Source organism: Halomonas sp. SpR1 (genome assembly GCF_031010175.1).
GTDB lineage: Bacteria > Pseudomonadota > Gammaproteobacteria > Pseudomonadales > Halomonadaceae > Vreelandella.
On sequence record NZ_JAUAMB010000032.1, the window covers coordinates 1 to 57,671 of the forward strand.

Annotated in this window: 48 protein-coding genes and 3 pseudogenes (1 of these 51 running past the window's edge); 30 read left to right on the top strand and 21 right to left on the bottom strand. The window is 55.4% G+C overall.

What is annotated here, in order from left to right:
• Nucleotides 1–395: 395 nt before the first annotated feature.
• Genes QT231_RS18550 through QT231_RS18560 form a run of 3 tightly spaced genes read left to right on the top strand, consistent with a single transcriptional unit; the run spans nt 396 to nt 3,930 of the window.
• Nucleotides 396–1,193 carry an IclR family transcriptional regulator gene (locus tag QT231_RS18550; RefSeq protein WP_308338315.1) on the top strand — a complete coding sequence of 266 codons (798 nt, stop codon included), beginning with the start codon at nt 396–398 and terminating at the stop codon, nt 1,191–1,193.
• 6 nt (nt 1,194–1,199) lie between these two features.
• Nucleotides 1,200–2,489: an FAD-dependent oxidoreductase gene (locus tag QT231_RS18555; protein WP_308338316.1), complete on the top strand. Its 1,290-nt coding sequence runs from the start codon at nt 1,200–1,202 to the stop codon at nt 2,487–2,489.
• Nucleotides 2,490–2,523: 34 nt separating this feature from the next.
• Nucleotides 2,524–3,930: a Na+/H+ antiporter NhaC family protein gene (locus tag QT231_RS18560; RefSeq protein ID WP_308338317.1), complete on the top strand. Its 1,407-nt coding sequence runs from the start codon at nt 2,524–2,526 to the stop codon at nt 3,928–3,930.
• 66 nt (nt 3,931–3,996) lie between these two features.
• Here QT231_RS18560 and QT231_RS18565 read toward each other — a convergent pair whose 3' ends face one another.
• A complete protein-coding gene (locus QT231_RS18565) occupies nt 3,997–4,617 on the bottom strand; it encodes a LysE family translocator (RefSeq protein WP_308338318.1) in 621 nt (206 codons plus the stop codon).
• Between the two features lie 291 nt (nt 4,618–4,908).
• Between QT231_RS18565 and QT231_RS18570 the strand changes: the two genes are divergently transcribed.
• From QT231_RS18570 to QT231_RS18595, 6 genes and pseudogenes are all read left to right on the top strand, one after another.
• On the top strand, nt 4,909–5,310 hold the full coding sequence (locus QT231_RS18570; RefSeq protein ID WP_308338319.1) for an AAA family ATPase: 402 nt from the start codon (nt 4,909–4,911) through the stop codon (nt 5,308–5,310).
• 70 nt (nt 5,311–5,380) lie between these two features.
• Nucleotides 5,381–6,148, top strand: coding sequence for a DUF4143 domain-containing protein (locus tag QT231_RS18575; RefSeq protein WP_308338320.1), 768 nt, complete (start codon nt 5,381–5,383; stop codon nt 6,146–6,148).
• Nucleotides 6,149–6,286: 138 nt separating this feature from the next.
• Entirely contained in the window at nt 6,287–6,511 is a 225-nt protein-coding gene (locus tag QT231_RS18580; protein WP_308338321.1) for a hypothetical protein, read from the top strand.
• Between the two features lie 12 nt (nt 6,512–6,523).
• Nucleotides 6,524–6,805 (top strand): annotated as a pseudogene (locus QT231_RS18585) (tyrosine--tRNA ligase); the annotation flags it as partial.
• Between the two features lie 12 nt (nt 6,806–6,817).
• A complete protein-coding gene (locus QT231_RS18590; RefSeq protein ID WP_374694414.1) occupies nt 6,818–6,943 on the top strand; it encodes a S4 domain-containing protein in 126 nt (41 codons plus the stop codon).
• Between the two features lie 329 nt (nt 6,944–7,272).
• The gene (locus QT231_RS18595) at nt 7,273–8,232 is read left to right on the top strand and encodes a methyl-accepting chemotaxis protein (protein WP_308338323.1); all 960 of its coding nucleotides are present in this window, start codon (nt 7,273–7,275) and stop codon (nt 8,230–8,232) included.
• 88 nt (nt 8,233–8,320) lie between these two features.
• Here the strand turns inward: QT231_RS18595 and hpaR are convergent, their stop codons facing one another.
• The 4 genes and pseudogenes from hpaR to hpaD (QT231_RS18615) all read right to left on the bottom strand — a co-directional run bounded on the left by hpaR (nt 8,321) and on the right by hpaD (QT231_RS18615) (nt 12,094).
• Complete coding sequence (hpaR, locus tag QT231_RS18600; protein ID WP_308338324.1) at nt 8,321–8,776, bottom strand: homoprotocatechuate degradation operon regulator HpaR; 456 nt, start codon at nt 8,774–8,776, stop codon at nt 8,321–8,323.
• 61 nt (nt 8,777–8,837) lie between these two features.
• Nucleotides 8,838–10,289 carry an NADP-dependent succinate-semialdehyde dehydrogenase gene (gene gabD, locus QT231_RS18605; protein ID WP_308338325.1) on the bottom strand — a complete coding sequence of 484 codons (1,452 nt, stop codon included), beginning with the start codon at nt 10,287–10,289 and terminating at the stop codon, nt 8,838–8,840.
• Nucleotides 10,290–10,344: 55 nt separating this feature from the next.
• The gene (gene hpaI, locus QT231_RS18610; RefSeq protein ID WP_308338326.1) at nt 10,345–11,157 is read right to left on the bottom strand and encodes a 4-hydroxy-2-oxoheptanedioate aldolase; all 813 of its coding nucleotides are present in this window, start codon (nt 11,155–11,157) and stop codon (nt 10,345–10,347) included.
• An 82-nt stretch (nt 11,158–11,239) separates the two neighbouring features.
• Nucleotides 11,240–12,094, bottom strand: a pseudogene (gene hpaD, locus QT231_RS18615) (3,4-dihydroxyphenylacetate 2,3-dioxygenase).
• A gap of 145 nt (nt 12,095–12,239) precedes the next feature.
• Here hpaD (QT231_RS18615) and hpaA point away from each other — a divergent pair.
• Nucleotides 12,240–13,139 (top strand): 4-hydroxyphenylacetate catabolism regulatory protein HpaA, encoded by a 900-nt coding sequence (gene hpaA, locus QT231_RS18620; protein ID WP_308338327.1) that lies wholly within the window; start codon nt 12,240–12,242, stop codon nt 13,137–13,139.
• A 22-nt stretch (nt 13,140–13,161) separates the two neighbouring features.
• On the opposite strand, the gene QT231_RS18625 is transcribed toward hpaA, so the two are convergent.
• From QT231_RS18625 to QT231_RS18645, 5 genes are all read right to left on the bottom strand, one after another.
• Nucleotides 13,162–13,959: a 2-oxo-hepta-3-ene-1,7-dioic acid hydratase gene (locus tag QT231_RS18625; RefSeq protein ID WP_308338328.1), complete on the bottom strand. Its 798-nt coding sequence runs from the start codon at nt 13,957–13,959 to the stop codon at nt 13,162–13,164.
• Complete coding sequence (locus QT231_RS18630; RefSeq protein ID WP_308338329.1) at nt 13,946–14,836, bottom strand: fumarylacetoacetate hydrolase family protein; 891 nt, start codon at nt 14,834–14,836, stop codon at nt 13,946–13,948. The genes QT231_RS18625 and QT231_RS18630 overlap by 14 nt, the downstream gene beginning before the upstream one ends.
• Nucleotides 14,837–14,906: 70 nt before the next feature.
• Nucleotides 14,907–15,887 (bottom strand): 3,4-dihydroxyphenylacetate 2,3-dioxygenase, encoded by a 981-nt coding sequence (gene hpaD / locus QT231_RS18635; RefSeq protein ID WP_308338330.1) that lies wholly within the window; start codon nt 15,885–15,887, stop codon nt 14,907–14,909.
• 63 nt (nt 15,888–15,950) lie between these two features.
• Entirely contained in the window at nt 15,951–17,459 is a 1,509-nt protein-coding gene (gene hpaE / locus QT231_RS18640) for a 5-carboxymethyl-2-hydroxymuconate semialdehyde dehydrogenase (RefSeq protein WP_308338331.1), read from the bottom strand.
• Between the two features lie 14 nt (nt 17,460–17,473).
• The gene (locus QT231_RS18645; protein ID WP_308338332.1) at nt 17,474–17,857 is read right to left on the bottom strand and encodes a 5-carboxymethyl-2-hydroxymuconate Delta-isomerase; all 384 of its coding nucleotides are present in this window, start codon (nt 17,855–17,857) and stop codon (nt 17,474–17,476) included.
• A 394-nt stretch (nt 17,858–18,251) separates the two neighbouring features.
• Between QT231_RS18645 and QT231_RS18650 the strand changes: the two genes are divergently transcribed.
• From QT231_RS18650 to QT231_RS18675, 6 genes are all read left to right on the top strand, one after another.
• Entirely contained in the window at nt 18,252–20,171 is a 1,920-nt protein-coding gene (locus tag QT231_RS18650) for an FAD-binding monooxygenase (protein WP_308338333.1), read from the top strand.
• Nucleotides 20,172–20,424: 253 nt separating this feature from the next.
• Nucleotides 20,425–21,507, top strand: coding sequence for a TRAP transporter substrate-binding protein (locus tag QT231_RS18655; protein WP_308338334.1), 1,083 nt, complete (start codon nt 20,425–20,427; stop codon nt 21,505–21,507).
• 17 nt (nt 21,508–21,524) lie between these two features.
• Complete coding sequence (locus QT231_RS18660) at nt 21,525–22,031, top strand: TRAP transporter small permease (protein ID WP_308338335.1); 507 nt, start codon at nt 21,525–21,527, stop codon at nt 22,029–22,031.
• The gene (locus QT231_RS18665) at nt 22,028–23,347 is read left to right on the top strand and encodes a TRAP transporter large permease (RefSeq protein ID WP_308338336.1); all 1,320 of its coding nucleotides are present in this window, start codon (nt 22,028–22,030) and stop codon (nt 23,345–23,347) included. Before QT231_RS18660 ends, QT231_RS18665 begins: the two co-directional genes overlap by 4 nt.
• A gap of 235 nt (nt 23,348–23,582) precedes the next feature.
• Nucleotides 23,583–24,920, top strand: a complete 1,338-nt coding sequence (locus QT231_RS18670; RefSeq protein WP_308338337.1) for a hypothetical protein — start codon at nt 23,583–23,585, stop codon at nt 24,918–24,920.
• A gap of 100 nt (nt 24,921–25,020) precedes the next feature.
• Nucleotides 25,021–26,511 carry an aldehyde dehydrogenase family protein gene (locus QT231_RS18675; protein WP_308338338.1) on the top strand — a complete coding sequence of 497 codons (1,491 nt, stop codon included), beginning with the start codon at nt 25,021–25,023 and terminating at the stop codon, nt 26,509–26,511.
• Between the two features lie 47 nt (nt 26,512–26,558).
• Here QT231_RS18675 and feaR (QT231_RS18680) read toward each other — a convergent pair whose 3' ends face one another.
• Entirely contained in the window at nt 26,559–27,506 is a 948-nt protein-coding gene (gene feaR, locus QT231_RS18680; protein ID WP_308338339.1) for a transcriptional regulator FeaR, read from the bottom strand.
• Nucleotides 27,507–27,670: 164 nt separating this feature from the next.
• Between feaR (QT231_RS18680) and QT231_RS18685 the strand changes: the two genes are divergently transcribed.
• Nucleotides 27,671–28,582 carry a helix-turn-helix domain-containing protein gene (locus QT231_RS18685; RefSeq protein ID WP_308338340.1) on the top strand — a complete coding sequence of 304 codons (912 nt, stop codon included), beginning with the start codon at nt 27,671–27,673 and terminating at the stop codon, nt 28,580–28,582.
• A gap of 362 nt (nt 28,583–28,944) precedes the next feature.
• Nucleotides 28,945–29,289, top strand: coding sequence for a GMC oxidoreductase (locus QT231_RS18690; protein WP_308338341.1), 345 nt, complete (start codon nt 28,945–28,947; stop codon nt 29,287–29,289).
• 272 nt (nt 29,290–29,561) lie between these two features.
• Here the strand turns inward: QT231_RS18690 and QT231_RS18695 are convergent, their stop codons facing one another.
• The 6 genes from QT231_RS18695 to QT231_RS18720 form a co-directional block, all read right to left on the bottom strand.
• Complete coding sequence (locus QT231_RS18695) at nt 29,562–30,875, bottom strand: divalent metal cation transporter (RefSeq protein WP_308338342.1); 1,314 nt, start codon at nt 30,873–30,875, stop codon at nt 29,562–29,564.
• A 68-nt stretch (nt 30,876–30,943) separates the two neighbouring features.
• The gene (locus tag QT231_RS18700; protein ID WP_308338343.1) at nt 30,944–32,554 is read right to left on the bottom strand and encodes a gamma-glutamyltransferase family protein; all 1,611 of its coding nucleotides are present in this window, start codon (nt 32,552–32,554) and stop codon (nt 30,944–30,946) included.
• Nucleotides 32,555–33,573: 1,019 nt separating this feature from the next.
• On the bottom strand, nt 33,574–34,245 hold the full coding sequence (locus QT231_RS18705) for a helix-turn-helix transcriptional regulator (protein ID WP_308338344.1): 672 nt from the start codon (nt 34,243–34,245) through the stop codon (nt 33,574–33,576).
• Between the two features lie 93 nt (nt 34,246–34,338).
• Entirely contained in the window at nt 34,339–35,109 is a 771-nt protein-coding gene (locus QT231_RS18710; RefSeq protein ID WP_308338345.1) for an SDR family oxidoreductase, read from the bottom strand.
• Between the two features lie 66 nt (nt 35,110–35,175).
• Nucleotides 35,176–35,964 carry an SDR family oxidoreductase gene (locus QT231_RS18715; protein ID WP_308338346.1) on the bottom strand — a complete coding sequence of 263 codons (789 nt, stop codon included), beginning with the start codon at nt 35,962–35,964 and terminating at the stop codon, nt 35,176–35,178.
• Nucleotides 35,954–36,772 carry a MoaF C-terminal domain-containing protein gene (locus QT231_RS18720; RefSeq protein ID WP_308338347.1) on the bottom strand — a complete coding sequence of 273 codons (819 nt, stop codon included), beginning with the start codon at nt 36,770–36,772 and terminating at the stop codon, nt 35,954–35,956. Before QT231_RS18720 ends, QT231_RS18715 begins: the two co-directional genes overlap by 11 nt.
• A 263-nt stretch (nt 36,773–37,035) precedes the next feature.
• Here QT231_RS18720 and QT231_RS18725 point away from each other — a divergent pair, with 263 nt between their 5' ends.
• Together QT231_RS18725 and QT231_RS18730 are read left to right on the top strand one after the other, a co-directional pair.
• Entirely contained in the window at nt 37,036–38,430 is a 1,395-nt protein-coding gene (locus QT231_RS18725; protein WP_308338348.1) for an APC family permease, read from the top strand.
• Between the two features lie 68 nt (nt 38,431–38,498).
• Complete coding sequence (locus QT231_RS18730; RefSeq protein ID WP_308338349.1) at nt 38,499–41,540, top strand: cytochrome P450; 3,042 nt, start codon at nt 38,499–38,501, stop codon at nt 41,538–41,540.
• A gap of 139 nt (nt 41,541–41,679) precedes the next feature.
• On the opposite strand, the gene feaR (QT231_RS18735) is transcribed toward QT231_RS18730, so the two are convergent.
• From feaR (QT231_RS18735) to QT231_RS18750, 4 genes are all read right to left on the bottom strand, one after another.
• Nucleotides 41,680–42,624: a transcriptional regulator FeaR gene (gene feaR, locus QT231_RS18735; protein WP_308338350.1), complete on the bottom strand. Its 945-nt coding sequence runs from the start codon at nt 42,622–42,624 to the stop codon at nt 41,680–41,682.
• A 384-nt stretch (nt 42,625–43,008) separates the two neighbouring features.
• The gene (locus QT231_RS18740; protein WP_308338351.1) at nt 43,009–44,298 is read right to left on the bottom strand and encodes an FAD-binding oxidoreductase; all 1,290 of its coding nucleotides are present in this window, start codon (nt 44,296–44,298) and stop codon (nt 43,009–43,011) included.
• Nucleotides 44,299–44,391: 93 nt separating this feature from the next.
• A complete protein-coding gene (locus QT231_RS18745; RefSeq protein WP_227404020.1) occupies nt 44,392–44,817 on the bottom strand; it encodes a Rid family hydrolase in 426 nt (141 codons plus the stop codon).
• An 81-nt stretch (nt 44,818–44,898) separates the two neighbouring features.
• The gene (locus QT231_RS18750; RefSeq protein ID WP_308338352.1) at nt 44,899–46,083 is read right to left on the bottom strand and encodes a tyramine oxidase subunit B; all 1,185 of its coding nucleotides are present in this window, start codon (nt 46,081–46,083) and stop codon (nt 44,899–44,901) included.
• Between the two features lie 134 nt (nt 46,084–46,217).
• Here QT231_RS18750 and QT231_RS18755 point away from each other — a divergent pair.
• The 10 genes and pseudogenes from QT231_RS18755 to QT231_RS18800 all read left to right on the top strand — a co-directional run.
• Nucleotides 46,218–46,427, top strand: a pseudogene (locus QT231_RS18755) (IS256 family transposase); the annotation flags it as partial.
• A 331-nt stretch (nt 46,428–46,758) separates the two neighbouring features.
• Nucleotides 46,759–47,628 carry a helix-turn-helix domain-containing protein gene (locus tag QT231_RS18760; protein WP_308338353.1) on the top strand — a complete coding sequence of 290 codons (870 nt, stop codon included), beginning with the start codon at nt 46,759–46,761 and terminating at the stop codon, nt 47,626–47,628.
• Between the two features lie 60 nt (nt 47,629–47,688).
• Nucleotides 47,689–48,621 carry a transporter gene (locus QT231_RS18765; RefSeq protein ID WP_308338354.1) on the top strand — a complete coding sequence of 311 codons (933 nt, stop codon included), beginning with the start codon at nt 47,689–47,691 and terminating at the stop codon, nt 48,619–48,621.
• Nucleotides 48,622–48,630: 9 nt separating this feature from the next.
• Nucleotides 48,631–49,848, top strand: coding sequence for an MFS transporter (locus tag QT231_RS18770; RefSeq protein WP_308338355.1), 1,218 nt, complete (start codon nt 48,631–48,633; stop codon nt 49,846–49,848).
• Between the two features lie 7 nt (nt 49,849–49,855).
• On the top strand, nt 49,856–51,310 hold the full coding sequence (locus QT231_RS18775) for an amidase family protein (protein ID WP_308338356.1): 1,455 nt from the start codon (nt 49,856–49,858) through the stop codon (nt 51,308–51,310).
• A gap of 534 nt (nt 51,311–51,844) precedes the next feature.
• A complete protein-coding gene (locus tag QT231_RS18780) occupies nt 51,845–52,990 on the top strand; it encodes a GlxA family transcriptional regulator (protein ID WP_308338357.1) in 1,146 nt (381 codons plus the stop codon).
• A 234-nt stretch (nt 52,991–53,224) separates the two neighbouring features.
• Entirely contained in the window at nt 53,225–54,202 is a 978-nt protein-coding gene (locus QT231_RS18785) for a dipeptidase (RefSeq protein WP_308338358.1), read from the top strand.
• 235 nt (nt 54,203–54,437) lie between these two features.
• Entirely contained in the window at nt 54,438–54,983 is a 546-nt protein-coding gene (locus QT231_RS18790) for a DUF5943 domain-containing protein (protein ID WP_308338359.1), read from the top strand.
• Between the two features lie 24 nt (nt 54,984–55,007).
• Nucleotides 55,008–57,080 (top strand): dimethylglycine demethylation protein DgcA, encoded by a 2,073-nt coding sequence (gene dgcA, locus QT231_RS18795; RefSeq protein ID WP_308338360.1) that lies wholly within the window; start codon nt 55,008–55,010, stop codon nt 57,078–57,080.
• 83 nt (nt 57,081–57,163) lie between these two features.
• Nucleotides 57,164–57,671, top strand: partial view of a (Fe-S)-binding protein gene (locus QT231_RS18800; RefSeq protein ID WP_308338361.1) — the start only. Its footprint extends 1,496 nt past the window's final position; only the first 508 of its 2,004 coding nucleotides appear in the window; the start codon lies at nt 57,164–57,166; its stop codon lies off the right edge, out of view.

Here is a 57,671-nt window from a genome sequence, read left to right on the forward strand (position 1 = left end):
TACTAGGCTGGCAGCTTCCTGCTTAAATTCAGGCGAAAAAGTACGTCGTTTCTTGGTCATCAGACACCTCGTTTATGGTGGCAATATTACCACCTACGTTGGTGTCCGGTTTTATTGAACCACTACAGCACAATCGGGCCGGGCTCAAGAAAGTGTCTGATGTTCGATACGGGGAAGTCTTCCTTCGTCATCGGGTGTGTCATCACCAACCTCCGATTAAATGGGTAGATGGCAAAGCTATCAACTGTATTATTGGCCGTTTTCGGTCTTCGGCCTTGGCTTGATACTAGCATTCACCTCTATGCGCTAAAGCGGCTATGTCTCATTTAGTGAGATGAACTCGTGAATTTGTCTTGCTATGTTTTAGTCTACATAAACAAATAACGATAAGCACAATGCCGGTAAATGAAAGCAGCACAGCGTCTGGCCCTACGACGCTTAATCATGCCATGCAAATATTGCAGGTCACCGCGCGTGGTGGCCACCGGGGTGCAAGTATAGACGATTATCTGAATGCGCTGAGCTTCAGCCGTCCTACGCTCTACCGGTTGTTAAAAGGTCTCAAGCAGCAAGGATTTTTACGATCTTCTCCTGTTCGTGGGCGTTATCTGCTGGGTTATGAGCTGCTAGTGCTGGGTGCCCAGGCGGGAAATGGTGCTGGGTTGCGTGATTTGGCCCGTCCAAGGTTGCTGGCGCTGGCGCAGCGCTGGGGAGACAGCTTCTATTTGTTCGCTCGCGATGGTGTCAATGCTGTCTGCCTGGAGGTACAGAACGGTGCTTATCCGGTGGGCAGTTTCGTTAGGGCGACGGGGGGACGTTTGCCGCTAGGCGTTGGACAAGCGTCAATTGCCTTGCTCGCGTATCTCAGCGCGGATGAGCGAGACGAAATACTCAGCCATAACGCGGAACGGCTGATAGACGAATACGCGATTGCCATCGCTGACATCGACGCCGAAATTGCCCACCAACTGAAACATGGTTACGCCCGGGGTGTAGAAGGTTCTCTGCTCCCGGAATACAGCGGCCTGGCCATTCCTATTCTTGACCATAGCGGCCACCCCTTGGGTGCCATGAGCTGTTCGATGCTCAAATCGCGTATGACGGAAGATCACAAGCGGGAAGTGCTCCAAGGCATGCAGGAAGAGGTTGCCGCCATGGTCAATCAGGCCCATGGCCTGCTGTATCTGGATTAACGCGCTATGCCACACACGACGCACCCATCCCATCAGCGCCCTTGCGGCTGGAACGCTTGGCTAGCCGAGCGCCAGCCGCGCCCCGCTCTACGCGGTCACTCCGAGGCAGATGTCGTCATCATCGGAGCCGGTTACACCGGTTTTGCGGCAGCCTCTGCCTGGCAGCAGGCGCGCCCTGGAGACCGTATCAAGATCCTCGAAGCTGACCGGATAGGCGAAGGAAGCCCAGGGCGCAACTCCGGCTTTATGCTGGAAATTGCCCTGGCTAACGATGCTCGCCCCGAAGAGCTTGAGCGCATGGAGACGCTGAACGCGTTAAGCCGACAAACCATGGCGTTACTGCGCTCGCGTGTCGAACGTTTGGGTATTGACTGCCAACTCGAGCGTAGTGGCACCTATCGCGCTGCTCGTAGCGCCATAGGGCAGCGCGCTTTGAATCAGTATGAAGCGTTTCTGAAGGCGGCTGGGCTTTCCTACCAAACTTTGAACGGTAGCCAACTCGCTGAGCGAATCGGTACGCACTACTACACCCAGGGGATTTATTCGCCGGACTGCTATCTCGTCCAGCCCGCCGCATTGATTGTGGGTTTAGCGGATTCATTGGAAGCCGGTATCGAGCTGTATGAGCGCTCGCCAGCGACGCAAATAGTACCTGATGGGAAGAAATGGCGCGTCATTACACCCGAAGGCGACGTGACGGCTGGGCAGGTGATTCTGGCCAATAACGCTTTTTCCAGGGCCTTGGGTGCCGACCCTTCGCGGCTAACCGCTATTTATACCTACGCCGCTATTACCGCGCCTTTACCGGAACCAGAGCGCCAACGCATCGCCGCGACGACCTGGGGGCTACTCCCCGCACACCGCTTAGGCTGTACGCTGCGCACTACCGTTGATGGCCGTTTGATGATCCGCTCGCGTTACAGCTATGAACGCGAAGCTGATAACACCCGTATCGAGGCCGAACTGAAAGCAAGCCTTGAGACCCGCTACCCGGAGCTCACCCCAGTGCACTTCGACAAGGTCTGGGGAGGTACCACCGGGCTGACCTATAACGGGGCGCCACTTTGGGGCGAGGTCCAGCCCGGGTTGTATGTTTCGGCGGGGTGTAATGGCGGCGGTATCGTCAAAGGTACCTTCCTGGGCGATGCCTTGGCCCGATACGCGCTCGGTCAACCGGTTGAGGATATTGCTTCGCTATTCGGCAAGGCGAGCTGGATGCCACCTGACCCCGTACGTCGGTTGGGCTTTTACCTGACCAGTGAAATGGAGCGCCGAAAGGCAAAAAACGAAACCTGACTCCACCCACCACTATAAAAAAAGAGAGATGACAATGGATCCTCAAGATCATGTCGGGCTGCTGTCCATTATGCCGGCGGCATTGGCTATCGTGCTGGCGTTTGTCACCCGGAATACGGTTTTCTCGCTGGCTGTTGCCTGTTTCGTTGGGGTGATTACCCTGGGCAATGGGCTGATGGGGTTTCCGACGTTGTTAAAGGAAACTCTGGGCACCACCAGCTTCTCTTGGATACTGCTGTTGGAGCTATTCATTGGCACAGTGATCGCTTTTTTCCAACGCACCGGAGCGATTCAGAACTTTACCGCCTGGGTGGAACGCCGTGCCTTATCGCGGGTGCGGGTTCAACTGGTTGCCTGGGTGATGGGCATGTTCGTTTTTTTCAGCGACTACTTCAGCCCTCTGTTTGTTGGTAGCACCATGCGTGGCCTGACGGATCGGTACCGGGTCTCGCGGGAAAAACTGGCCTACATCGCCGATTCTACCTCGGCGCCGGTAAGTGTCATGGTGCCCATCACGGGCTGGGCAGTGTTCATCTCCGGCCTGTTGATCGGTATGGGCCCCATCGAAAATGCTGCCCAGGCGATGGGAGTCTTTCTGCATGCCATACCTTTCAACCTCTATGCATGGCTATCGGTGTTGGTGGTCGGGCTGGTGATCGTGGGCGTCATTCCGCTCTTTGGGCCGATGCGCGAAGCCGAGCGCCGGGCTCAGGAGGAAGGCAAAGTGCTGCGTGATGGAGCAGAGCCACTGGTGGGTGAGGAACTGACGGAAATTCCGCTTTACGAAGGGGCACGCACCAGCCTGTTCTGGAATTTTTTCGCCCCGGTTCTGGTAGTGGTTGGCGTTGCGGTGGGCACCTTTATCGTCATGGACTCGGCCAAGACCATGGAGGCATTTCTGGCGGCTTCCGTGTTTCTCGGTATCGTTATGCGCCTTCAGGGCATTCCCTTCAGCGATATTATGAAAACCTCTATGGCGGGTATGAAGGGAGTAATGCCCGCCATCATCATTCTGGCGTTAGCCTACTCGTTGAATCAGTTGTCCAAAGACATGGGCACGGCTAACTATATCGTCGAAGCCACCGCTGGCTGGCTAACACCGGCTCTTCTCCCGGCCATGACGTTCCTCATTGCCGCTGTCATCGCCTTTTCAACCGGCACCTCTTGGGGCACCTTCGCTATCATGATGCCGCTGGCTGTGCCGCTCGCGTTCAACTTTAGCGGCGATATGGTTACACCGCTGGTGTATGCCACAGTGGCCGCTGTGGCGGGTGGTGGGGTCTTTGGGGATCACTGTTCGCCCCTGTCGGATACCTCCGTGCTGGCCTCAACAGGGGCTGCTTCTGATCATATCGATCATATCAAAACGCAAATTCCCTTTGCGCTAGCCGTCGCTTTGCTTTCCCTGGCGATGTACCTGTTGCTTGGCCTCACGCTGTAACCCAACCCTCTTCGTCCTGCGATGACAGAGAGCGTGCGTTGTCGCAGGGCTAACATCAAACGGGTACTACCCAGCAGGACGGCGCATCACGGTCATCAACACACCCGCGCCGATCAAGCTACCCGCACCGCAGCGGTGTAGTAGCCTACGAAACTTGGCGGTCATCAGTTTCCGGCTAGTGGTCGACAGCAGTGTGTAGCCAAGATCAGAGATGATCCCCATCACAAGAAAGGTGGTGAAAAGAATCGCTAACTGGGGCGCCAAGGGCTGGGTCTGATTAATAAACTGCGGCATGAACGCCATAAAGAATAGAATGCTTTTGGGGTTCAGAAGTGTCACCCAAAATGCCTTTGCAGTGCCTTGCTTGATATTGGCGCCAGAGGCTTCCAGGTCGTTAAGTTGGCCGGATTCACGCCACATCTTGATCCCAAGGTAAAGTAGATAGAGAACCCCTAACCATTTAACGATGGCGAATAGCTCCGCCGACGCCATCAGCAGGGCGCCTACGCCGGCAAACGAAAGCGACATCGCCACCAAGTCGCCCAAGAAAAAGCCAGGAAGCATCGCTAAAGCTGCCCTGCGGCCTTGATTAATTCCAGTCATGACCAGCAGAGCAACCGCGGGGCCGGGGGAAGCGATAACTAAAAACGAAGCCAGCACAAACGATAGCCAAAGCTCAATCGACATAGCGTTACCCGCCTTGTTGTTGAATTATTAACTATATCTCGCCATATAGTTGTAAGCCCTGGATCGCCGCGTGGCAATTATGTTCAGTGGCTATTCTTGATTTTGCCCGCCGGTTTTGCGCGTAATTTTCTGCGAGAATATTCTCCATCACACTGGATCACCGCGAAGTAGCACCCCAAGTAATCACTATCCGGGGTCATTGGTCAGCCTGCTAACCTGCAATTGGACGATACTTTAGCCTACAATTAGACGCTACTATAACTCGCAATTGGACGTTGCCAGAGGCAAGTTATGGATACCTCTCATCTACCGCGGTTGATCCGTGACCGAGTGGTCGAGTCGCTCGCAGATACGCCAATGGTGTGTTTGCTAGGGCCTAGACAGGTGGGTAAAACAACGCTCGTGCAACGCATATACTCTGAGCGTGCGTACCTCAATCTGGGTGATCCGACGCTGCTGGCGGCCGCGCAGCGGGATCCATTGGGGGTTATCGAGAGCCTGCCAGAGCGTAGCACGCTGGACGAAGTGCAACGTGCCCCCGAGCTGCTGCTGGCGATAAAATCGATGGTTGATCGCGACCGCCAGCCGGGGCGTTTTCTGCTGACCGGGGTCTGCCAATTCGCTGTTGCTCCCCCAGGCCCAAGAATTACTAGCAGGTCGTATGGAGGTCATCTATCTGCACCCGCTGGCTGAGCAGGAGAAGCGTGTTAGTGAATCGACCTAGCTGGCCAAGTTGATCGCGGGGCAGCTTGCCGCCAAGATAATGCCAGACCACAGGCCGCTGCCTACCACACCTGCGACCATCTGCCAGGGTGGCTACCCTGAGCCCAACCGGCGAACGCCCCGCCGCGCTCGTCAGTGGTATCGCCAATATATCAACGCGGTCATTCAGCGTGATGTGAAAGATATGGCGGCTATTCAAGATGAGGGCGGCATGTTGCGGCTAATGGAGCTGCTTGCTTATCGAACCGGCAGCCTGCTCAACGTGAGTGCCTTGAGCAAAGAGCTAGGATTGGAGCGCGGCACGGTCAACAAATACCTGAGTATTCTGGAGCGCCTCTTTCTGATTCGTCAACTGCCCGCTTGGCATCGCAACCAAGCTAAGCGGCTGATCAAGAGCCCTAAGCTACACTTGGTCGATACCGGTCTTGCGGCTGCTCTGGGGCGGCGGTCCTTCGATCAGTGGTTAACGGAAGCAGAGCGTTTTGGTGCCCTGCTGGAAACCCATGTGGTTGAGCAACTCATGGCCCAAGCCTCTTGGGTCGAACCAGAACTGCGCTTTTCTCACTACCGCGACAAAGATCAGGTCGAGGTAGATCTCATCATTGAGCGTGGTCAGGCGCTTTGGGGCGTTGAGGTCAAACGCTCTGCTACTGTGCAGGCCAAAGATGCCGCAGGGCTCGCACGGTTGGCCGATCAAGCGGGCGAACAATTCCAGGGAGGCATGCTGGTTTATACCGGGCGGCACTGCGTAAAGCTGGATGTGCCTGGCTGCTTTGCCGTTCCCATCAGCATGCTGTGGGGGGAGTAATGGTCGAAGACTCCGCCGTCGATCTATTTAGATAGGCGCGACTAGATAGGTACGATGGTTTGAACGGCTCTGTTTAGTCGATGCGGGGCTCCTGAGTTCGGTTCATAAAATTAGACCTAATAGTAGGCAGTGATAACCATGACAGAATCCACTAGCGCGTCAGTCAATTCGCTTGAGCCTCAGGTACTTTCCGGCTGTGTGGATGCGTTGGGTTCAGCCCATTTCACCTCACACTTGACCAGGCTGTTGCGTTCGCTGGTGGCTTTTGATTGTGCGGTAATTGTTGGCTATCGTCCCGGCAAACACCCCATATTCCTCTACGCCTCTCTTCAACAGCAGCGCGAATTGCTGTTTCAGCGCTAGCTCGACCCGAAACAGACCCCTCCCCACCACTTCTACCAGTTTTGGCTAAATACCGACGACAGCGATGTTTACCGTTTCCTGCGTTACTACACCTTTTTAAGCTGCGAGGAGGTTGCGAACATTGAAGCCAGAGACACGCTTTCAACGGGTAAGCCTCAGACGCAGCGGATTCTGGCTGAAGCCGTCACTCGCTTTGTGCATGGTGAAGAAGGTCTTGCAGCGGCTCAGCGTATCTCCCAAGCGCTATTTAGCGGCAAGGTCGCGACGCTCACGCTGGATGAACTGGAGCAGTGAGCGCTTGATGGCCTGCCTTGTGTGGAAATGTCACCCGATGAAGTAATGGATGCGGTGCTGGTAAAAGGCAGTTTGGCTGGGTCAAAACGCCAGGCGAGGGAGTTAATAGAGCAGGGGGCCGTGCGCCTCAACGGTTAGCGTGTCCATCTAGGGCGGCTAGGTGACAGCTTTGCACTGTTCGATACCTATTGGGTTGTGCGAAAAGGTAAAAAACACTTTTGCCTGTTTAAGCGGGTTGAATAACAGGGCACTTCGAAACGCGCTTAATGGCGCATACCGTTTTGGGCGGGTGACTGGTGGTTTTTGTCTCGACCTTCTGGCAGGAGGATACAAATGATTGTCACCTATACACAAGAAACTCTCGACTTCAATGCTCACAGTAATGCTACCCACCGTGATCACTCGGTGCATGAAAACCGACGATAAGGTGCTGCTTTCGTGCGCCAAATCTGGAGAGGGTAGCGATAATGTTAAATATAAGATCTTCCAAAAGGCTAGCGGACGATATTCTGGGTTTTTTTGGTCAGTTAGAGGGTGGCCAAGGCGCCATTGATAGCTCCATTTTTAGTGAACTACGTCGCAATTCAGACCTGTTTTCAACCATCCAATCATTTATTGACCGTAAATCCGAGTCAGAAAATGCGCTTGCCAAGGAGCTGGCCTCAGCGTCGCAAAGCCTTACGGAAATGGAAAGGCACCATGCAGAGCTTGTCCGCCAAAAAGACGACCGCATTCGCTCGCTGGAAGCAGAGTGCCAGCGCTTGACGGGGGAGCAAAGGGTATGGGAGATGATACAACTGACGCTCACCGAAGGCGTCTGGGACTTTATCGTTCATCACGGTGATGTAGAAGATCCAGCAAGTGAGATGATCATCACTGATCAGTTTAGGGGTCTCTTGGGCTATACCCGAGGGGAGTTACCTAACGGGATGGAGAGCCAAAAAAACGTCATCCACCCAGACGATTTTCCCACCATGTTAGCCGCGTTTGAAAAGGAAATTCTCTCGCCATCAGGCTCGGGCGAATATGTAGAAGAATTCCGTATGTACCATAAACGCCATGGCTATTGCTGGTTTAGAGAGCGTGGCCGCGCGATCCGGGGCGAAGATGGTCTACTGTTACGCGTCATTGGCGCGGTTCGCAACATCGAGGATGAGCGATCGGCCAAGTCTGCCCATGAAACCATCGTGGTGAACAATCAGAAGACCTACCACCAAGTGTCAGAGGTGGTGGATGTGATCAGCCGGATCGCCACTCAAACCAATCTACTGGCGCTCAATGCTGCGGTTGAAGCGGCACGGGCGGGTGAGGCAGGCAGGGGCTTTTCGGTAGTCGCCGATGAAGTCAAAAAACTGGCCAACCAAACGCAGGATGCCACGAAACGCATTCAAGAAGTATTGGATTCTCAGGAGCAGCAAAACGTTTAACGGTGAGCCGTTTAGACAAGGAGGCCCTTTTAGCAGTGTGGATTGAATAGAAGGGCCCGCAGCCGTAATGATAACTTAGCATTGAACGTTAAGTATCAGGGTCGGAAGGCAGTTGATCTGGATTAAGCTCTTGCACTTCTTTCAGCAGGCTCATCAGGGTACGGTACTTCTCCTCCCCCAGCGCTCGCTGAATCTTCTTGTACTGACTGATCATTTCAACTTTCATTTCCTCGAATAGCGCATTGCCTTTTCCGGTTAGCGTTACGCACAGGCGGCGCTGATCGGTGGCCGGTTTCCAGCGTTCCACCAGGCCATTCTGTTCAAGTCGAACCAGCACGCCGGTCAAGCTGGGTGGCAGTATACAGGTGAGTTTCGCCAGCCGATGGCTCTCCAGGGTTTGATCTTCCGATTGCCACAGGATGCGAATCACTCGCCACTGTTGTTCGGTTATATTGTGGCGGTTAAGGTGAGGCCTGAAAAAGTCCATCGCGGACTCACGGGCTTGCATCAATGCCAATGTTAAGGAAGGGGTAGGGCGTGCCATTTGTTGCCTTTTCTAAATAGCCACCAGGACAAGCTCAAGCCGCCTGGTGGCACTGGGAGTATTACTTAATGCCCATGCACATATATTTAATTTCGAGATAATCCTCAATACCGTAATGAGATCCTTCCCGGCCAACGCCAGAGGCCTTGATGCCGCCAAAAGGAGCCACTTCAGTTGAGATAATACCCTCGTTAATTCCTACCATACCATATTCAAGTGCTTCCCCTACACGCCAGCAACGGCCGATATTTTGCGTATAAACATAGGCGGCGAGGCCGAAGGGGGTGTCGTTGGCCATGGCAATCGCTTCTTCTTCTGTGCTAAAGCGAAACAGCGGCGCCAGCGGGCCGAAGGTCTCTTCGTTGGCGACGTCCATAGCAGGTGTGGCGTCGCCCAATACCGTGGGTTCGAAGAAATTACCGCCCAGTGCGTGGGAGTGCCCGCCGCACAATACTTTAGCGCCCTGACTTAGCGCATTTTCAATATGGCTTTTCACTTTATCGACCGCTTTTAGATTAATAAGCGGGCCTTGCTGGGCGCCTTCGTCCTCGGCCGACGCTACTTTCAGTTTGCTGACGGCGGTGACCAACTTCTCGCTAAAGGCATCATAGACAGCATCATGGATCAGAAAGCGGTTTGTGCACACGCAGGTTTGCCCGCTGTTGCGGAATTTGGATGCCAGGGCACCTTCGACAGCGTCATCCAGGTTGGCGTCGTCAAAGACAATAAAGGGTGCATTGCCCCCCAGTTCCATGCTGACCTTTTTAATCGTACCGGCGCACTCTTCCATTAGCTGCCGGCCGATCTCCGTGGAGCCGGTAAACGACAATTTGCGCACGCTTTCATGTTGAGTGAGTTCGCTACCGATGGCACTTGCACGTCCGGTAACCACATTAAACACACCCGCGGGGATACCTGCCCGCTCGCCCAGTTCGACCAAGGCGAGCGCCGAGAGTGGTGTTTCGGAAGCGGGTTTGAGTACCATAGTACAACCGGCTGCCAGGGCTGGGCCTGCTTTGCGGGTAATCATTGCCACCGGGAAATTCCACGGCGTAATGGCGGCAACTACCCCCACCGGCTGTTTGATGACGACGAGGCGACGACCCGGTTTATCGTTGGGGATGACATCGCCATAAACCCGTTTGCCTTCTTCGGCAAACCACTCGATAAAGCTGGCGCCGTAGTCGATCTCGCCACGGCTTTCGGCAAGCGGCTTGCCTTGTTCCCAGCTCAACAGGCGGGCCAAGTCTTCTTTATGTTCATGCATCAAGGTAAACCATTGGCGCAGAATAGCGGCACGCTCCTTCGCCGTTTTATCGCGCCAGGCAGGCAGCGCGGCTTCGGCGGCTTCAATCGCCCGGCGTGTTTCTGCGGCGCCTAACCGGGCAACATCGGTAATAGGTGTGTTGTCAGCGGGGCTGGTGACGCTGAAGGTATCGCCACTATCGGCGCTGACCCACTGGCCATTGATAAAAGCGTGTTGGCGCAGCAGGCGTGAGTCGTGCAGTTTCATGAATGATTCCTGACGTTAAATAGGCAGTGAGTTAAAAAAACGGTGATTGACGGAGTTAGTAAACCGACGGCGAAGCCGCCGCTTTGGGTGAGTTGTCCCCGTTGTCTTTAAAAGTGCTGGCCAACGCTTTCAGTGAATTCATTAATACGCTGGTATCGACGCCGACGGCGACAAAGGTGCAGCCTAAGGCTAGATAGCGCTCCGCAAGCTGGCGGTCTGCCGATAGAATGCCGGCCGCTTTGCCTGCCCGTTGAATCCGTTGGATAGCGTCTTCGATCGCGTTCTGCACCGCTTCGTGACCTGGGTTGCCGCGGTGCCCCAGCGATGCGCTGAGGTCGGCGGGGCCGAGGAACACCCCATCCACCCCTTCGACGGCGGCAATTTCATCAAGGTGCTTGAGGCCTTCCTGGGTTTCGATCTGGACTAACAGGCAGATTTCGTTGTCCGCTTTATCCAGGTAGCCGGGGATGCTGTTCCAACGCGAAGCGCGTGCCAGTGCACTGCCGACGCCGCGAATGCCTTCTGGCGGATAGCGAGTGGCACGCACCAGCTCGCGGGCCTGTTCGGCGCTATCGACCATGGGGATCAATAGTGTCTGGACGCCGATATCCAGATACTGCTTGATCAGCGCGGTGTCGCCGACCGGCGGACGCACGATGGGGTGAGCTTGGTAAGACGCGACGGCCTGCAGCTGTGCCAGTATTGCGCGCAGGTCGTTGGGGGCATGCTCGCCGTCGATTAATAGCCAGTCGAAGCCCGCATTGGCAGAGAGCTCCGCACAGTATCCATTGGCTAGCCCCAGCCATAGACCAATTTGCGGCTCATTATTGGCTAACGCCTGCTTGAACGTATTGGTAGGTATCTCCATGCCATATCTCCTGCTTGTGTAATGAGTGGCTCTCGTTACCGCCCCGGGCGCCGAATCAGCCAGACGGTTACCTCAAGACTGCCTAAAGGGGAAAGATCGCGTTGATTTGGCCGGTGCCAGAACTGCCAAAAGGCTCAGTGAGTATTTCGGCAGGCGTGTCGTACTCTTCGCCTAATACGCCAAGCAGCATGGCGGTATCATGCATACCGCCTTCGCCGTAGCAGTGCTGGGCATATTCCGGCAGCATGGTGCGGAATTCTTTGAAGTGCCCCTGCCGCCACATCTCAACCACACGTATATCAATCTGGCGGTCAAATTCACGCGTCCAGCGGTGCATGTTTTCCATTGCATCGCTGTTATCACTAAAGCGGTGAGAAAGAGACCCTGAGGCCAACACCATGACGTTGTGATGGCTGGCCTTGATGGCGCGGCGTATGGCTTCGCCAAATTTGATGCTTTCATTCAGGTCGTGCCAGGCATCCCAGGCCGCAATCGACACCACTTTGAGCGCCTGCTCCTCAGGGACTCCCATGTGCATATAGCGCATAGGTACCAGGGTGCCGTACTCAAGCTACAGGCTTTTGATATTGTGTGCCATGGTGCGAATGTCTGAACGGTTCGCTTCCGTGGCGATCAGCTCGCCGAGGTCGGGGCAGCCTGCGTAGTTGTAGGCCATGTCTTGAATAAAGTGGGGCAATTCGTTGCTGGTATAGATACCTTCAAAGTGATTGCTGCAGTTAATGTGATACCCACTGTTGACCAGCCAGTGGGTATCGAACACCAGCGCAACATCTGCGCCTAATTCGCGGGCGCGACGGCCGATCTCCTTGTGCCCGGCAATGGCCTCAGCCCGGCAGCCGTGGTGTTTGCCAGGCTGTTCGGATAGGTACATCGAAGGGACATGGGTCACCTTGGCGGCTAAAACAATTTCGCCCATTTTATTCCTCTCAGTGCGGCGTGGTGCTTGAAATACGAGCGGCTATCTCCGGTGGGTGGCTTGTGGCCATGGAGAGTAGCTTCGTTAGTTTGTTAATATATGAACAGCGTTTAGGGTTAAGACGCGCCCACCCAGGAGCAGACACATGGCGTTGACCCCCATTCCCAATATCACGATCGGTCAGGAGTACGATCAGCGGTATGCTGACGCGGCGGTGCATTATGATGCCCTCAGGCCGATGGCGGACTTCTTCGGGCGCAACATGCCGGTTCATCACCATGACCGTTTTTTTCAGGTGCACTACATCAACAGTGGCATGGTCAGGGTTTACCTGGATAATCGGCAGTATCATCAGCAAGGGCCGATGTTCTTTTTGACGCCACCCGGGATCCCCCATTCGTTTACCACTGAAGAGGGCAGCGATGGTCATGTGCTGACGGTGCGCCAGCAATTGGTATGGTCGCTGCTTGATGAGTGCCCTGACCTTGGCAGTATTGGTCAGATTACGCCCGTTTGCGTTGCCACCGGCCACGTCAGCTCGGCGGCCCGCCATGAAGTTGCCCGCATTGAGCGGCTTTTTGATGAGCTGGGGGCGGAGTTTGCTGCCGATCGTAAAGGGCGTGACGTGGCGCTGACGACCCTGACGCGGTTGCTGTTTATCAGCCTGTTTCGGCTTTCGGCCAATTCCCTCAAGGCGCAGCATGCACGGCATGACGAACTGATGCTGTTTCACCGCTTCAATCTGGAAATCGAAGCCCACTTCAAAGCGCACTGGACGCTGTCGGCGTACGCCTCGGCCCTTAACGTGACCGAGGCGCGGCTCAATAGCGTGTGCCGTCGTATCGCTGGTGTGCCCAGTAAGCGACTGGTGCATGAGCGGCTGATGCAGGAAGCTCGCCGGATGCTGACCTTTACCGGTATGACCGTCAACGAGATTGGCTACCAGTTGGGCTTCCAGGATCCTGCCTACTTTTGTCGCTTCTTTGCTCGCCATGCCGATACCACTCCCTCAAATTACCGCCACCATCAGCTGAGCCAGTCGTGAGCAGGCGTTGACGGGGCATCCTTTAATCGAAACGCAGCTTCACCGTTCCAAAGGGGCCAAAGTCGGCGTCAATATCGCTGCCGGAAGGGCATTCCACCGGGCCGATAAAAGAGCCCGACAGCACCACTTGTCCTGCTTCAATACGTTGGCCATAAGTGGCCATGCGGTGGGCCAGCCAGACTAACCCGGTTACCGGATCATCCAGCACGCCCGCTCCCAGGCCGGTGGCCACGACGTTGCCATCTTTCTTGACGATGGCACCCACCCAGCGCAGGTCAAAAGCCGTCGGCGAGTGACGTTCGTTGCCAAGCACAATGCCCGCATTGGCCGCATTGTCGGATACCGTATCGACAATCAGGCGTGTCTGGCCGGTAGCAGCATCCTGACGAACGATGCGCGTATCCAGAATCTCCAGCGAGGGCACAACGTAATCCGTGGCCGCCAGCACGTCCTCTCGGGTTACTTCACCTTCCAGGGGCGCTTTCATGACGAAGGCTATTTCAGCTTCAATGCGGGGTTGAATAAAGTGATCCTTGGCAATCACGGCCCCTGTCGAAAAGCGCATATAGTCATAAAGCACGCCGCTATCAGGTGTATCGATCCCCAGGGCGTCCTGCATTACCTTGGAAGTCAGGCCAATTTTCCAGCCAATGACGTCATGCTCGGTCTTTTTTTGCAACTGAGCCGCCTGGATGGCATAGGCATCATCCAGCGTCATGTCGGGATATTGGCGCGACAGTAGGCCGATCTGATCGCGGTTTTTTTCCGCTGCCAGAAGTGCTTCGGCGGCAGCGGATATCTGGGCGTCAGTTAATGGCATTTTTCTCATCCTCCACGCCGTTGACCAGTTTGCCGATGCCTTCCGCTTCGACCTCAATGACATCGCCAGGCTTCAGCCAGATAGGGGGCTCGAAGCGTGCACCGGCGCCGGTAGGCGTGCCGCAGACGATAACGTCGCCGGGCACCAGGGTGGTAAACGTGGAGACGTAGTTCACGATATAGCGAAAATCGAACATCATGCGCGAGGTGCGGTCGTTCTGGCGTACTTCGCCATTGACCCGGGTGGTCAGCTCGATATCATCTAACTGAGAGGCGTTATGGAACGGCACCAGCCATGGCCCGATAGCACCGGTGGCGTCAAAGTTCTTCCCCTGGGTAACATTGAATTTGGCATGCCGTACCCAATCACGAATGGTGCCTTCGTTGCATAGGGTAAGCGCGGCAATATGCTCGTAAGCCTTCTCTTTTGAAATACGCCGGCCGCCCTTGCCGATAACGATGGTCACTTCACCTTCGTAGTCGAGCTGCTCGCTTTCGGGGGGGCGTACCAGGTTTTGGTGGTGGCCGACAAAACTGCGCGGGAAGCGAATGAACAAGGAGGGCTTGCTGGGGGCGGCCTGACCGTCTTTATACTCTTCATTACGTGATGGAAAATTAACGCCGACACAGATCAGTTTCTCAGGGTTGGCGATGGGAATCAGGTAAGTGACATCTTCTTCACGATAGCTTGGGCGGCGGCCTTCTGCGGCGTTCAACAGTTCGTCGATCGCGCCCGCTTCAATGACTTCTTTTAGGCCTTTGAACCGATGACCAAACTCTGGCAGTAGATCAATGATCCCGTCAGCGGTAACAACGCCGTAACGATCCGCGCCATTAGCGTGAAAAGCGGCCAGCCGTGGGGGCAGGGGTGCACTCATGACATATTCTCCTGAGCCCGGCTGAGCCGGGCCGTTTGCTGTGAAACCTGGAAGATGCAACCAGGCGCTGTTAAGGGGCGATGATCGGCGTGGCCTTTAGCTGAGACGCTTTGGTCTCGACACCCTTAAAGAGCGAGCCGTGCTCAAACCAGGAGCGCGGCGCTGGCGCCCCCCATAGCGTTTGCCGCTGGGGGTCTTTCAAGTCCCACTTGATCGGTTCGAGATCCGGGTCGACGGTCTGATAATCAGAGCAGTAAATTTCGATGCGGTGGCCATCTGGGTCGAGGATGTACAGGAAAAATGCATTGGAGATGCCGTGGCGACCGGGCCCACGTTCGATATTGCTGACGTAACCGGTGGTGGCCATCAGGTCGCACAAATCAATGATATTGAGTGGTGTGGGCACCCAGAATGCGGTGTGGTGCAGGCGCGGGCCTTCACCGTTGGTAAACGCGATATCGTGGACACCGCCCTTACGATGCATCCAGGCGGCCCATAGCTTGCCGCTCTCTTCATCCTCGGTGTATTCAGTGACCCGGAATCCCATGCGGTTATAGAACGCCACGGCGTCATCGACACTGGTAGAAAACAGATTAAAGTGGTCGATGCGTAGCGGTTTGACACCCCGGTAGAGAGCGTACTGTTGATGGATAGGCGCTAGCCGTTCCATCTGGTAATAAAACTCGATAGGGGTGTCAAAGCAGTCCACAGTGCGTAGTGTGCGACCTTGATAGGGGCGTTCTACCCACTCAACGGGTTTGCACTGCTGTTCGAACCAGGCGTACGCCTTATCTAATTCGCTCTCATCAAAAACCTTGAAAGAGAGTGACTGAACGTTAGCTTCAGCGCTTTTTTCGAGCACCATGCAGTGGTGGCCGCGCTCTTCCATGGCCCGTAGATAGATGCGCTGGTCGTCTTCGTCGGTGACCTGAAGGCCGAGCGTATCCACATAAAAGTGGCGGCTCTTGGCCAGATCGGTCACGCCGAATACAGCATGGCTTAAGCGTATAATGTTGAATTCAGGGTATAAGTTAGGGGCTGGTGTGGGCATTGTGTTTCTCCATATACCATCTAAACAGGCGGTGTGAGCCAGAGGTGTCGTCTCGGGCATTGATTAGCCGAGTTTCGGAACCTGATGCACCTTGCGCGGGAAGGATACGTTGACGGTCTCCATATAAAAGTCGAAGGACCAGTCCCCGCCGTCCCTGCCAATGCCGGAGGACTTAACGCCACCAAAGGGCGCGGGTAAATGGCGCACATTCTCTGAGTTGACCCACATCATGCCGGCTTCAAGCTGATCGGTTAAACGTATGGCGCGGTTGAGGTCATTGGTCCACAGGTAGGCAGCCAGGCCGTACTCGGTATCGTTGGCGATACGCAGAGCGTCGTCCTCGTCTGTGAACGGAATGGCGGTCAGCACCGGGCCAAAAATCTCTTCCTGGGCGATGGCCATATCATTGTTGGCCTGGGTAAATAGCGTTGGGCGCACGAAGCAGCCCTCTTCGCCGACCTTTTCGCCACCGGCCGCAATGGTGGCGCCTTGGGCGCGGGCCTTGTCAAAATAGGACAGCACTTTTTTCTCGTGCTCAGGGTGAATCAGCGGGCCGACGATGGTGTCTGGGTCAAGAGGGTGGCCGACCTTGACGTTGTTGGCGATGTCGGCAACGCGGCGAGTGACCTCGGCGTAGATAGTGTCTTGCACCAACAGGCGTGAAGAGGACGTGCAGCGCTCACCGTTTAGCGAGTAGATCATGAAGGTGGCGGCTTCTATCGCACGCTCAATATCCGCGTCGTCAAAAATAATGACAGGATTTTTACCGCCGAGCTCGAAATGGAAGCGCTTCAGCGTGGGAGCTGCCTGGGCCATGATCATTTGCCCGGTGCGACTTTCACCCACAAAGGCCACTGCCTTGATGCCTTTGTGCTCTGTTAGCGCTTTACCCGCGTCCTCGCCGAAACCATTGACCAGGTTGAGTACACCTTTCGGTAGCCCGGCTTCTTCTGCGATCTCAACCAGCAGCTTGGCTGTCATCGGCGAAAATTCGGCGGGTTTATGCACCACGGTGCAGCCGGACGCCAGGGCGGGCGCTATCTTCCAGGTGGAGAGCATAAACGGCGTGTTCCATGGCGTGATCACTCCCACCGGGCCAAGCGGGCGCTTGGAGGTTACATTCATTTGGGTGTCGTTACGCAGGGCCAGGCCATCCTCGGCCTCGGGGGCTTTGTCTGCGAAGTAGCGAAAATTAGCCGCACCACGAATAGCTGCCTTCGACATAAAACGCAGCGCTTGGCCGGTATCCATGCACTCCGTGAAGGCGATCTCTTCTGCACGGGCTTCAATGGCTTCGGCCACCTTGATCAGAATAGCGCGGCGCTCTTTACCTGGCGTTTTACTCCAGGTTTTAAAGGCTTCCTGAGAGGCTTTGACGGCGCGGTCGATATCGTCGCTGCCACCACGGGCAACGCTTGCTAAGGGCTTGAGGTCAACGGGAGAAATAGTGTCGAAGGTGGCTCCCGACAGTGCGGGTACCGACTCACCGTTGATGTGGTTGAGTACCCCTTGCTCTTTAAAGCGCTGCATATACTGCTGCGCCCGGGCGATGTTGTCTTGCAAAGTGCTCATGGTGAAGGCTCCTGTTATGACGACAGTCGGGAGTGAATAGGCGTGTCTTTCCAACTCAAATCGGCGCTGATCTCGCGGATTTCCAGTGATAAGGCGAAGTGGGGCGTGGCGAGCGGTTGTGCCAGGGCTTGCTGAACGGCCGCAAACACCCGGTCGCCGGCAGCTTTAAGCGCGCTCCGTTCTCGGCCAGCCCCCACAGAAAGAGTCATGGCCATAAAATTGTTGTCGGGGTGGTCATCGGCAACGATGCAGTGGTCTGCGGCGAAGGCGCGTACCCGGATACCCGCGATAGGAAAAATACCGCTCTCTTTCATTGCCTTGTAGGCGGCCAGGCATACATCTTGTACGTTAACCAGTGTTGCCACCTCGGGCGAATACTCGATATGCAGGTGTGGCACGTTGTAACTCCTTAAAAATACTGGGCTATCTAGCGCATAGAAGCAGTCTGACCTGAGTAGCGCAGTGGTTTTTAAAATGGCGCGGTTACTTTCATTAATGTATTAACGAAAAAATAAAGGCGCCTGTCAAGATGGATTTTCACATAGCCTTTCGCATAGCCAAGAGAGCGATAATTGAAAATTCATGGCTTCCTTTTTTAGCACGAAGACATAGACCTCCATCTCTTATAGATGGTTTTTTAACACTATTTCTATGATTTGTATTAATAGATTAACAATATTTTTTAATTTATTAATGGTTGTCGACTAAGGTAGGTGGGTTATTTATGAAAAGTACAATGAAGGCTGTGTAAAACACATCCTCTCGGGGGCTTGCCTGATCCAGTATAGAAAAATGCCAAGCCATCACGTTTACGAGGTAGATATTATGCAGTTCCACCACTATGGCTATGTTTCCCACGACCCACGTATCAAACCTGCAGCGGGTAGCGGTGTAAGCCGTGCTGCATCGCTGCCTGAAGAAGTGGATGTGCTGATTGTAGGCACCGGGCCTGCTGGCATGATTATGGCGGCTCAACTGGCTCAATTCCCCGAGGTAACAACGCGCATTGTCGAAAGACGGGCGGGGCGACTTGAAATTGGGCATGCCGATGGCATTCAGGCGCGCAGCGTTGAAACCTTTCAAGCCTTTGGCTTTGCCGACCGCATCACTGCCGAAGCCTATCGCATCACCGAGATGGCGTTTTGGAAGCCGGATGTCAGTCAGCCGACGTGCATTACACGCACCGCGCGTACCCCTGACGATCCGGCGGGTATTAGCGAGTTTCCTCACCTGATCGTTAATCAGGCAAGGGTGCTTGATTATCTCGCCGAAGCCGCCATGAACGGGCCTGCGCGCATTCGCCCTGATTATGGTTTTGCTTTTGATAGCCTGCATATCGCTGAAAATGACGAGTACCCGGTCACGGTGACGTTACGCCATACCGCGGGTGAGCAGGAGGGTCAGAGCCGAACGGTACGGGCTAAATACGTCGTCGGGTGTGATGGGGCGCGCAGCGGTGTGCGCTCTGCCATCGGTTGCACCCTGGCGGGTGATCAGGCGAATCATGCCTGGGGCGTCATGGATGTGCTGGCGGTCACCGACTTTCCCGATATCCGTACGAAATGTGCCATTCAGTCGCATTCGGGGGGCAGTATTCTCCTTATTCCCCGCGAAGGTGGTCACTTGTTCAGAATGTACGTGGATCTCGGTGAAGTGCCGGCGGATGGCAGCAATAAAGTGCGCGAAACGCCGATTGACACCATCATCGCCAAAGCCAATGAAATCATGCACCCCTACCACCTGGATGTGCGTCATGTGGCCTGGCACAGCGTCTACGAAGTGGGGCATCGCCTCAGTGACCGCTTCGATGACGTCGAGAATCCGGACGCCGGTCGCCTGCCCCGGGTTTTCATTACCGGTGATGCCTGCCACACCCACAGTGCTAAGGCCGGGCAGGGCATGAATGTTTCCATGCAGGATGGTTTCAATCTGGGTTGGAAGCTAGGCCATGTATTGACCGGCGTGAGCCCCGCCAGCTTGTTATCTACCTACTCCGCCGAGCGCCAGGTGGTGGCTAAAAACTTAATCGACTTTGATAAACAGTGGTCGTCGATGATGGCTAAGCGCCCGGAGGAGTTTGAAGACCCGTCCGAGCTGGAAGATTTCTACATGCGAACCATTGAATTCCCCGCTGGCTTTATGACGGAGTATCAGCCATCGATGATCACTGGGGAGACAACCTATCAAGCCCTTGCCGCTGGGTTTCCAGTCGGCAAACGTTTTAAGTCGGCGTCAGCGATCCGAGTGTGTGACGCTAACCCGCTGCAGCTGGGGCATCTGGCTGAAGCCGATGGGCGCTGGCGTCTGTATGTATTTGCCGACTTGGCAGCAGTCGATACGCCCTCAGCCATTGACGAATTCGCGGCGTGGTTGCAGGCGTCACCACAATCGCCGCTGCAGGTGGCGCCTCAGCCTGAGGGCGTAAGTAGCTGGTTTGATATCAAGGTGATCTATCAGCAGCCGCACGAGGCGATTGATATCACTCGGGTGCCTGAAGCTTTCAAGCCGGAAGTCGGCCCCTTTGCCCTGGTCAATTTGGAAAACGTTTTCGGGTGTCTCCCGGACGACGATATTTTCAGTGCGCGTAGCATTGACCGTCATGGTGCCGTGGTGGTGGTTCGCCCTGATCAATATGTGGCCCATGTTCTGCCGCTATCGGCCACCGAAGAGCTGGCCGCTTTCTTTAAACCCATCTTCACCGTTGGCACCTGATAGTAGCCGCCAGAACGATCTCACCTGTGAGCCAGCGCTAAGCGCTGGCTCATTCACGTTTAAGGGCCATTAATAGACTATTTCAAAGATTTTGATTGCAATGTTGTTAAAATATTAACAACATTTTAATTGTCTACGACTAACGGATAGCTTCCCGCGCTCTTTGTTTTTGTTTATATATTAACAAAATGATGATTTAGCAGTGACCACCCCAATAAACCTCTGGTATCTATAATAAGTAATGGAGAAAGTCATGCCTCAATCCCCGTTCCTGCCCCGTCGCCTACGTCTCAGCCTTGGCGTAGCTGTGGTGGCTTCCATGGCCGCGTCGCTGCCCGCTCAAGCGGCAACAACCTTAAGAATCATGCATTTCTTGCCTGCTATGTCGAATGCCCAACAGCAGGTCATTGAGCCATGGTGCGAAGATCTTGAGGCCCAATCTGAGGGTGAGCTGCGCTGTCAGATATATCCCTCAATGCAGCTGGGGGGAACGCCCGCCCAGCTTGCCGATACCGTTCGCAACGGCGTGGTTGATATCGCATGGACGGCGCTTGGGTACTCCGCTGGTCGTTTCCCTCGCAGCGAGGCGATGGAGCTGCCTTTTGTACTGCCTTCTGGTGGCGTTGAAGCGAGCCGCATCGCCTGGCAGTTCTCCCAACAGCACGCTGCGGAAGACTTTAAAGATTATAAAGTCTTAGCGGTGCACAGCGATGGTGGCAGCGTGCTCCATACGCGTGAAACCCCAATTCGTAACCTTGAGAGTATGAGTGGCCAACGGCTCAGATCGCCTACGCGTATGGCATCCAGGATTATCGATGAAATGGGGGCCTCAGCAGTCAGCATGCCGCCAGCACAGATCGCCGATACGTTGGCCAAAGGCGTTATTGATGGCGCTACGGCCGGATGGGAAGTGGTGCCACCGACCAAGCTAAATGAAGTGACCTTTTATCACACCGAAAATGCCGACGACCAGGCGACTGCCACCGTGACTGTGCTGGCGCTGTTGATGAATCAACGCAGCTATGACCGCTTGCCGGATGAGGCGCGGGAGGTGCTTGACTCGCTCAGCGGTGAGGTGCTCTCCGAGCGCTTCGGCAGCGCCTGGGATGCGGCCATCAGCGACGCTCGAAGCAGCATTGAAGCCGACCCGGCGCATACGATTATCACCCTGGACGATGCGGCTTGGCAGGAAATGAATTCGGCGACGCGAGGTATCGCTAGCGAATGGATGGCCAACAGCGACGACGGTATTGATCGTCGCGCCTTGGCGGAGGCGCTTGCCGCAATGGTTGACGAACAGATCCCTGACCTACGTCTGAAAGCGTCAGATCAGTAAGGCGTTTGGAGAGGGTGATGACAAGAATAGTACTGAGACGGTTAGCCATTGCGATGGCGATGGCAGGCGGTGTATTACTGCTGTCGGCCATCGGTATTTCTCTGCTGTCGATGTTAGGGCGGCGACTTTGGTCAGCCCCCATATCAGGGGATATTGAGTTGCTGCAAATGTTGATTGCCGTCGCAGTAGCCTGCTTTCTTCCGCTGTGTGAGATTAACGACCGTCATATCCGCGTGGATATCGTCGGGACGTTCTTGCCAGCGCTATTCAACCGCGCTCTGTTGGCGATTGCCCATTTAGTGCTCGCCCTGGTGAGCGGGCTATTGGTTTGGCGGACGGCTTTGCTAGCGCTCGACAGCCTGACCTATAACGCCCAAAGCGTTCAGCTTGGTATCCCTCAGTGGATTCCTCAGGCAGCCATGCTTCCCGGCATCGCCATGCTGGGCTTGTGTGCGCTTTATCAGAGTATCCGCTGCGTTGCTGACGATGCGGAAGCGACAGCGTCAGAGGGGGACAGACTATGATGGGCGGCCTTGAAATAGGGGCTATCTCGCTGGGCATCTTGTTGGTGATGCTGGGGGTGCGATGGCACGTTGGGGTCGCCATGCTGGTGGCCGGTGCGATCTGTTACTGGTTAGTGAATGGTGGTGATACTCGGTCGCTGCTCTTTACGCTTAACAATTTGGTCTACGCCCGTTTCTCCAGCTATGACCTGGCGGTCATTCCGATTTTCATCTTGATGGGCCAGTTTGCCATTCACGGGGGGTTATCCGCTGCCTTATTCCGGGCCTGTGCTAGTTGGATAGGCCACTGGCGAGGCGGGTTGGCGATGTCGGCGGCCGGTGCTTGTGCAGGCTTCGGCGCCATTTGCGGCTCCTCTTTGGCGACCGCCACTACCATGAGCCAAGTGGCCCTTCCGGAGTTGGAGCGCTATCACTATGGACAGCGCCTCGCGACGGGTACCGTGGCAGCAGCCGGCACCCTGGGCATCCTGATTCCCCCTTCTGTGCCGTTAATCGTTTATGCGGTGCTGACCCAGGAGTCGATTGCGGCGCTCTTTATGGCGGCGATTGTGCCTGGCTTATTAGCGGTGGCAGGTTATCTGCTGGTTATTCGCATCATGGCCATCAGAACGATGCGCGGTGTTGCCAGAGCCCCTCGTCACTCCTGGGCCGAGCGGTTAATCAGTTTGCGCGACATTGCGCCGATACTGGTTATCTTTGTCGTTGTCATCTTTGGGCTGTATGGGGGCTGGGCAAACTTGACCGAAGCCGCTTCCATTGGGGCGGCGGCCTGCGGTGTTTATGCCGTATGGCGTGGGGGCATGCGCTGGCAAGGGGTTTATAAAAGCCTGGTGGGAACTGCCGAAGCGACCGCCATGATTTACCTGGTGGTGATTGGCGCTGATCTGTTAAACAGCGGCCTGGCTCTGGGGCAGTTACCCAGTACGCTGGCCGAGTGGATACTAAGCAGTGGCCTGGCACCGCTGGCGGTACTAATGCTCATCCTGCTCATTTACTTACTGCTGGGCTGTGTGATGGATTCGCTGTCGATGATTATGTTAACCATCCCCATCTTTTACCCCATTGTCATGGGGCTGGAGCTGTTCGGTCTGGATGCCAGTGCAAAGTCGATCTGGTTCGGTATCGTCGCGTTGATGGTGGTCGAGATCGGCCTGATAACACCGCCGATGGGCATGAATTTATTTATCGTGCAGAAATATAGCAGAGGCGCGTCCTTGGCTACTGTCAACCGAGGTATCTTGCCGTTTATTGGGGCGGATGTGGTGCGTATTGCCATTGTTGTATTTGTCCCCGCGTTATCCCTGGTGTGGCTATGACGTGGCTATAAAAACCACACTGCTTTAGCGTGCTTCCCTCCAACCTTTATACCGGCCTCAGCGCCGGTCTTTTTATTCCCCATGGTCGCCAGTACAGGACGCAGGCAAGGAGAGGCAGTTTTTCGTCAAACAACGACAAGAGATGCGCTGCGTGACTGAATAATCTGAGACAGGTTAATCAATACGCAGTGCCTAATACCCAAGCAAGTCGTGCAAAATAACAAGGGATCTCTCCATGATGAAGCTACGCTATTCCGCCTTGCTGCCTGTGACCGCTATTGCCACTGGCGCGCTAACCGCTTCGTTAAACAGCGCCCGTGCCGCTGAGCTGGTCGATAACGAGGCTACCCACATAGAGGCCAACGTTGAGGTGGTGGTGGGCGCATTCCATAGTCAACAGGGCTATGCGCAGTCCGAAACGAGTAAGGCTGGTGGGCGAGACTGGCAGGAGGGGTACGCCAAATACGGCCTGGACGCCACCCATTCGCTTCAGCGCAGCTCGCTTTATGCCAATGTGGCCTGGGTGTCCAGCGCGACACTTGGCCAAGGAGACGCGGCTGGCTTTACGACCGGGGACGAGCGCAAAACGCGGCTTGAAAATCTTTATGCCGGCTGGAAATCAGGCGATACCGTGGCCGCTTTTGGTGAAGACGGCATTGATTTCTCGCTGGGCCGGCAGCGTATCCAGCTCGGTGATGGTTTTTTGGTTTCTGGGGATGCCCTCAGCTTTGGTGAGGGCGTGCTGGGTGGCGAGCTTAACCGGGGAGGTGCCTACTACTTAGCTGGGCGACAAGCGTTTGCAAAAACCGCTGTTCTACGCTTGGGGGGAGAGCAAGGCTGGCGCGGGGATGTTATGTGGCTAGAGTCAGACAATCCAGCTCAGGCCAAACCGGCGCTGGGGATTGCGAATTTTGAGCGTGTGACCGACAACGGCACGCTTGGCGTTACCTACCTTGATGTACTGAGTACGGACGACGACTATGCTTTTCTCTACCCTGACCGCGAAAACGTTAAGGTCTATAGCGTGCGGGGGCAAGGCAATGCCGGTGTCGAAAACCTGTTTCTTTCCGGTGAGTACGCACTACAGCAAAATGGTAGTTCAGAGGACGAAAATGCCTGGTACCTGGAAGCAGGCTGGACATTCTCAGACGCGCCATGGACGCCTAGCGTTAGCTATCGGTTCAGCCGCTTCTCCGATCAGTACGACCCGTTATTCTATGGTAACGGCCGGGCATTGGGCACCTGGTTTCAGGGCGAGGTGGCGGCCAACTATGCCGGCCCCTTCAATTCGAACTCCCGCGTCCAGCAGCTTAACGTGACGCTTACACCATCGGACAGCTTGAGTCTGGGCGCTATGCTTTACGACTTCCATACCCTGTCTAGCGAAGCAGGCCCCAACGTAGATGGGCAGGAGGTCAATCTTTACGCTTTTTGGGCGCCCAGTGAACGCTGGTGGGTGATGCCTTTGATCGGGCGTTATGACCCGGATACTTCTGCTGTAGGCGGTGGCAGCCAGATCGGCAGCGACAGCGCTAACCTGTATACCCAATTACTGCTGGGATTTAATTTCTGAGGTAACAAACGCAAGGAGAGCTTGGGTGGCGGAGCCAACGAGAAGGCTACCTGCCATCCATTGGTCGAGCGTTTTGAACACTGATCAAGAGGATGTTGAGATGACTAATAAGTTAATCGTAGCGTTACCTGAGGTAGAGGCTTTTTTACAGCGTGCCCGTGGGTCTTTTATTGATGGAGGGTTTCGTGAGCAGGGAACTCCTATCGCCATTATTAACCCGGCGGATGGTAGTCAATTAAGCTCGGTGGCCCCGGGCAATGTGGCGCTTGCAGACGAAGCGGTCGCTATCACCAAGGGCAGCTTTGATGATCGGCGCTGGCGAGGTATGAGCCCGGCGCAACGGGAGCGCATTTTGCTCAAATTTGCTGACCTCGTTGAACAGCACAGCGAAGAACTTGCCCAGATTGAAACGCTCAACCAAGGGAAGTCGATCAATATCTCCAGGGCCGTCGATGCCGGCTTTTCAGTTGATTTTATCCGCTACATGGCGGGCTGGACCACGAAACTGGAAGGCAAGACCGGCGACGTGTCGATTGGCATGCCTGAAGGCGCTAACTTTAACGCCTATACCCTCCGTCAGCCTGTTGGTGTCGTCGCTGCGATCGTGCCGTGGAATTTCCCCATGATGATAGCGCTGTGGAAAGCGATCCCAGCGCTGGCCGCCGGATGCTCTGTGGTTGTAAAACCTGCTTCTGAGACTCCGCTTTCCGTACTTCGGCTGGCTGAACTTGCCGTTGAAGCGGGTGTGCCTAAGGGCGTATTCAATGTGATCCTGGGGTCAGGCTCGGTGGTGGGGCAGCATTTAGCGGGCCATGCTGATGTGGACAAAGTCACTTTCACCGGCAGTACTGAGGTGGGTAAAGTGATTGGTCATGCCGCGGTTGATCATATGGCCTCATTCTCGCTGGAGCTGGGTGGCAAAAACCCCATGCTGGTGTTGGCAGATGCGGATATCGAGAAAGCGGTCAACGGTGCGCTCATGGGCGGATTGCTTAATCAAGGTCAGGTGTGTGCCGCCGCGTCGCGCTTTTACGTGCACCGTAGCCTGCACGATGAATTCTGTAGTCGGTTGCGCAGCGTGGTTGACCAGATGTCTGTAGGCCCAGGTATGGATCCTCAGGCGCAGGTCAATCCGGTGGTTTCGCAACGCCATCAGCGCAGTATCCTGCAGCATCTTGAGCGCGCCAAAGCTCAGGGCGCCAACGTACATTATGGCGTCCAGGTGCCCGAAGAGGGCTTCTATGTTTCGCCGGTCATCATCAGTGACGCCAAGCAAACGTTCGATATTGTGCGTGAGGAGGCGTTTGGGCCGATCCTGACAGTGATTCCGTTTGATGATGTGAATGAAGCGCTGGCTATGGTTAACGACAGCGAGCTGGGGCTAGCCGCCAGTCTATGGACAGAGAGTTTGTCCGAAGCGATGCGCTTAACGCCAGAGATAGAAGCGGGCACCGTGTGGGTGAACACCCATGTGACCCTGGATCCCAGCCTGCCATTCGGTGGCTTTAAACAGTCAGGCATTGGTAAAGAGTTTGGGCAGGAAGCTATCTACTCCTACACCAAGCTTAAGTCCATTTGTATCGCTTACTAAAACGACAACAGCGCCTGCTCATACCGCAGCAGGCGCTGCTTATCGGCTCAGCCGACGTTGTCTAAACTCATTCGCCGGTATTCCCGGGGCGAGCTGTTGAAGCGACGTTTGAATGAACGGCTGAAATGGGCAGAGTCAGTGAATCCCCATTTATAAGCAATCTGGGTGATCGACTGTTGGCATTTCTGCTGGCTGGCAAGCTCCTCCGCGCAGCGTTCCAGGCGTTGATACTGTACGTAACGACAGACGGATTCGTCGTGCTGTTCGAAAAGTCGGTAGAGCTGGCGGGTTGAGATATGGAACTGCTCAGCCATCAGGGCTGGACCCAATTCATCTTCATGCAAGTGATGGTCAATGAACCGCAAAATGCACTCATAAAGCGTATCGCCCGCCTGTTCCAAAAGCATCGCTGAGGGTTGCTGGTTTTGGTAGATCGCGGGTAGCAGGGCGATTAATGAGTTGGTGACGCTATGGCTGATTGATTCGGTTTCAGTGGCGGTAATTTGCCCTGTGACCATGCGGCTAACGATCAGCTTCAATATCTGGCCACTAGCGCAGTTAGCCGAAATTTTCATAAAGGGGATGGGCTGCTCTCCAAAATGCCGTGTCAACTCTTCACGGGGCAAGTGGAAAGAGTCGTGCTCAATCAGGCCATGGGGCAGTATTTCGCACGCTTTCGCAGAATCCAGCAGCGCCATTTCGCCTGGGCGCATTTTGAGTTGCTGGTTATTTTGCACCAGGGTGGCCTGCCCCTGTTTCTGCACAACCAGGAAGCAGTGTTCCGTTTCATCGCTTGTTGAAGGAGGCTGACGATGGAAGATGCGCTCGACGTTAGTGGTGATGCCTGCAATTTCGATGCCCGCCTGGTGGCGTTTAGAAACACTGCCTTGAAAGCGTTGCCGCCATTCCGGTTTGGAGTCAAAGCTGCCACATACGTCACGCAATGCGGCTAACCAAGCATCAAAAGAGCGTGTTGTTGTGTTCGCTGTTTGCATGAGGTTTTCCTCATTTTTAATTTTGTTAATATTTTAATGACTATGGCTATACTCTAGGCAAAAGTAAGCAGATACACTACCTTTTATTATTCAAAAAATGAGTAAGGTTATAATGGCGGCTGGACTCGCCCTGGCTAACAACATGAACTACGTGGGCTATCTTTATGACCGTTACCCTTAAGCATTGTGGGGATGTTACCGAGCACGCTCTAAGTCTGGCGGGCTGGCAGCAGGAGTTTGACCAAGTCCAGGAAGGGCGATTTTCGGGTGATATTGTGGATATCGCCGGAGAGCAGATACGACTTGTTCGTGAAAGTGCTAATTTAGGTATATCCCAGTCAATGCAGTTTCCCTCTCATCAGTGGCATCTCGTTATTCCTATCCATTGGCCAAATAATTCGATTTACCGATCTGATACGGTCACGGTTTTACCGCGCTGCGAGCAGTTCTGGAGCGTGGCATCTGCTCACTACGATCTTATGGTGGTGTCCGTTGACCGCAGCCGCTATAGCTGGCTGGAGCGCGATGACCAGCGCTTGCGTACACTGGAAGTGCCCACGCAATGCTTGGTTGCCGTACGCCAACAGTGGCAGGCCATGACCAACTATCTGCGGATGGAGCAGGCTAATGGAGATTCGGTGCCCGCACTTCAAAGGGTGCTCTTGCAGCAGGTGGAAGAGGGGATAGATTTATTACTCAATAACGACATAAGGTCGCTAAAACACGATGAGGAGTGTTACCGAACCCGGCGCTATATAGTGGATCGCTGCCATACCTTGACCAAGGCCCAAGCCGAGGATCCACCGTCGATCATGATGCTTTGCAATCAGCTGAATATTTCCCGGCGCACCCTTCAATACAGTTTCCAGGCTGAAACGGGGCAGTCGCCGGTGCACTACCTGCGTGCCTTACGGCTTAACGCTGTTCGCCGCTCCCTTTTGCAAGAACCATGGCTAGGGGTGGCGGATGCGGCGGCTCTTCAAGGGTTTTTCCACCATAGCTACTTTAGTCGTGAGTACTGCCGCTTGTTCAAAGAACTACCTTCCGATACCCGTAAGCGCGCCCATAGTACCTAGTCCTTCGTCAGACCAACAGGCAGTGGCTATCGTCGTTTTCAGGCTTGGCCTAATGAGTGTGAGCGGTTTTACGGACATGGCTTCTTAACTTCCTCCAGCGGCTGGTTCACTCATGGCTGATTTCGTCGCCAGTTCCGAACCGATCATTGATTCTCCCTCCTTGCGGTTCGGGCACTTGTGTCAGACCGTAACGCTGGATTGCTCGACTAAAGCACTAACGGCTAATTCACTGTTAATTAATAAATAAAAAGCCATGTCAGCGATAGTCAAGCCATTGGCGCAAAGCGTAAATTCTTGTGGTGTTGTGCTTCTTAGGCTAACGGCTACCCCGGCACGTATCGACCCCGGGCAGGAGCAACAATATGCAAGAGCAGTACGACTACATCATCATTGGCTCGGGTTCGGCTGGCTGTATGATAGCCCATAGGCTTATTGAGCGAACCCAAGGTCGCGTAGCGCTCATCGAAGCCGGGGTCAAGATTCGAGTACGCCAATACTGCACAACGACTTACCATCCGGCAGGCACCTGCCGAATGGGCCCTGATGTCGAGCGCTCAGTGGTGGATCTTGATCTGCGTGTCCATGGTATTGAGTGTCTTCGCGTTATCGACTGCTCCGTTTTCCCACGTTTACCCCGGGGGAACACCAATGCGCCGACCATTGCGGTGGCTGAAAAAGCTGCGGATCTGTTGATTGCCGCTCACTAAGCAACGAACCATTCAAGATATAGAGCGCGCCACTTATGTCGGCGCGCTCTATATCTTGAATGGCGGGTGGAGCCTTTAACCGCTCATATCCAGCTCGACCAAGCACCTGTTTTGTTGAACTTGATCCAGTCAAAGGCAATGACTGGAAGCCATAGCCCGTGAGCTCTTGATAACCTCTACAGCAAGTTCAACGTGTCCAACTGTACCGAGTTCACCATTAGGCTTCCTTCGGCAGAGATAGTGTCCGCCAGCAGGCTGCCGACAGGAAGTGGTTAAAGGAATAGCCTGACATAAAAAAAACCAATTGAAAGAAGCGTCAGTGAGATGATTGCAAGTAGACTCCAGTAATTCATCAGTCTGCCTGGACGCTTATGCTTTTCAACTGTTTTTCCATTGACAGTAAAATGATTCAGGGTAGCTAAAATAGGACTCGCGATAAATACGAGTGTCATCACAAAGTTCATGAATGTGATGAATTCACCCATCATAAAATTTATAACAAGCGATGCCAACGTTGCGATCGATAACAAGATAAAAAAGAATGGCCGGCTTTTGTCAATAGATCTTGTCTCATGATCGATCCCTGAGGAGTTTGTTATTGCGAAATAAGAAGCTGTCAAAATCCTAGGGAAGCCATCCAATACAGCCATTAATGTAGTAAACATAACGGCTAACATAGATAAGGCGACTAGATACCCTACCCACTTACCTAGCAATGAAGAATAAATAGAAATCACCTGGCTGGCGAATCCTACGGCTCCTCCTGAAAGATCAACATTTTGCCCATGCAGTAACCCCGATCCCATCAGTAAAAAACACACGGCCAAAACCGCCGTGCCGATATAGCCTGAATTGAAGTCGATTTTTTCTTCGAATACTGAGCGCTTTCGACCTTGTGTCTTATTTTTTGCTGCTGACCAGAGTGAATTGTTGATTGAAAGCGTTATATCGGATGGCATTAGTCCTGTCACTGCTATAATAGTGGCAAAAGTAGCAAGGCTAAAAAATAGTGGCGCCTCGCTTGTGGAAAAGCTCCATTGAATGTTGGGTAGAACGAGTGCTGTCGCAGTTAAAGTTCCTAACGAAAGGGTGATAATAAAAAATTTGTTTAGTTTTTCAATTACTTTGTATCCTCCAAAAAATGTCAGCAGTGAACATGCTACTATTAGCGCGGTTCCGATGAAAGAGGCTTTAAGTGAGATTGAAAAAATGCTCCCAGCTATCCCTGCCGCGGTGATTGCCATAGCAGCAGTAACCATTGTCATAATGGGCGCTTGTAATAGGATGAAAAGGCCTACAACTGGCTTTCCAAAAGTCTTTTGGTAACCTTCAATGAGCGAATTTCCCGTTGTGCCTACATAAAAGGGGCCAAACCAAAAGGCTGGATATTTAAGGACAATAGCCAAGATAATAACGGGTAGGAGCGTTAGGCCATACTCGGCACCAGCTCGTGTGGATTGGACAATATGGGATGTGCCTACTGCAGCTCCTGCGAAGAGTAGACCTGGCCCTAGGGATTTGAGGCCCGAGCTCCAATCTCTCCCTCTACTTTTTGGCTCTCTCTCTGTGTAGTCTTTATAAGTCATTGTTTTTACTCTTCTGGTGGTGAGTTGCATTCAATACATGCATAGTATTTAGCGCTTACTGATAACCTCTACCAAACTGCTAAAGAACTGTCGGTTCTAGGCTCAGTCCCCCCGTAAAGTACGCCCGTGTTGGGGTCTCGTAAGATAACCTGACCTCTTCCAAATGTGATTGAATCCGTACTCTTGAGTATATGGTGCCCGCGCCTCGAAAGAGCTTGAGCCAGGTGGTCTGGGAAGTGAGGTTCTACTTCAATTGTTTTGCCTTTAACCCATTTCCATCGAGGAGTATCTAGCGCAGCTTGAGGGTTTAAACCATCTGCAAACATACCTGCTAACAATTGAACATGGCCTTGGGGCTGCATAAAACCACCCATGACGCCAAACGGTCCGATAGCCTTTCCCGATTTAGTTATAAAGCCAGGTATAATAGTGTGGTAAGTTTTCTTACTAGGTTGTAGTGAGTTATAGTGATTTGGGTCTAGCGAAAACGACCAGCCTCTGTTTTGCAGGCTGATGCCGGTTCCTGGTACCACCACTCCGGAACCGAAGTTTTTAAAATTACTTTGAATGAACGACACCATGTTGCCATCTTTATCTGCTGTCGCTAAGTAAACCGTGCCACCTGTGATGGGGTTGCCATTGACAGGGTCAATTGCTTCCTGGCTGATCAACCTTTTTCTTTTTTCTAAGTAACTCGGTAAAAGTAGATCGTCTACGCTTACTCCCATTGCTGAATGTTCAGTGACGAACTTTAGGCCGTCAGCATATGCAAGTTTGGTGACTTCTATACGCCGATGTAAAGTTTCTACAGGGTCACTTAAGTTATTTTCTGCAAAGCTATCTAACATGGCTAGTGCTTGTAGGGCGATGATGCCACTACCATTAGGTGGGATTTCCCATATGTCGTAGCCACGAAACTGAGTAGATATAGGGTTAACCCACTCAGGTGTCATGTTCATGAGATCTTCTTTTCTTAGGAATCCGCCATTATTTTGACTAAAAGCTTCTATCGCATCTGCAAGTTCCCCTTGGTAAAAGGCTTTTCCCTCCGTCTCTGCGATCAGGCTAAGAGTGTTTGCATGATCTTCGGATTTCCAAACTTCACCGGGACATGGGGATTTTCCATTGGGAGCAAATGTTGCATACCAAGCGTCAAATATTGGATCTTGGTAAACCTTGTACTCGTCATAGGCTTCTTCCCACATTTGATGAACGGTGGGTGACACGGGGAAGCCGCGACGAGCTATTTCAATGGCAGGCGTTAACAACTCTTTAAACGGAAGGTTTCCAAACCGTTTTGATAGTCCAGTCCAGGCGGCAGGAGCCCCCGGAACCGTAATGGGAACCATACCATGCAAGGGCATTTCCTTATGGCCCAGCGCTTTAACAGCATCAATTGAAATTGACGCTGGTGATTTGCCGCTGGCGTTTAAGCCATGCATTTCACCGTCTATCCAAACGATGGCGAATGCATCTCCGCCGATACCATTTGATGTAGGTTCAACAACGGTAAGAGCTGCGGCTGTCGCGATAGCTGCATCAACGGCATTTCCGCCGCTTTTAAGGATTTCCAGCCCAACTTGAGCCGCTATGGGCTGAGACGTTGCAATCATCCCTTGATTGCTCATGCTTACCATGCGGCGTGACGAGTTAGGATAGTAAAGTGAATCCCCGAACATAAGGCCTCCTAATATATTGATTTTTAAGTTTTAAATATATGAGCGTGGCTTGTATCGTTTTGTTTATAAATAATCGATTTTGTCATTTTTCTCATTTGCCTATATTTGTTTCTTGTCTTAGCGTGCCAATAACTTGATTCAGATAGCCTGTGGTTGTACACAAGTAGGGCTTGGCGGAATGAGGAGATGAAGCGTATTGCATTGATTTTTATGCATTTTTAATGCGGTTTATGACTTGATTTTTGGTATTACCTTTGCCTAAAAAAGTTATCAGTGACTCATCGATGAGAGAGTGATGTTACGTCTTTACACACCTTGTATTTCGTGTGGTTATTTGAAAATAAAGATTTTATAAAGTGTTCAGCGCGATTATTGACATGCTATGAATATTACCAATGATCTAATCTTCAGCTTTAAGATCGCGATCATCCTGGAAGTGCATCAAGCGGGATGCCGAAATCTGATCCGTGCGCGGTAAGCAGTGGGTGCTTCTACTAATGGGTGTTTGGAGTGCGCTATTGAGGTGCACACAACATTTGCGGGAAGTTGTGGAGTAATTGTCCCGGGGCGAGCCACGCATGCTGAACTTTGCATACGGGAGTTATGGTGATTTCTGGTGTATGGAAGCAGGTTGAAGGGGTGGCGTATCCTGTTGGTTGATCACCGCAACGATCACTACCGTTTCCTGTGCCAAAAAACGTTTCACTATGAGCAGACAACCGCGCTGTGCGCTTCTTAGCCTATCGATGCAACTGCTTGCTGTTTATCCCGCCATCTAAATCGGCAAAAGTGGATCTTGTTAGCGCGATTACCCAACAGATAGAGCAAGCAAGCGGAGCTGCTCTCACAAAAGCTTACCGAGCGGTTGGGACAGGGCGTTGATGTTATCAACTTGCGCAATATGCGCCGTTTAACGCGCCTTTCCAAATCGAGAGACAGTGTCTCTCGATTTGAGTTGAGCGCATTACAATCTGCTAACTAAGCTAGAAAACCCCAGCGAACGGGCAGGGTGAAGCTGGCTACGGGTAGAGTCGCCCGACCAGCTCGGTGCGGTTGGTAACATCGAATTTACGATAAAGATGATCGAGATGGGTCTTGATCGTGGAGGGTGCAATGCCGAGCTCACGCGCCATGACCTTGTTGCTCAAACCCTGGCGCACCAGCGGCAAAAGCTGCGCCTCACGCTCGGTCAACGGCCTATGGCGGGATTCGGCCAGCGCCAGGGCCGTCTCACTGGCGCGGGTCGAGACGGCCAACTGCAGCATTTCCTGAAGCGATTGCAGCGTGTTCAGTTCTTGGGGGGTAAAACTCCCGAAGCGTGACTTGCGCAGCAACGATATGCCCATCACCGGGCGGTTCCGGCTGTAGAACATGACTTCGGTTACATCCACGACATCGTGCTGGCTCAGAAACGTCTGATACCCCTCATTACGCTGTTTCGATTGAAGCGCCTGGGCATCGCGCAGTGACACGACCCCACGGCCGATCTGCTGGCAGTAACCGGGCTGAAGCGGGTCAAGGTGCCGGTAGCGGCGCAGGTAGCTGTCGTGCATCTGAGTGGGATCGCCGTAAAGCTGGAAATCAAACGCACTCAGTCCGTCGTCGATATGGTAGAACGCTGCCAGCGAAGCGGGCACGGCACGGGTGAAGGCGTTCAGACAGTAGACACCCAGTTCCTGGGGAGACTGCATGGCTGGCCGACTCCATGTTGATTGATACCTTCAACATAGCGAGTCGGCCGTGTGCAAGCAACGGAAATTTGTTACCCAATGACCCATAGTGGCTCAGTCGAACGCGGTCACGCTTTCCGGCAGCAGGGCGCCGCCATCGACGATGATGGTCTGGCCGGTGATGTACTTGGCCAGGTCGGAGCCCAGAAATAGCATGGCATTGGCGATGTCCTCCGGCGTCCCCAGGTGGCCCAGTGGAATGCCGCGTTCGAGGCGCTGGCTGTGCTCGTCGTCACCGAGGTTATCCATCGCCGGGGTGCGGATCATGCCCGGCTCGACGCCGTTGATGCGGATGCCCAAACCGCCCATTTCCAGCGCGGTGTTGCGGATGAAGCCGTTGACCGCGGCCTTGGATGCGGCGTAATGGGTCAGCCCCGGATACGCGACCCGGTTGCCGGTCACCGAGGAAGTACACAGGATCACACCATGCCCCTTTTGCTTGAAAGACGGCAGCAGCGCCTGAGTCATCCAAAACAGCGACTGCACATTAACGGCGAAGGTACGTTCGACCTGGTCGCGGGTGAGATCTTCAAAGGGCGTGAGCGGAAAGTAGCCGGCGTTGTGCACCAGCACGTCGATGGGGTCGCTGACCGCTATCATGGCGCGTGTGGTGGCCTCATCGGAGAGATCCACGGCGTAAGCCTGAACCCGATGCCCCTCAGCCGTGAGCTTTTCAGCCACCCGCGTGGCCTGCTCGCCGTTGATGTCGGCCAGCGTGACGCGGGCACCGGCCTCGGCAAAGCGGGTCACGATAGCCTCGCCGATGCCCTGGGCACCGCCGGTGACCAGTACGTGCTGGCCGCTGTAATCGATACGAATACTCATGAACGGACTCCATTGATCCGGGACAGGGCAACCGAGCCATGGGCGGCCCGGTCGACCTGTCGTCTCCTAGAGGGCCTCGAAAGCGAGGGTGGGGGTGTCGACGATATGCGAGCCGCCGTCGGCCATGATCATGCTGCCGGTTATGATGGCGGAGGCCGGGCTAATCAAGAAGTTGCAGACTTCGGCGATTTCGTAGGCACTTGACGGCCGCCGCAGGGGTACGTGCTGCGTCACACGGGCGTAGGCGTCATCAAGGGACTCGTGGTAGTGCGCCATCAGCGGCTGCATTTCTTCATCGGCCATGGGCGTTCGAATCCACCCTGGGCAGACACAGTTGACCCTCACGCCCTGAGGGCCGAAGTCACGGGCCATGGAACGTGTCAGCCCCACGATCGCGTGCTTGGCGGTGGTGTAGCCGCAGACCTCACCACCGGCCTGAAACGAAGCCAACGACCCCAGCAACACCATGGTGCCCTGCTGCTTGATCAGGTGTGGCAGACAGGCGCGGGCGCTGTAGAAGGCGGTATCCAGATTGAGACGCATCGATTGATGCCAGTCATCGTCGGACATCTCGGTGGCCGTGCCGAGGCCGTGGCCCCCCGCGCTGCAGATCAGGCTGTCGATCCGGCCGTAGGCCTCGAGAATGCGCTGGTAGAACCCCTCCCATTCTGTGGCGCTGGCGGCGTCGCCGGCGAGCACCAGCCCACCGGTGTCCGCCGCCAGCGCTTCGAGGGGTGCCTTGCGACGTCCAATCAATACGACGTTATGGCCAAGCGCGGCCTGCTGGCGCGCGCAGGCTTCACCCACGCCGGTGCCGGCGCCGGTGATGACGACGGTTTTGGTATCAGAGGTCATCGGGATACTCCGTATCGGCCAGGCGCTGACAGTAGGAAGCCATCGGGAAGTTGGCCAGCGGCGCGTCTTCGGTATCACCAACGCCGAAGATCTTGCCGTCGCTGCGGTGATTCTGTTCATCGATCATGACGATGCCGAGCGTCGGGACGATCTTCTCGCGCCAGATGAACAGATAAAGCGCATCGGCAATCTTGTAGTAGTGGCAGGCATCGGTGTCGCACAGCCCCTGCTCCACGCCTTTCAAGCAGTGCCAGGTGTAGAAGTTCTCATTCAGATAGGTGTGTTCGTACACCTCGGTCGGACTGTAACGGTAGAGGTTGCGCACCCCGATTAGCTCATCGGTCTTGGCATGCGGGCAGGCGCCATCGCGGTAGGGTTTGTTCACCGCGCCGTGGCTGATGTCGACCTTGACGTCGGTCAGCGGGCGGCCGCCCAGTGCGCGCTCATAGAGGCCGGTTTTAATGACATCAAACGTGGGCAAGGTGCCGATGGCCTGAGTGTAGCTGTCAGTCAGGGTATCCAGCACCACGGTGTACGAAGTCGCCGGACGGGTGCTTTCATCCAGCCAGTCGAGCAGATAGACGCGTTCACGTAACGATGTGATGCGCACCTTGACCGCCTCGCCGCCATCGATGGCCAGCTGATCCTGATCGAACTCGAGACGGCGAGCGCTGCCGTCGGCGGCGTGCAGTTCAACCTGCTTGCCGGTGAGATCTGCCGAGTTGTCCAGCGCATAGGAACCCGTCGCGAAGCCCTTTTCAAGGCCAGCAACCGAGATCCAGTCAGTGTGGGAAGGAGTTGTTGTCATGGGGTTGTCTCCTGAGACAGGGATAAGGTGTAAGGCAACCAATGGCCACGTACATTTTTATCGTCGGCGCTGTTAAGCCGCCTGGGTATCCCCCGGATGGGGGAGGCCGGCCGTGATACAGGAGAGTTAAGACAGAAGTAGGCAGGCAGGGGAAAATTTCTGGCAGCAGAGAACAAGAATAGCCGGTGGGTAAGGTTCAGATTGGATATCAGGTTGTCCGTGTCAACCAAACAAGAATTCAACCGGCCAGGAGATTACTCATCATGCTCAACACCTCGAAGGCGGGCCCCGCGCCCCAGGTAAGCGCCCCTGCGCGTCAACACATCGGTTTCAAGACCATGATCGCGATCTGTGTGGGAACCGTGGTGGTGCAGGGCGCCATGGCATCGGCATTGATGGGCTTTGGCATCGGCGGCTTGAGTTTTCTGGCCGCCATGCTGGTGGCCACCTTGCTTGCCGTCTGCAACGCCATGTCCTTCTCGGAACTTTCGCTGATGTATCCGCAGGCGGGCACGCTTGCCACCTATACGCAAAAGGCCATCGGTCACTTCCCGGCCATCGTCTCGGTGTTCGCAGGCTACGTGGTGGTGGCCATCTTCGCGATCCCCGCCGAATTTCTACTGGTGGATGCCCTGCTGCAGATGCTCTTCCCAGAAAATCTGCCGACGCACCTAGTCCCGATTTTGCTGCTGGCGACGCTGGCCGTACTCAATATTCTGGGCACCGACGTCTTCGCCAAGCTTCAGAACGTGTTCACCTTCGCCATGATCGTTGCCATCTTACTCGTGGGCGCCACCGCCCTGCTCCAGCCGCCGTCGCCGGAAGTGGCTCAGGCCGCCGCAGGCATCGACTGGGGCATCGGGGGCATTGTCGACGGCAGCTTTATCGGCCTGGTCGCCCTGGCCATGTGGATGTTCGTCGGCTGTGAGTTCATCTGCCCGATGATCAACCATATTCGTCAGCCGGAAAAGCGGATTCCTCGCGCTATGTTCCTGTCGCTGGGCATCATCTTTGTGCTGTTCTCGATCTTCTGCCTCGGCGCCGGCCACTATCTTTCCGTTGAGACCTTAACCACCTCGCCCCTGCCGTATCTAGATCTGGTCAATAGCGTGTTTGGCCAAGCTGGCCTGATTATTGCCACCGTAATGGGCGTGACCGCGACCTGCAGCACGGTCAATACCGTGCTTGCCGCCGTACCGCGCATGCTCTCGGGCATGGCCGATAACGGCCAGGCGTTTTCGATCATGGGCAAGATGCACCCGCGCTATAACACGCCCTGGGTCGGCATCACCTTTCTGGCGCTGGGCGTGGTCGTGCCTTTTTTGCTGATCGAACCCGATCAGATCATCGCGCTGGTGATCGCTGCGGCGACCAGTTGGCTGTTTGCTTACATCGTCGCGCATATCGATGTGATGGTGCTGCGTCGTCGCCGCCCCGAGCATCGCCGCCCTTATCGCACGCCCTTTTATCCGCTGCCGCAGATTCTGGGCATCATCGGCATGGCCTACGTGGCAGCCAACGCTTCCCCATCGCCTGAGATGACCACCCTGATCTATACGCTACTGGGCGTGGTGCTGGGTATTGTCAGCCTGATTGCCATCGTCTGGGTCAAGTTCAAGATGAACAAGGGGCTGTTCGAGCCGGATCTAAGCGATTAGAACCGCTCAAGATAAAACATGGGGCGCCGGGCGTAAGCACCGTCTAAGTGCCCCTTCATGGAGATCCTATGAATAAGAATAAGCCAATGAAAACTCGCCCCGCCCCCGTGGCAAACTGGGTCGATCTCAAGACACTGTATGACGATCCGTTTCCAATCTACGAACGCCTGCGGCGCGAGGGCGGTGTCCATTGGGTGCCCAGCGTCAACCGCTACCTGATCACCAGCTACGATGCCGTGATTACCACCGAGCACGACCAGGAAACCTATTCAGCCAACGAAACGGATTCGCTCCAGATCCGCGCCATGGGGCATTCGATGCTGCGCCGTGACGACCCGGAGCACTACCGCGAGCGCCGCCAGTGGCAGAGCGTGTTTAAGCCCAATGCGGTTAAAAACGTCTGGACGCAGACCTTTCATGAAAAGGGCCGCGAGCAGTTGGCCCGCTTCATCGACAAGGGGCCGGGGGCCGATCTGATTTGGGATTTTTCGGCGCCCTTTGTGGCCGAATGCCTGAGATCACTGCTCGGGCTCTACAACGCCTCGGCAGAAGATCTTCAGCGCTGGTCGCAGACGCTGATTGATGCAACCGGTAACTACGGCGACGACCCGGACGTTTGGGCCGCGGGCAAGCGCTCTTTCGATGAAGTGGATGTCGCCCTCGACGAGATGCTCGAGTGGCACCTTCACAACCGCGACCACTCCCTTCTCTCCTCGCTGCTCTCCTCCCCCGAGGATCAGATGCCGCTGGAAAAGATTCGCGCCAACATCAAGATGAGCATCGGCGGCGGTTTGAACGAGCCCCGGGACGCCCTGGGCGTGGCGGCTTGGGCGATGTTGACCCACCCCGACCAGCGCCGGGCGGTGGAACGCGACCCGAGCCTATGGTCGACGGTGTTCGATGAAACCATTCGCTGGGTAGCGCCCATCGGGCTTTATTCACGCCAGACCACGAAACGCACCGTGCTGGCCGGCGTCGAGCTGCCGGAAGGGGCACGGCTAGGCATCTGTATTCTCTCGGCCAACCGCGATGAATCGATCTGGGATCGCGCGGACAAATTCGATATTTACCGCGAGGTCAAACCGCATCTGGCGTTCAGCAAGGGCACGCATGTGTGTCTGGGCGCCCGGGCGGCGCGGGCCGAGGTGGCCGAAGTGGCGCTGCCGCTGCTGTTCGATCACTTGAAAGGGCTCGACCTTCACCCCGACCGCGATCCCACCATCGGCGGCTGGGTCTTCCGTGGCATGCTCTCGCTGCCGGTGACCTGGCGCGACGTAAAGCCGCTCGCCAAGGGACACGTGCCCGTCTCTACGGGTGGGCCAACGCCCTCGGCAGCGGAAGCCGAGGCGACCCCCCACGTCGCCATTGTCGGCTCGGGGCCAGCAGGCTGTTTCACGGCAAAAGAAGTCCAGCGCCGCATGCCCGGCGCCCATATCGATCTGTTTGACCGCCTTCCCGTACCCTACGGACTGCTGCGCTACGGCGTGGCAGGCGATCATCAGGGTACCAAAGCCGTCTCACGTCAGTTTGATCGCCTGTTCGATGCGCTAAACGTGCGTTTTATTGGCAATACGACCATCGGCGAGCAGGTGTCTTTCGATGCGCTACGCAAGAACTACGACGCCGTGGTGCTCGCCTCCGGTGTACGTGCGGATCGGCCGCTGGAGATTCCCGGTAACCTGCTTGCCGGGGTAGTGGGTGCGGGCAGTATCACCCGACGACTCAACGGCCACCCGGACGAGACCGAGACACCGACGCTTGGTCGGCGCGTGGCAATCTTGGGTCAGGGGAATGTAGCCATCGACGTGTTGCGGCTGCTGTCGATTCGCGCCGCCGAACTCGAGGGCAGCGACATCGATGACGCCGTTCACGGGAAACTGACCCGTGAGATCAATACGCTGCACATCATCGGCCGCTCGAGCGCGGAGAAAGCCCGCTTCGACCCGGTGATGATCCGCGAGCTGGGCGGCTTTTCAGGTATTCGGCATCGCCTTCACGGTGTCGATCTGGACAGCGTGCCGGAAGGCAAAGATGCCCGGCTGGACGCGCTGCGTACGCTACCCGGGGCAGACAGCGTCGACCTCGAGGGCGAGCCGCGGATGATGGTCGAGTGGTGGTTCGAGACAGTACCCGAACGCATCGATGGGCAGGCGCAGGTCGAAGGTATCACACTGCGTCATGGCGGCGAGACCGTCGCGCTGGCGCTGGATTCGGTCATAACCGCCATCGGTTTCGTGCCCGACCCGGAGGACGCCATATCACACACGCTCGCCGAGTATCCGGCGGCATCCGAGACCGGGCGCGTCGAGGCAGGGCTCTACCTGGCCGGCTGGTTGCGCCGCGGCGCCCGAGGCACGATTCCCGATCAGCGCACCGACGCACGGGCACTGGCTGGCGTGATTGGCGCGGATATCGCGGCAGGTGAGGTGCACTGCACTCGCCAGGGGCTTAGCCCTCATGAAGAGGCCACCGACATCGACGGCTGGCGGCGTATCGACCACCTAGAGCGTACCCAGACCTCTCCAGGGCGGGTACGCACCAAGCTGGCCACGCTGGAGGCGCTTTTAGCGTCGGCGCGGGATGAGTCGCTGGTGGTCGAGCGTGCGGCGCACCTCAATACGGGTGACGGCGACAGCCTGGGCAACCTAGCGGTCAGCATTCTATTCGGCACCGAGTCCGGCAATGCCGAGCTGGTCGCCGAAGAGCTCGAGCAGGCCCTCGACGGGCGCTGCGCGGTGGACGTGGCCGATCTGGGCGATGTTGACCCGCACTCGCTCGACCCGACCCGGTTCTACCTCATCGTCTGCTCAACCTACGGCGATGGTCAGGTGCCGGGCGGCGCCCAAGATTTCTACGCGACGCTGCGCGATGATGCTCCCGACCTATCCGGCGTGCGTTTTGCGAGCATGGGGTTGGGCGACAGTAGCTACGCCAGAACCTACTCACGCGGCGGCGAACTGCTCACCGAGGCGCTGCTGGCCTGTGGCGCAACGCGAATCGGCGAGTTTGGCCGTCACGATGCCAGCGGATCGCTTGCGGCCTCTGAGGTCGCTCTGGATTGGGCAGAGGGCGTACTGAACCTGGTGGCGAGCGAAGAGCCATCGCCATGATAATGACAATCCGATCATACCGCGTCTCGAACGATCCCAAGTAGAGGGTCAGCGCGGGTGGAATGGTCAATAGGTCGAATGATCAATAGTCTCAGCGTTAGCCCTAACGCTAGCCTTGGGCGGCGAAACGTTAGGCGGCTTAGGCTGCATAATCCAGATGTGCACGGCGGTACTCGCGGGGCGAGCTGGCGAATTCGCGTTTGAAGGAGCGACTGAAGTGGGCAGAGTCAGTAAAGCCCCATTTGTATGCGATCTGGGTGATTGAGCGCTTGATCAGCATCGGACTTGCTAGCTCCTCCGCGCAGCGCGCCAGACGTCGGCGCTGCACGTACCGGCACACGGTTTCACCGTGCTGCTCGAACAGTCGATAAAGCTGGCGAACCGACATGTGAAAGGCAGCCGCCAAGCGCTCCGGGCTGATATCGTCCTCGTGGAGGTGCTGATCGATGAACTGCTGCACGCAGTTGAACAGCGTGCCATCGGCTTGTTCCATGAAAGAAGGAGTAAGGGCCTGATGTTGGTAGATCCCCGGCAGCAGCGCCACCAGTGAATTCGCTACTCCCTGCCCTCGCTCTTCGGTCGATGCCAACGGCTCGGTCACCATTCGATTGACCACCAGCTGCAGGATCTGACTGCTGGCACAGTCGGTAGTAATTTTCATGAAAGGAAGCGAAATATGGCCGAAGCGCTGAGCTACCTCGCTGCGTGACAGATGCAACGAATCGTGCTCGATCAAGCCATGGGGAATGACGTCACAGGCTTTAACGGAATCCATCAGCGCCATTTCGCCCGGTCGCAGGGTGATGGAGGTATTGTTTTGCACCAAAGTGGCGTGGCCCTGCTTCTGCACAACCAGGAAGCAGTAGCGATCTTCGCCGTGGCGCTGGGCATGGCTACTGGTCACTTTTTCAGCATTTGTGACAATATTGGCTATATCAATGCCACCATTGGTGCGCGTCGAGACGCTTCCCTGAAAGCTGCGACGATCCCTGAGCCTACAATCGAAGTGGCCGCAGGTCTGCCTTAGAGTGCCAAGCCAGACATCGAACGGCATGGGCATTGCACTTGCATTCGTGGATAGCATGGGACCACCATTTTCATTAATATTTTAATGATTAATTCCACTCTAGATAAAAAATCGCCTAGGCACCACCATCCATTAGTCAAGTCCTCTCTGGAATGCGCCAGAGGCTCGCTCATATAGCACTGGCAACTTTACAACAAGCAATTTTCATGCCACAGGCGCAACGAGTACGTTCTGAAAAGTCCGTTGATGGCGTTTTCACTGCCTTGATGCTATTGATCATGCTCAGCGCCTTGAGGGCTGGCATCCGGCGCCCAGCCAGGACGAGCCTGGCGTTTTCTAGGGTGAGATTATGGATATAAGAGAGGAAGGTTACGGCTGTTCCAGAAGCCACCGTTAGCTACATGGGTGTGGGCAGAGCGTGGCATAGACGATCCGCACAGTTTAGAACCTCCCGAACCGGTAAGGCCTTGGATCGATGATCGGCTCGTTGTTCATGATCAGATCCGCGGCGAGCTGGCCTGCCGCCGGCGAGGTGCCAAAGCCGTGGCCGGAGAAGCCGGAAGCCAGGGTCAGCCCCGGCACGCCGGGCACCGCATCAATGACCGGGTTGGAGTCCGGCGTGATGTCGATCATGCCTGCCCAGGCTTCTTCGACGGTCGCCTTTTCGAACACCGGCCATGCCGCGGACAGATTGTGGTGGGCATCACGGTTGAGCATTTGATTGATCGGCGGATCCAGGGTGCGCACGCGTTCGAAGGGTGAGTTGCCATTTTTCCAGCGCCGCGGCAGCGACAGATCCCGCCAGAAATGCTTGCCCAGCGATATCCGCAAAAGCCCACGCTGGGCGCGCAGTGCGCTTAAATACTTGGATCCGACCAGTAGATGATCCAACGTCAGCGGGGCATCGAGTGCACCACGCTGGGTCACGATGAAGCCGCCATCCTTGTGCTTTCGAAAGGAAAAATCCGGCCCACCAACGGCGATGTCAGTGGGCCCTTCCATGGCGCCGGTTCGAAACACCGACAGAATCAGCGGTAACGTCGGCAGGGAGATGCCGATATTGCCCAGAAACCGCCGGGACCACATACCGCCGGCCAGTAGCACCTGATCGCAGTGAATTTCGCCGCGCTCGGTTACCACACCGCTCACCCGCCCGCCGGCGCGGGTAATATTGCGTACCGCACAGTGTTCGACGATGACCGCACCCCGGGCGATGGCCGCCTGAGCGATGGCGCTGGAGGCAAGCGTCGGCTCGGCGCAGCCGTCAGATGGCGTGAAGATGGCGCCAGCCCAGTCACCGCGCCCGCCCGGCACCTGCGCGTCGATCTCGCGCGCGCTCAACAGTCTGGAGTCCAGCGACAGCTCCGCGACCGAGTCGAGCCAGGCTTCATGCACGGCGAGCTGATCGGACGTGCGCGACAAAAACATGATGCCCGACTGGCGATATCCCACGTCGCTGCCGGTGCGCTCAGCCATGGAGGCCCATAGCCGGTCGGAAGCCAGCGCCAGTGGCACATCCTCGCCGTGACGGCTGGTCTTGCGGATCCAGCCCAGGTTGCGGGAGGACTGCTCACCGGCGATGCGTCCCTTTTCCAGTACCGTGACGGGCACGCCGCGCTCGGCGAGCGTCAGGGCGGCGGTCAGGCCGATAATGCCGCCACCGATGATGACCACGGTGGTCGAGGTGGGAAAGTCGTTGGAGGTCTCGACGGGTGTGATAGTCGGTGCCATGAACGCGTCCTGATCGGTTGATCGTTCAGCGCAGTATGCCCGGGTCAGGCCGGCCATACCGCGTTGGATCAAGTTATAGGGCCGAACGACGCCTCACTGAGCGGAGGTGTCGATCCGGATGGTCTCGGCGTTGCCAGCGCCTCGGTAAGCGGTCACTTCCAGCTCGACCTTGTAGACCTCGGCGCCGAGCGGCGGGCAGGTCACGGTAATGACCGGGTCGACGCCGCGCATGGTTTCGCCGAACAGGGTCATGACCGTTTCGGTGTCGGCCGGGTTCTGAATGAAAATCCTGGCAGATACCACGTCGGAAAGGTCGCTATCGACGGCTGAAAGCCCGCGTTCAATGTTGGCGAAGACCTGCTTCAACTGCTCACTGACGTCGTCTGGAATCTCTTTGGTGTCCGGGTTACGCCCGGCAGTGTTAGAGACAAGGATCCAGTTGTCGACGGCCACCACGCGTGAATAGCTGGCGTGTTCCTCGAATTTGGAGCCGGTTTTGACCTTGGTGATCGTAGTCATTAGAGAACGCTCGCTTTGCAATCAATGAGAAGGGCGAGCATCGACCGAGAGGCGATGCCCGCGGATAGAGATGCCGACGCCTTATTTCAGCGCGGGCTCATCCCACAGGTTCAGCTTGACGCCAATGCCCTGCTCAACGGCCTTGCGGTAGACGACCGTGGCCCAGGCAACGTCTTCGACCGGCATGCCGCCGACCGACATCATGATGATCTCCTCGTCGCTCTGACGGCCTGGGCTGTCACCGGAGACGATAGCGCCCAGATCTTCCAGCGCGCTGGCCTCAAGGGTGCCGGCGTGGAGCATGTCCATGAACTTCACGCCGACCAGTGGAATCACGTTATGGGCGGGCTTGGGCACCTCTTCGTACCAGGCTTCGTAAAGGCCGGTGTCATCGAGCACCTTGCGGATGTCCGGCGCTTCCATGCCGGCATCGAAGTTGCACGGCGCGGGCATTGCCAGAAAGGCACCCGGCTTTACCCACTCGCGCTTGACCATCGGGTAGAGGTCGGGATTGCCGACCTCGCCGGAGGCGCAGTAGGTCACGATGTCGGCATCGCGCACCACCGCTTCCTCCGAATCCACGACCTCGATGTTGGTGACCTGGGGGTAGTGCTCCTTCACCCACTCGACAAAGCCTTTGATGTTCTTCTCGCTGCGCCCCTTGATCTTGATGGTGTCGATCTCCGGGCAGACCGCCATGAACGCGGCCACGCTCGTGCGGCCCATTACCCCTGGGCCCAGCAGGCCGATAACGCGGGAATCCTTGCGGGCCAGATGGCGAGCGCCGACACCCGGCACGGCGCCAGTACGGTAGGCCGACAGCAGGTTGGCCGACATGTACGCCAACGGCGCGGCGGTGTCCGGGGCGGTCAGCGTGAACATCAGGATGGAACGGGGCAGGCCCTTTTCCCGGTTGGCGATGTTGGAGCCGTACCATTTCACGCCGGACATGCAGAAGCTGCCGCCCAGGTAGGCCGGCATCGCCATCATGCGGCGATCGGCAGTCGGTTTTGGCATGGTCGGAAACGGCGACTCCTCTGGGAACATGATCATGGCGCCGTGGGAGTCGTTGTTGGGCCCAGCCATGCGGTAATCGCCGATGTGAAGCAGGTGGAAGACCTCTTCCATGGTGTCCACACAGGCGGCCATATCGGTCACGCCGGCACGAATCATGTCCTGCTCGGAGAGGTAGATGAAATCAATCTTGGTGTTGTTGCCCATGATGGTGTCCTCGATGCGTTCTTGTTGGAATGCGGTGCATTTCATATTGCGCATCTCAAGGCCAGGGCGTTAGCACAGATTGGCAATTCGCTCGGATGCACCGACCAATGGCTTAACAAGCGAGCTTACGTTACAACATGGCCTAGCGCTTCAGCCCGCCCTGCGCAAGGTGTCCCCGGACACTCGTCACCGTGCGACTAAGAACCAAGCGGAGCCGCTCCTGTGGCAACCGCGACACCACGTTATTGATGGTGTTCAAGCTGCACCAATCCGCCCAGAAACGCTGGGAAAGGATCAAGGGGGTCGACCAACTGAAGCTGGTTGTGAACAACGTTCAGTTTCGGGATGGAGAACGGATGGGTGATCAATCTGACAGAAACGTGGCCTGATGGTCATACACCAGATTTGGCAATAACTCTGCATACGGCACTCTAGACCAAAAATGATGGCAAGCATCAACAAGACTCGATGGCTTAAATGCTTTATACCTAAAGTGAGCGTTAAAAATTTTTATTATATAAAGCTAGTCCGTTAATGTGGCGCGGAAGTTGCTTGACTAAAAAGCTTACAATAACCTTACGGTCAAGGAGAGTCATGATGAGCGTTGAGCCATTACTTATCCAAGAACCAACATCCAGTAATGCGTTATTCGAGTGCCAAACCCACGATGTTATCGAGCATGCGCAGACGCCAAGCGGGTAGACACTCAATTATGAACAGGTGTCGGCCGGTAAGTTTTTAGGGCAGGTGTGTCAATTACAGCTACCTAATATTCAGATTATCGAAGATAAAACCAACCAGGCGATGATTAAAAGTGGAGAAGCCTTTAAAAACTCAATTTGCTTTAGTGTTTCAACTAATCAAAGCCCATCCGATCTGGTTTGTCTCGGCAATGTTTTCACTTCCCCCGGGCTCCTTGTCTCCGATTCCCAGAACTTACCTGAATTAAGAACACCTGCGGGGCTGAGAGTGTTTAACTTAAGTGTTCAAAAGGATTTGCTAATTGATTACATAGTCAAGCAGAATCTAGCGTTTGAACCAAGCTGTTCTCCTTATTTCTTCCCTTTCAATAACCCGCAAACTCAGGTAATGCTAGCCCAGGCGACTGAGCGAATCTTCTTTTTAAGTAAGCAGGGAAAACTCGCAAAACTGATACACAAGAAAAATGCTCAGGATTTATTGCTGCTGCACCTTCTTGATACGTGTGAAACGGCTTGCTTGCCCCCCATTTCGTCTACACGAAAAAAGCAGATGGTTGATCGCGCCCGTATTTACGCTATTGAGAATAGTGACACTCCCCTGTCAATCATGGATTTATGCAACCATGTAGGGGCCAGTCGAAGAAAGCTCCAATACTGTTTTCAGGATGTGCTTGGCATTAGCCCAGTATCGTTTCTGCGTATTCTCCGGCTCAATGCTGTCCATAAAGCGCTATGCACTGGGGGTGAAGAAAAGCAGATCCAGGATATTGCCGCAGAGTGGGGATTCTGGCATTTGGGCCACTTCACCTCGGATTACCGCAACCTCTTTGGGGAGCGTCCTTCAGATACGCGCAGCAGAACAAAAAGCAAGTTTGCCAATCTCGGATAACGCCGCCGTAGGGGGCGTCATAAGCTGAAGTGGCTCATTCTGAGACATAGAGGCAATATCATGACTCCTAGAAAAACAATGTTAACCCGCATTTTATTGACATTAACCTTTGGCTATTCAGCAGCTTCCCTGGCAACCGAGAATGGCTCGCCGACAACGGCAATGGGATTGCTTGATTTTGGCGCAGGGTATTTACCACCCGCAACCGATAATGGAACCCTAGGTTTTAGAACGGCGTATTACTCAACGGATGCACAAAAGGATAACGATGGAAATGATACGGGTAATGATTTCTCGTTAGATGTCCTTTCTCTCTCGCTTGCCTATATCTATATGACGGATCAAAAAATGCTAGGCGCCCGGTATGGCTTTGGGGCAGTCGCGCCTTTTTTCAAAATGGACGCCGATCTACAGATAGAACGTGGCGGAATGACGCTGTTCAGTGACGAAGCAGATGTCTTTGAACTGGCGGATATCCAGGTTTTACCAATGTTACTGCAGTGGATGCCAAGTCCTAATTTGTCGGTTCTTGCTCTGTTCCAGATTCAGACGCCTACAGGTGACTATGACTCAGAGCGTCTCGTCTCTCCTGGATTAAATCGCTGGGCATTTACCCCTCAAGCGGCGTTTACCTATGTCAGTGAACAGGGGTATGAGGTGTCTTCTTCTTTCCAGCTTGACGTTAACACGCGTAATAAAGACACCGACTACCGGAGTGGCACTGAGTATCGCCATGAGTTCGCGGTTGGCAAGCATGTTGGCCCGTGGACGGTCGGTGTCGGCGGCTATCACTACCAGCAGATTACCGATGATGATGCCCCAGGATTGGAAGGCGGTAATCGTGCTTCGGTCTTTGCTGCCGGGCCAGCCATTGGCTTCTTTGACCCAGGGTCGTCAATTCCGCCAATACGCTTCCACGCTTATAAGGAGTTTGGTGCCCGGAACCGTACCGAGGGCTACAACATTGCTTTAACAACGTCATTCAGTTTCTGAGGGGGGCTAATGAGCAATATACCTTTAACCCGGGAAGCGGGACGGTCTCAAGGGGCGGTGTTGGTGCTGGGTAGTAGCCTGACCATTATGGGGTCAGTCATGGTGGCGCCCATTATTCCCAAGCTGATTGCAGAGTTTGCCGCCAGCGAGCCTCGCGTCGATGTGTTGGCACCGCTGGCCATTACCGGGCCAGCGTTAGCCATTGCCGTATTCGCCCCATTGGCGGGTTGGCTGGCGGACGGTTTTGGTCGAAAGCTTATTTTGATCTTTGCTACGTTGCTTTATGCGTTGCTAGGCGCTGCACCCGCGCTACTCCATGATCTTCAGTCGATCGTTATTGCCCGCTTTCTTTTTGGTATTAGTGAGGCCATGGTGATGACCTGTTGCACGGCGTTAATTGCCGACTATTGGCAGGGTGAGCGCAGGCTCCGTTATATCAATGCTCAGGTAATCTCTATCGCGCTTGTGGGGTCTGTGTTTTTTGTTATAGGTGGCGCATTGGGTGAACAATCCTGGCGTACGCCTTTCTATCTTTACCTGCTACCCCTGCTTCTCGTTATACCCATGATGAAACTGCTCTGGGAGCCTGTTTCGCGTTCGGAACAGGGGGCAGAGGCCGATAAAAAACGCATTGATGTGGTTGCTTTGGTGGTCGGCTACCTGTTGATTTTTGGTGGCATGGTGTTGAGCTTTGTCGTGCCAGTACAAACGCCGAGACTAATGGTTCAGCTTGGAATTATGTCAAGCACGTTGATTGGCATGGCGACAGGCGCCGGTCTGTTGGCATCGCTCCTTGGCGCCCTGGTGTGGCCGCTTATCAGACGAACCATCGGTATTAAATGCACCAACGCTTTGCTACTCGTGTTTATGTCATCGGGGCTTATGCTCCTTATCAACGCCGGTTCGCTCATCGGGATTCTTGTCGCGGTGGTCATTCATGGTATCGGCGCCGGGTTGTTAGTCCCTAATGCGCTTACCCCGGTAATGAACGCGTTAAACAAGCGCCAAAATGGGCGAGGAATGGGCGGATTCACCTCCTGCCTTTATTTGGGCCAGTTTGTTAGTCCTTTATGTGTGGCTTTGCTGATTTTGCTGACCGGTACCCTGACGCATGCGATTGCTATGTTGGCAGTCATCGGTTTTGGTTTTGGCGCCGTTTGGTTAATTTACGCCTTGTTTGCCAAGCAGAGCGACACTTCTCCTTTAACGACCACAGCTAATAAGTGATATTAAAATGACACGCGATATTCACACCATAATGGATAGCCAGGATGGCCTTGGACTGGCTGATAAGGTGCGGCAAAAGGAAGTCAAGCCTGCTGAGCTGGTAGAGGCGGTCATCGAACGTTTGGAAGCCGTCAATCCTAAACTCAATGCGTTAGCAGAGCCGTTATATGAACAAGCGCTGAAGGGCGCTAAAGAGGAGCTTAATACGCAGCAGCCATTTTGCGGCGTGCCTACCTTTGTTAAAGATCTTTTTTCGCCTCTTAATGGCGCCAGGATGGCGAGCGGCTCCTTTGCGTTGGGAGAGGCGCGCGCGGAAATCGACGCCGAGGCCGTAGCGCGGCTGCGTCGTGCGGGCTGCCTTTTTGTAGGCACCAGTACCTCGCCTGAATTTGGCACTTCTTACACTACCGAGTCGAGCCGGTTTGGGGCTACCCGTAACCCCTGGAATCTGGAGAGAAGCGTCGGAGGCTCAAGTGGTGGAGCCGCTGCTCTGGTGGCTGCAAGAGTGGTGCCTTTTGCCCACGGGAATGATGGCGGCGGCTCCCTCCGGGTGCCGGCATCTTGCAGCGGTATTTTTGGACTTAAGCCTACCCGGGGCAGAATGCCATCAGGCCCGATGGTGGGCGAGGGCTGGGGTGGCATGGGGACGCCTCATGCGATGACCGTGTCGGTACGCGACAGCGCAGCGTTACTCGATGCTACCAGCGGTGCTGATCTAGGCGCACCCTATGCCGCTCCGGAACAACGAAGCTCATTTTTGAGCGCCGTAGGAAGGTCGCCTGGCACGCTGCGTATCGCCCTGGTGGAAAGCATGACGCCCTGGGAGTCAGGTGCCGAGGCCCGAGAAGCTGTCCAGCTTACTGCGAAGTTGTGCGAATCACTGGGGCATTGTGTCGAATCGGTATCGCTGCCGGTGAACTTACCTGAATTTATTCATAATACTTTCAGCATTATCGCGCCCAATACACAGAATTTTATTAATACCCTCGGTGAGATGCGTGGATTCCCTGTAAAGGATAGCGAACTGGAGCCTCGCACCAGAGTAATGTTGAGAGAGAAGGGCCGGATCGACGCAACAACCTACGTGGCTGCCATTGAATACATGCATGCCCTAGGCCGTTCGCTGGCCGAATTTATGGAGGACTACGACCTGATTTTAACCCCAACTCTGACACGCAAGCCGCCGCTCATTGGGGAGCTGGATGCCTTTGACGATACCCTGTGCCTTGAGGACATCATCCACCAATTCCATAGCTACTCACCCTTTACGGCTATTTTTAACGCGACCGGTCAGCCGGCCATGTCAGTGCCGTTGTATTGGACCAGTGACAGTCTGCCAATAGGCAGCCATTTTGCCGCTCGGTTTGGGGACGAAAGCACGCTGCTTTCATTAGCCGCTCAGTTGGAACGCTCGCACCCTTGGGTAAATAAGCTGCCACCCGTGAATGCAATGGCGCGCTAAAACACAGTGGTAGATTGGCTGGAAGACAGCCGCGGTCGTTACTAAGCAGGCGTTGATAACTTATCCCCACCCCCTTATCCGTTAGGCGGTGGGGGGAAGTTGGTCTGGAAATGGCTTTCCGCGAATAAAAACGGGCGCCAGCGCGGCCGTGAGTGAAAGGTCAACAGGCCCTAATATCCCGCAGAAACCTACTTTTATAGGCGTTATGACAGTCTTTCGTACTGCTGAGACGAGGTGCGAGATAACGGCGCCATTCCTGTAGCGCCTTGCTACCACTTAGCCCGTAAGGCCAACCTTTAGTCACCTCTCAATGGTTTTGGAAGCGACCTCCAGTATCGTATTTACGACTGATCGCCAGATTCGCGTGATAGTGTTGTCGCTTTCCGTCCTGTTCATGCCAATATACGACCAAAGAGCAATGCCCCTCCTGCACGAGCGAGTATTCACGACAGTAAGGAGGAAACTAAAATACGCCAGCGACGCCTATACTAATAAGAAAAAAATGATGATTAAAAGGTGACGGAGGGTAAGACCATGACATCAAATCAAGCAAAAGACCCGGCAGCAAAGACCGATCGTGCGGGTGAACCTCAAACCCTTGGCTTTCTACTGTTAGATAATTTCACGCTGATTTCTCTGGCATCAGCGATAGATCCTTTACGGATGGCTAATCAGTTGGCCGGCCGTGAGTTGTATCGCTGGTATACCCTGACCCAAGACGGTCTGCCCGTGCGTGCCAGCGATGGGTTGCAGGTAACGCCTGATGCGTCCATGCATACCCCACTCTCGCTTGAGTGGGTGGTTGTTTGCGGCGGTGTAGGCCCTCATCACAGTGTCACCCGCGAGCACGTGCGTTGGCTGCAGTCCCAGTCGCGCCAGTTAAAACGATTAGGCTCGGTATGCACGGGCAGTTGGGCGCTGGGCCAGGCGGGGCTGCTCGATCACTATCAAACCAGCGTGCACTGGGAGTGCCTGGCCTCCATGCAGGAGGCTTTCCCCAATGTCATTTTGACTCCGCACCTTTTCTCTATTGATCGTGATCGATTCACCGCCTCTGGCGGCACCGCACCGCTGGATATGATGCTTAACCTGATTGCCCACGACCATGGGCGTGAGCTTTCGGCAGGCATCTCTGAGATGTTTATCTACGAGCGTGTGCGTAACGAGCAGGATCAGCAGCGCGTTCCTCTTAAACACGTGCTGGGCACGACTCAGCCCAAGCTGTTAGAGATTGTGGCGTTGATGGAATCCAACCTTGAGGAACCGATCGAGCTCGATGAGCTGGCAAGGTATGTGGATGTATCACGGCGCCAGTTAGAACGGTTGTTCCAGCGCTATCTACTCTGCTCTCCATCTCGCTATTACCTTAAGCTGCGCTTGGTGCGTGCCCGTCAATTGCTCAAGCAAACGCCTCTCTCGATCATCGAAATTGCGTCTGTTTGCGGCTTTGTCTCTACGCCCCATTTTTCGAAGTGTTATCGTGAATACTTTGGTGTGCCGCCGAGAAATGAGCGCTTGGGTATGCACGACCGTCAAGGAAATAACCCCACTAAGTCACCATCGTTAATTAAGCGCTGGGGGGGCGAGCCTTACAAAAGCGAACCTCTTTCGAGCGCCCAGCAGGCGCTTGCCCATGCCCAGGGCGAGCCTACCTTTGCCAGCGTGCCGCTACTGCGCTGATAGGTACTTCGTCACCACTGTTCCAAACCTGCTGTCCACCTAAGGGCAGCAGGTTTTTTAGTAGCTGCTATCTCTAAAGTACTCCTCCTCCTCTGCAAAGGTTAGCGGGTGCGTGGGTAGTGGTCGTGTTCACGACACAATGACGCTTTTGGAATTTCCGCCGTCGTTTCCAAGAGCAGTCCAATCCAACGTCAGCGCTATGCTCGCTACATTAACCAATGTTGGAGCTTAGCTATGACCCCCTCTGAACTGCACAATGATGCTATCGTCATCGATGGCTTAATCATCGCCAAATGGAACCGTGAGCTGCTTGAAGATATGCGCCGCGGCGGCCTTACCGCTGCCAACTGTACAGTTTCAGTGTGGGAAGGTTTTCAGGCCACGGTCGATAACATCGTCAAGTCCAACCAACTAATGGCCGAATGTAGCGACCTGGTGCGTCCTGTTCGCACCACCGCTGACATCACCCATGCGAAAGAAGAGGGCAAGACCGGCATCATTTTCGGCTTCCAGAACGCCCATGCCTTTGAAGATCAAATTGGCTATGTAGAGATCTTCAAGCAGCTCGGCGTGGGTATCGTACAGATGTGCTACAACACCCAGAACCTGGTAGGTACCGGATGCTACGAGCGCGACGGCGGCCTTTCAGGGTTTGGTCATGAAATCGTTGCCGAAATGAACCGTGTCGGCATCATGTGCGATCTTTCTCACGTGGGTGCCAAAACCTCCGAGGAAGTCATTCTCGCCTCCCAGAAACCGGTCTGCTACTCCCATTGCCTGCCCTCCGGGCTTAAAGAGCATCCGCGCAACAAGTCCGATCAAGAGCTCAAGTTTATTGCCGACCACGGCGGTTTCGTCGGCGTCACCATGTTTGCGCCTTTTCTGAAGAAAGGCATCGACTCGACCATCGAAGACTACTGCGAGGCCATCGAGTACGTCATGAACATTGTTGGTGAAGACGCCATCGGTATCGGCACGGACTTCACCCAGGGCCACGACCAGGAGTTCTTCGAATGGTTGACCCACGACAAGGGGTACGCTCGTCGGCTGACGGACTTCGGCAAGATCATCAATCCCAAGGGTATTCGCACCATTGGCGAGTTCCCCAACCTTACCGAGGCGCTCCTGAAACGCGGAATGAGTGAGTCCCAGGTGCGCAAGATCATGGGCGAGAACTGGGTGCGCGTGCTCAAGGATGTGTGGGGGAGCTGATGAGCCCTACTCACGCGGCTTTACCGGCGATAGGCCTACGAGGGGGCGCTGTGAATCCTTCCTTGGACGCTACTTTTGCCATCTGCCCGCCATGGATGGCGGAAATGCCGGAATTGTCAGGAATATTTTCCGGCCATGGCAAAAGACCCCCTCTACGGCCTATCCCCGGCGCCGCTCGCCTTGCAGAACGGCTGCTTAGTTACTCCATAACAATCAAGATTTGAGGAATACAACCGTGACCAAACTGGCCCCCGCACTGCCCATCGAAGTGGATAGCGAAACCGGCGTCTGGACAAGCGACGCTCTGCCGATGCTCTATGTACCACGACACTTCTTTATCAATAACCACGTGGCTGTCGAAGAGGCGCTAGGCGCGGAGAAGTATGCCGAGATTCTCTATCATGCCGGCTACAAGAGCGCCTGGCACTGGTGCGAGAAAGAAGCCGAATGCCATGGAATCGAGGGCGTGGCTGTCTTCGAACACTATATGACACGTCTCTCTCAGCGCGGCTGGGGAATTTTCACTACTGAGCAGATCGACCTTGATGCAGGTACGGCGAGAGTTCGGCTTGAGCACTCCTGCTTCGTCTACCAGCTGGGCAAAACTGGGCACAAAGAGGAGTACATGTTCACCGGCTGGTTCGCCGGTGCCATGGATCAAATCCTCGCCGCACGCGGAAGCTCACTGCGCACCGTCGCCGAGCAAACGCAGAGTGGGGCCGAAGAAGGCTGCGATGTCGGCGTATTTGACGTTAGGCCGCTGACCGACGCCACCCGCTAACCGCGGGAATGAGGAGAGAAAATCATGGCATTTGACGCAATTTTCGAACCGATTGAGATCGGCAAGTTGACCATCCGCAATCGTGTGGTCAGCACCGCCCATGCCGAGGTGCATGCCACCGACGGCGGCATGACCACTGAACGCTACGTCAGATACTACGAGGAGAAGGCCAAAGGTGGTTGCGGCCTGTGTATCTGCGGAGGCTCGTCGGTCGTGTCCATCGACAGCCCCCAGGGTTGGTGGAGTTCGGTAAACCTGTCCACCGACCGCATCATTCCACATTTTCAGAATCTGGCCGATGCCGTGCACAAGCATGGTGGCAAGATCATGATCCAGATTACCCACATGGGGCGCCGCTCTCGCTGGGACGGTTTCGATTGGTCGACCCTGGTATCACCCTCCGGTATCCGCGAACCGGTGCACCGCTCTACCTGCAAGACCATTGAGGAAGAAGAAATCTGGCGCATCATCGGCGACTTCGCTCAGGCGGCTCGCCGGGCGAAGGAAGGCGGACTCGACGGCGTTGAGCTTTCCGCAGTGCACCAGCATTTGATCGATCAGTTCTGGAGCCCGCGGGTTAACAAGCGCGAGGATGAGTGGGGCGGTAGCTTCGAGGGTCGTATGAAATTCGGCCTGGAGGTGCTTAAGGCGGTACGTGCTGAGGTGGGTGACGACTTCTGCGTCGGTATGCGTATCTGTGGCGACGAGTTCCACCCAGACGGTCTCTCCCACGACGACATGAAGCAGATCGCCGCTTACTACGATGCCACGGGCCAGGTCGACTTTTTCGGCGTGATCGGTTCCGGCTGCGACACGCACAACACGCTAGCCAACGTCATTCCCAATATGTCCTATCCGCCGGAGCCTTTTCTGCATCTGGCGGCGGGGATCAAGGAAGTGGTAACCGTACCGGTGATCCACGCCCAGAACATCAAAGACCCCAATCAGGCTCAGCGAATTCTTGAGGGTGGCTATGTAGACCTGGTGGGCATGACCCGGGCACATATCGCCGACCCGCACCTGATCGCTAAGATCAAGATGGGCCAAATCGACCAGATCAAGCAGTGCGTGGGTGCTAACTACTGCATCGACCGTCAGTATCAGGGCCTGGACGTGCTGTGTATCCAGAATGCTGCGACGTCGCGGGAATATATGGGCCTGCCCCACATCATTGAGAAAACTGAGGGCGCCAAACGCAAAGTCGTCGTAGTCGGCGGTGGCCCCGGCGGCATGGAGGCAGCGCGCGTTGCAGCAGAGCGCGGTCATGACGTCACTCTATTTGAGGCAGCCGAGGTCCTGGGTGGACAGATCACCATTGCCGCCCAGGCGCCCCAGCGCGATCAGATCGCCGGTATCACCCGCTGGTATCAGTTGGAATTGGCGCGTCTCAAAGTCGATCTGCGTCTCGGCACCCGCGCCGACGAAGCAACGCTGCTCGACCTGCGCCCGGATATCGTCGTGCTAGCCACCGGTGGTCAGCCCTTCCTGAGCCAGCACCCTGAGTGGGGCTACTCGGAGAATGCCGAGGAAAGCCTAGTGGTCAGCACCTGGGATATTCTTTCCGGGAAAGTGGCGCCGGGTAAAAACGTGCTGCTTTATGACGCCATCTGCGAATTCTCCGGCGTCTCGGCGGCGGATTTCCTCGCTGATAAGGGCGCCAAGGTGGAGATCGTCACCGACGATATCAAGCCAGGTGCGGCGGTGGGCGGCACCACCTTCCCCACCTACTACCGCAGTCTCTACGAGAAGGAGGTCATCATGTCCTCCGACCTGATGCTGCATAAGGTTTACCGCGAGGGCGACACCCTGGTGGCGGTGCTCGAAAATGAGTACACCGGTGCCCTGGAAGAGCGCGTGGTGGATCAGGTGGTCGTTGAGAACGGTGTTCGTCCCGATGAGGCGCTCTACTACGCCCTTAAAGAGCAGTCCCGCAACAAAGGCCAAGTGAATCTGGAAGCGCTCTACGCGATCCAGCCACAGCCCAGCTTGAGCGAAGAAGGGGAGGGCTTCCTGCTGTTCCGCCTAGGCGACTGCACGGCACCGCGCAATACCCATGCGGCCATCTACGACGCCCTGCGAATCTGCAAGGACTTTTGACTTAGGCGAAAGCCAACAATAATGCGGGGCGCCAGAGCAGCCCCGCCGCCGAAGCCAATGGCACCAAAGATGAGGTGAGCACCATGCTCGAAACGCTCTTGCCGATACTGATTTTCACCGCCCTGGCCCTGGCGGTGATCGGCGCCGTGCGCCGTATACGCCTGTGGCGACAGGGGCGACCCTCACGGGTTAACCTGCTCAAGGGGCTGGTGGCGCTGCCGCGCCGCTATTTGGTGGATCTGCACCACGTCGTAGGGCGTGACAAAATGATCTCCAACACCCACGTGGCCACCGCCGGTGGCTTCGTGGCTGCCGCCGCGCTGATGATCCTGGTGCATGGGCTTGGTATTGCTAATCCGCTGCTGGGTGGATTACTGCTGCTGGCTAGCGCTTCCATGTTTGTCGGCAGCCTCTTCGTGGCACGACGGCGGATCAACCCACCCGCGCGGCTCTCCAAGGGCCCCTGGATGCGCCTGCCCAAGAGTCTCATGGCGTTTTCAATAGGTGTCTTCCTGATCACGCTGCCCACGGTAGGTCTGCTGCCCGACAGTTTGATTGAAGGCAGTGGTAGTTGGCTGCTGGCGCTGGTGT

Coding starts and splice junctions, on each gene's coding strand:
- QT231_RS18685 (WP_308338340.1), top strand. CDS start 27,671: ATGACCGTTACCCTTAAGCATTGTGGGGATGTTACCGAGCACGCTCTA.
- QT231_RS18550 (WP_308338315.1), top strand. CDS start 396: ATGCCGGTAAATGAAAGCAGCACAGCGTCTGGCCCTACGACGCTTAAT.
- QT231_RS18780 (WP_308338357.1), top strand. CDS start 51,845: ATGACATCAAATCAAGCAAAAGACCCGGCAGCAAAGACCGATCGTGCG.
- QT231_RS18565 (WP_308338318.1), bottom strand. CDS start 4,617: ATGTCGATTGAGCTTTGGCTATCGTTTGTGCTGGCTTCGTTTTTAGTT.
- dgcA (WP_308338360.1), top strand. CDS start 55,008: ATGGCATTTGACGCAATTTTCGAACCGATTGAGATCGGCAAGTTGACC.
- QT231_RS18785 (WP_308338358.1), top strand. CDS start 53,225: ATGACCCCCTCTGAACTGCACAATGATGCTATCGTCATCGATGGCTTA.
- QT231_RS18675 (WP_308338338.1), top strand. CDS start 25,021: ATGACTAATAAGTTAATCGTAGCGTTACCTGAGGTAGAGGCTTTTTTA.
- QT231_RS18690 (WP_308338341.1), top strand. CDS start 28,945: ATGCAAGAGCAGTACGACTACATCATCATTGGCTCGGGTTCGGCTGGC.
- feaR (WP_308338350.1), bottom strand. CDS start 42,624: ATGCTATCCACGAATGCAAGTGCAATGCCCATGCCGTTCGATGTCTGG.
- QT231_RS18670 (WP_308338337.1), top strand. CDS start 23,583: ATGATGAAGCTACGCTATTCCGCCTTGCTGCCTGTGACCGCTATTGCC.
- QT231_RS18765 (WP_308338354.1), top strand. CDS start 47,689: ATGACTCCTAGAAAAACAATGTTAACCCGCATTTTATTGACATTAACC.
- QT231_RS18710 (WP_308338345.1), bottom strand. CDS start 35,109: ATGAGTATTCGTATCGATTACAGCGGCCAGCACGTACTGGTCACCGGC.
- QT231_RS18555 (WP_308338316.1), top strand. CDS start 1,200: ATGCCACACACGACGCACCCATCCCATCAGCGCCCTTGCGGCTGGAAC.
- QT231_RS18775 (WP_308338356.1), top strand. CDS start 49,856: ATGACACGCGATATTCACACCATAATGGATAGCCAGGATGGCCTTGGA.
- hpaA (WP_308338327.1), top strand. CDS start 12,240: ATGGCGTTGACCCCCATTCCCAATATCACGATCGGTCAGGAGTACGAT.
- QT231_RS18740 (WP_308338351.1), bottom strand. CDS start 44,298: ATGGCACCGACTATCACACCCGTCGAGACCTCCAACGACTTTCCCACC.
- QT231_RS18770 (WP_308338355.1), top strand. CDS start 48,631: ATGAGCAATATACCTTTAACCCGGGAAGCGGGACGGTCTCAAGGGGCG.
- QT231_RS18650 (WP_308338333.1), top strand. CDS start 18,252: ATGCCAAGCCATCACGTTTACGAGGTAGATATTATGCAGTTCCACCAC.
- QT231_RS18630 (WP_308338329.1), bottom strand. CDS start 14,836: ATGAGTGCACCCCTGCCCCCACGGCTGGCCGCTTTTCACGCTAATGGC.
- QT231_RS18660 (WP_308338335.1), top strand. CDS start 21,525: ATGACAAGAATAGTACTGAGACGGTTAGCCATTGCGATGGCGATGGCA.
- QT231_RS18725 (WP_308338348.1), top strand. CDS start 37,036: ATGCTCAACACCTCGAAGGCGGGCCCCGCGCCCCAGGTAAGCGCCCCT.
- QT231_RS18570 (WP_308338319.1), top strand. CDS start 4,909: ATGGATACCTCTCATCTACCGCGGTTGATCCGTGACCGAGTGGTCGAG.
- QT231_RS18655 (WP_308338334.1), top strand. CDS start 20,425: ATGCCTCAATCCCCGTTCCTGCCCCGTCGCCTACGTCTCAGCCTTGGC.
- QT231_RS18705 (WP_308338344.1), bottom strand. CDS start 34,245: ATGCAGTCTCCCCAGGAACTGGGTGTCTACTGTCTGAACGCCTTCACC.
- hpaR (WP_308338324.1), bottom strand. CDS start 8,776: ATGGCACGCCCTACCCCTTCCTTAACATTGGCATTGATGCAAGCCCGT.
- QT231_RS18595 (WP_308338323.1), top strand. CDS start 7,273: ATGTTAAATATAAGATCTTCCAAAAGGCTAGCGGACGATATTCTGGGT.
- QT231_RS18580 (WP_308338321.1), top strand. CDS start 6,287: ATGACAGAATCCACTAGCGCGTCAGTCAATTCGCTTGAGCCTCAGGTA.
- QT231_RS18730 (WP_308338349.1), top strand. CDS start 38,499: ATGAATAAGAATAAGCCAATGAAAACTCGCCCCGCCCCCGTGGCAAAC.
- QT231_RS18720 (WP_308338347.1), bottom strand. CDS start 36,772: ATGACAACAACTCCTTCCCACACTGACTGGATCTCGGTTGCTGGCCTT.
- QT231_RS18575 (WP_308338320.1), top strand. CDS start 5,381: ATGCCAGACCACAGGCCGCTGCCTACCACACCTGCGACCATCTGCCAG.
- QT231_RS18750 (WP_308338352.1), bottom strand. CDS start 46,083: ATGAAATGCACCGCATTCCAACAAGAACGCATCGAGGACACCATCATG.
- hpaD (WP_308338330.1), bottom strand. CDS start 15,887: ATGCCCACACCAGCCCCTAACTTATACCCTGAATTCAACATTATACGC.
- QT231_RS18665 (WP_308338336.1), top strand. CDS start 22,028: ATGATGGGCGGCCTTGAAATAGGGGCTATCTCGCTGGGCATCTTGTTG.
- gabD (WP_308338325.1), bottom strand. CDS start 10,289: ATGAAACTGCACGACTCACGCCTGCTGCGCCAACACGCTTTTATCAAT.
- QT231_RS18745 (WP_227404020.1), bottom strand. CDS start 44,817: ATGACTACGATCACCAAGGTCAAAACCGGCTCCAAATTCGAGGAACAC.
- QT231_RS18625 (WP_308338328.1), bottom strand. CDS start 13,959: ATGCCATTAACTGACGCCCAGATATCCGCTGCCGCCGAAGCACTTCTG.
- QT231_RS18695 (WP_308338342.1), bottom strand. CDS start 30,875: ATGACTTATAAAGACTACACAGAGAGAGAGCCAAAAAGTAGAGGGAGA.
- QT231_RS18715 (WP_308338346.1), bottom strand. CDS start 35,964: ATGACCTCTGATACCAAAACCGTCGTCATCACCGGCGCCGGCACCGGC.
- QT231_RS18560 (WP_308338317.1), top strand. CDS start 2,524: ATGGATCCTCAAGATCATGTCGGGCTGCTGTCCATTATGCCGGCGGCA.
- feaR (WP_308338339.1), bottom strand. CDS start 27,506: ATGCAAACAGCGAACACAACAACACGCTCTTTTGATGCTTGGTTAGCC.
- QT231_RS18700 (WP_308338343.1), bottom strand. CDS start 32,554: ATGTTCGGGGATTCACTTTACTATCCTAACTCGTCACGCCGCATGGTA.
- hpaE (WP_308338331.1), bottom strand. CDS start 17,459: ATGAGCACTTTGCAAGACAACATCGCCCGGGCGCAGCAGTATATGCAG.
- hpaI (WP_308338326.1), bottom strand. CDS start 11,157: ATGGAGATACCTACCAATACGTTCAAGCAGGCGTTAGCCAATAATGAG.